Source organism: Shewanella sp. M-Br (assembly GCF_036245925.1).
Taxonomy (GTDB): domain Bacteria; phylum Pseudomonadota; class Gammaproteobacteria; order Enterobacterales; family Shewanellaceae; genus Shewanella; species Shewanella oncorhynchi.
In genome coordinates this window covers 1-57,671 of sequence record NZ_BJBV01000013.1, presented here as the reverse complement: position 1 = coordinate 57,671, position 57,671 = coordinate 1, and the positions used below count along the sequence as shown (strand labels likewise).

Below are 57,671 nucleotides of genomic sequence, written 5' to 3'. Positions count from 1 at the left end.
ATGATTCCCAAGTGCAGTATTTTGAACCCGCCAAGTGGGTCGCTAAACTGCGCGATGTACAGAATAAGTGGTACAAGATGGATGATAAGGTGTTGTTATTCAATGTGGATATGGAAGCTGGCCACGGCGGTAAGAGTGGTCGTTATCGCCAGTACCAAGACACTGCCCAAGAATATGCCTTCTTCTTGAGTCTATTAGGTATGGCGAAGTAGGTCATTCGCAAGTGACTGGATCAGCCGTCAACCTAGGCAATACTGACAGAGGCGCTTTACAGCAACATGAGTCACTGGTGGCAGACACACTTGTCCCAGTGACTAGCGCTGTCGCAACCAAAAATGTTGTTACAGAAGCTTCGCTGAATCCCGTACCATTAAATCCTGCACCACCGAAGCCTACACCCATAAAATCAGCACCCCTCTGGTACTTGTATCTAGTCCGCTGCGCCAACGGGCATTTATACACAGGCGTCACCACCGACGTAGCGCGACGCTTTAGCGAGCATCAATCGGGTGGAATCAAATCCGCTAAGTATCTGCGCGGTAAAGGGCCATTAACGCTGATGTATCAAGAGCAGGTTGGCAGTCAGGGTGATGCACTACGCCGTGAGATTGCAGTTAAAAAGCTAAGTCGCGCTCAAAAGCTGACGTTGATTGAGTCAGAGCGTGGATTAGTAGATCGTTAACACTGCATCATACTTGTTCTGTGACTAGTAATGATTAAGCACTGTCATTCCAGTGACTCGCCGTAGATATATCCCTATAGGCTCGACGACGGCATCCATTCCGTCAACGGTCACTTCCATGTCAGTGCTTAATCTGGCTAACTGCATAGTATCCTGTTACCTAGAGCATTCTCTTAAGCCTAATGTCAGACAGAACTATCTATCTTAGTTGGCATGATCCTATTGCAATATATGATAGGTTTGTAACTCGTACATGGGATATTCTGTCTGATAGATTGTTGTGTAAGGAAAGTGATAGAAATCTGATTAATTTATTTTGATACAAATAGTTAATGATGCACGCTTTCTCTGCTCTAATGAGGTAAGCGAGCATGCACACTATTCAGAGGTTATCTTAATGGAGGTCTTTTTTATATGCATGGCGTTTGCAAATTATGTAATCAAGAAGCGAAGCTTGAGTTGAGTCATTTTATTCCAAAATTTATAGGAAAGTGGCTTAAGAAGACTTCAATTACGGGTTATTTAAGAGATGGAAATCAAGTAAGTAAACGACAGCAAGATATAGCCAAAGAATATTGGTTATGTGGAGCTTGCGAAGATTTATTTTCAACATGGGAAAGAACTTTTTCGGTTAAAATATTCCACCCTTATATGAAAAACTCGAGTTTAGTAGCAGTGTATGGAAATTGGTTGTCAAAATTTGCAGCCTCTTTGTCTTGGCGAACACTTACTTATGTTCGCAGCAAAAATAGCCATGAAACTAAACCGCAAGAATACCTAGAAATGTTGGCAAAAGCTGAAGAGGGGTTAGCCAACTTCTTACTTGGTAAATCTTCAAACTTATACGAATTTGAGCAACACATATTTCCTCTTGATGTTATTGAGTCAACAAATTTCGATAATCTTCCAACAAACATCAATCGGTATTTCCTTCGTGCTATTGCCATGGATATTGTGGGTAACTCACAAGGCACGTACATTTATACGAAGTTACCTTCGTTTATTGCTATAGGTGTAATTAAGTCAAAGCAATCGAAACAAATGCGATCTAGCCGTGTGGCTATTAGCGGTGGAACAATATCCCCAAGACAGTATGTCTTTCCTGACGGTTTTGATGGTTATATCAGGGATGCTGCAAATAAAATATCTGAACTATACGAGCAAATCCCAGAAGAACAGCTTGCAAAGATTGAAAATTATGTGATTGATAATTTGGATAAAGTGGTAGGTTCAAAACTGTTTGAAGCTATTGTCCATGATTATGAGAGGTTTGGTCGAAAGTCATTAAGATAATAAAGCATTTAAGAGTGATTCCTAAAGCTTGGTATTTTTAGTTCAAGGTTGGGGGCTAGTGGCAATGTTGCTCATACTTGAATGCAACATTATATGTGAAGTTTATCAAGGCATTCATTGTTCAATTTGGCCACAGGTATACTCAAAGGTTAATGAGATTAAGCACTGTCATGGAAGTAACCGTTGGCGGCATGGCCGCTCTTTCACATGCATGTGATCGCGGTATTTGCACTTCTGTATGCAGCAGATGCCGCTGTCGAGCCTATAGGGACACTTCTTGTTAAACGACAGGGCGGCGAGTCACTAGAATGGCAGTGCTTAATAGCTTAACGATTAACTTCCATAATAAATCAAGTGTTTAAGCTTTTTTCGCCACCAAAGACTGGTCTGCATTGGGGAGCGTCGATTTTTCTTCTGCTGAGCGATAAGTTTGTCTGATATTGGTATTCTGAACTCCATTCAACAGCTTAAGAATGCCACTTACACAGATCTTTTCACGCTCTCGAACTACATGTCCGGTCTTTTTCTATGCTTAATTTACAATCCCTGGTAGGGCTTTTCTTAAAAGTTCCAACTCCTTTTTGTTTGCTTTAATCCAAAGTTTTTTCAAGTTTGGTATCGAAGCCAAGATTTCTACTGTCTCTTTAGTCTTAATTACATTTGTTTCAACAAGATACAACGCAAAAATATTTTTATTTCCACGCAACTCGTCAATACTGGACAACTGTGGGTTTCCACTGAGGTCTAAAATTTTTACGTTGTCCAGCGTTGAAATGATAGAACCAAAATCTAACTTTTGACATTTATTTAAAGATAAGTAGCTTAAATTCTGGGTGTTTCCGGTAATTTCAGAGAGTTTGCTTGCATGGGATACACTTAATGATTCAACTGAGTCTGAGCATAAATTAATTGACTCTAATGAACGAACAATGGAGCAGTTTAATGAAATTGCGACATCAACTTTTAGATTAATAACTTTGGAGTTGAATATATTTACATGCTTAATCCCGTCAACCAATTCAGATGATTCATTTTGCTCAACATAACCTTTCCGAATGAATGCCATTATGGCTTTCCAATCATCTCGCTGCCACTCAGCGTTATATACATAATCCAATATTGGTAATATAGAATCGAAGGTAGGTAATGAATTTTCCCATCTCTGCCATTCTGAAACATTTTCTGGTGCTAACTTTATATATTTCTTAAAAGATGAAATGTCCATATTATCACTTAATTAAAATTGGGTTGTCGAATTCAGAACGTTGATCTCTTCTGGTATATTTTTGCATTTCTTTTGAGAAGCGGCTCTAAATTCTGATGATTTATTCTGTCACGCTATCCCTTTACTCACTCTTATTTGAGCTGACTAAAGCTTTAAAGCGAAGGTCACTCTTGCTCAGAGGGGTAAGTGCCTCGGCTTTGGTGAGATATTGCATAGTGATGTGGATAGCGTCTTGATGGTGACTAAATTCCCTAAAAATACGCTTTGCAATCAGCAGATTTAATTGATGTGCAGCTAATGAGGCATGCTCATGCTTTATCTGTAAAATAGCCTCTTCTAGGGAGATAGGGGGAATTTCTTCCAAGGTTATAAGAAAGGCTTTTGCGACAGTCCTGGCGTGTGAGAAATAGTCTGAGTGCGCATCTAAGGCGTAAATATGCTTGAAAATGTGTTTGGCTAGAGCTTTATTGCCGTTGCGATAAAAAGATTCGCCATCAAAACAAATATCCCCTAGTCCTTCCATTATCTGTCTAGGGTTATCCGATAGAGAAAGCGCTTCAATTTCTTTTTGGTATTCCGAAAACTGATCCATATTCTCGACCTTACTGGCAATACAGTGTGACTTTTCGACTATTGAAGTGGGAAGGCTGACAATCTTAGCAAATCCACAAGGTTAAAGCGTAACGGTCTGAATAAAATCAACATCATTTCTGCAAACTCAAGCTTAATTTCGGTATAAAAAATGCCACTACAAGGGGTTAGTGGCATAAATGCATAAGTCTGGCATACGCTTAAAAGGGTGGGTAGAAGACTGACATCTTGGCTGGGAACCGTTGCAACATCAGCCTCTACGCCGGGAAGAGGGTAAAACCTTTGGGAGTTGAGGGGTAAAACGGCGCGTTATTGCATGCTCACTGGGCCGTCGATTTTGTTAAATGTCACATCGCCAGAACCTGCCGCAAGAATCGTTAATCCCTTAGTGTTAAAGACATTAATATTGCCTGAGCCGTCTGTGATGGTCACAGCACTTTGCACATTGGCGACCTCTATGTTGCCCGAGCCGTCATCAATTGCGGTATTGCCGCGAATATCGGTCAGCTTGATGGCACCAGCGCCATCTTCAATGGTTAGGCTGCCGTTGATTTGGCTGATTTCAATATCACCTGAGCCATCCTCTATGTTGATATTGTTACCACCGTTGATAGTGAGTTCACCCGAACCGTCTTTGACGTTCATGTCTGACGTCATCTTGCTGATCAAAATAGCCCCTGAGCTGTCATCAATATCCAGTGTAAAGTTCGCAGGGACTTGCAGTTTTAGGTCTATATAGGGCGAGTCATTATTAGAATCTGTTTGCTCAAAGTTGGCCTTGAGCTTGGCTTTATTGGCTTTTTTCTCAAGGGTGAGAATGACTTTGCTGTCATCGTTGCCGTCCTTATTGCTATAGATGTCGGCGACGAGTTTAATTTGGCTGAGGCCTTCGACACCGATAATTTCGAGACTGCCTGCGCCAGTTTCTGCAATCAGGCCTTGTAAGTCTTGGCTATTGAGGGTGAGCTCGCGTTGTTGGTGGTCTAAGTCTGGCATGCCTGCTGCGTTCACATTAAGAATGCAGCCAGTGAGCGATACCCCAGCAGTAAAAAACACTATAAAAGCGAGGGTGAATATAAATGGGCGTAGTGACATGTTAGCTTCCTTGTTTATCTGGCACTCGATTTTTTGGGTGAGTGCTGAGTCGTCTTGCGATGAATAAGACATTGCACAGCCCATGCCAATTTTAAGTTTCATTTATAATCAATTGGTTAAGCTAAAAAGTGTCCGAGGTTCACTATGCGGACATGTCCGCTACATGGGTGATTTACTCATAGATTAGTGAAATTGCTCATTTATTAAGTTAGTTTAAGCTCCGTAAGTCACGCGGAATCAAAAATACAAAAAACATAAGAAAGGATGCAGATGGATTATTTAACGACGAACATGACGGCTTGGGATGCGCGCACTCGGGTACATTTAACTTCTGATTTTTATGATGTGGCGGGCTTTCTTAGTGGTAAGACTTCGCTGCGGGAAATTGAGCTAGGTGAACTCGAGGTTGCAGGTAAAAATTTGCTGCATCTGCAATGTCATTTCGGCTTAGACACCTTGTCGTGGGCGCGAATGGGAGCGAGAGTCACAGGCGTCGATTTGTCAGAAGTGGCGATTGTTGAAGCGCAAAAACTGGCAGAACGGACACAGTTGTCCGCTGAGTTTATCTGTAGCGATGTTTACAGTGTGGCGAGCAAGGTTGAGCCTCACGATATTGTGTTTACGTCCTATGGTGCCATTGTTTGGCTGCCGGATTTAACCCTGTGGGCGCAGACGGTTGCCGACTGTTTAACACCCGGCGGACAGTTTTACATGGCCGAGTTCCATCCTGCGCAGCAGTTGTTCGATGGCTATAGCTATTTTAATCGGGGTGAGCCAGACATAGAGCAGGAAGGCACATATACCGAAAATACCGGTGATGATCAGCAAACCTTAATGTGCTGGTCGCACAGTTTATCTGAAGTGATCAATGCATTATTGCAGGCGGGCTTAGTGTTGGAGTTCTTCCACGAGTTTGATTTCAGCCCCTATAACTGCTTTGAAGGGCTCGAAGCGCAAGCCGATGGTCGTTATGTGTTAACACACCAAGGGCAGAAGGTGCCCTTGGTGTATAGCATAAGTGCGCGTAAGCCCGCTTAATCAATGCCGTTTTGTAATCGCGATGATCAACGACTACGGTAAACCGGATACTTAAGGTATTGGTTATCGTAGTAAGGGCTACGTTCATAGAACCAGCGTAGGCGTGCCTCAGGATCGGCGGCAAACTCGGCATTGGTCAGTGCTTTGTCGAACTCAGCTTGTAGCTTAGGATCATCTTTTAGCATCTTGGCCGCCAGTGGCTCTACCGCATAATCTTCAATGTATTCAGTGCGAGTGAAGATAGGATTGAAGAAACCCCATTGCAGTAAAGAATCTGGTGATTGCGGCTCAAGCAGTAAAATCGCCAGATCGCCTAGCGGTTGATCTGTACTGATTTTAATGGTGCCAGCGGGCAGAGTAGTGCTGACTTTGGTTAACTCTGACTCGGCTTTGACCGTTTGGCGGCCCTCAAAATCCTTAGTGTTAAACACGGGATTGCTGAGGGTATATTGCTGCAATTTCAACTCGGTTGGCTTTTTGAGTGTGGTCATGCGAATGCCATGCACGTTAAGACGATCAATCACTTGAGTCCATTGAGCGGGAATATAGTAAGCACTCGGACGAGTGACCTTAATGTCGGGCACTGTTTCAGCCATCACAGGCAAGTTAGGGTAAAGCTTAGGTTCACCTGTCCAGCGCACAACTTCAGCGCCACTGATGGGGCTCTTTTCAAGTTGATAATCTATGCCTTTAAAATCCCAGCCTTTTTCTAATGGTGCTAATTTCCAAGTAAGGGTGATTAGCGGTGAGGCGCGGTATTTATCTTCTTGAATCGCACTCTTAAGTTTTGTCGCCTGTTCGCCCACTGTTTTGAGGGTTTGCGCTAACATCACATAAGTGCCGAGCACCCTTTGTTTAAAGGGCTTTAGGCTGTGGTTTTCAACCAGAATGGTGGGCAAATGGCGAGCATCGCCATAACCGTTAGAGAAGCGCGGACTTGGATTCCACAGCGACATGCCTTTGGTGATATCGGCGTTATCCACGGCAAAAATCAGCGGGCCGGGAATATGGCCTTGCTCGGTTAATGCTGCTTCAACCGCGGGTCTGTAGCTGTTTTCGAGCCAGCGGTAACTGGCTGGGCTTAATCCTTGGGCAAGGTTATAACCAAAGGTGACATCGTATTGGTAATCGATGCCGTCGGTGACATGCACGTCGATATACAAGTCTGGCTGCCACACGTTGATTGCGCGCAGCATGTGCTGCATTTCTAAGGTATCGGCCTTGGCATAATCGCGGTTAAGGTTGAGGTTATTTGCGGTAGTGCGCCAGCCCATATTCACAGGGCCACGTTGATTCACGCGATTAAATTCGCCGCTGCGCTCATGGGCATCGACACTAAACATAGGCACAAACAAGAGGTTGGTTTTATCCAGCAGGGCGTTTTTATCGCCCTTGATGATGTCGCGTAGCAGCATCATGCCGGCATCCTTACCGTCGATTTCTCCGGCATGAATCCCTGCTTGCACTAAAACCGTTGGCTTAGTGTTTTGCTTGAGGCGCGCCGACTCATTAATGCCTTCACTGCTGGCGATATACATCCAAATATCGCGCCCCTGTGGGCTCTTACCTAAGCTAACCTTTTGTAATTTATCTGTCTCGCCCGCGAGTTTGTCAAGCCAAGCGATAGTGGCCTCGTAGCTAGGGCTTTCAATACCACTACTTTGTTCAAACGGCGTCGCCCATTCGTTATCGACACTCAACATGAGCGATTCGCTGGCGCCATGCCAAGTGATACTTGGCGGTAAAATGGCATCGTTGACAAAGGTGTCGGCTCGTTCAGGAATGGTCGCTGGTTGTGCTTCTGGCGCTGCGACTGCGGCATCGGCCAGTACATTAGTCGCAGTTTCAGTTGCTTGGCTATTCGCTGCTGGACTTGCATCCTGTGACGTTGTGATTACTGGGGAGCCAACTGCCAATGTTTCTGTGGTAGAGGCTTGCGTCATAGTGGCTGCCGGAGTTGTTTGGGTTGTTGTTTTCGCATCATTGGCAAAAGCATTCCCAGGGTACAGATTGCCCGTAGAGAGACAGGCAATGGCGATAACGGAGAGAGAAAACAAGCGCATGAAAAGAGTCCATCTATCGAATTTTTATTAGGACGGTATCTTTTCATTAAACGCCCCGTTAACGCAAGGGCGGCTAAGGGTTATCCGGCATTTCTGACATGGATTTAAGCACTAAGCGGAATGGTAAAATCGACTAAGCCGTTTTGTTGGGCGTTATCTGAGAAGCTGGCCGCTTGCGATAGGCAATGTCGATAATGGCAATGTCTTTATAAAGTGCTTCGACGGCAATCGCGAGCTGATAAATCAGCCAGCTATAACCTGTGAGCGCAAATCCCTGCGGCACTTGGTCGTTTACGGTTGTCACTGGATCAGCGGTTGATGCTTGAGTGGCTGCGACTAGGGCAAGCTGGAGTCTGTGTTGTAATTCTTGATCTAAGCATTCTGGCAGTGTCGGCAATTGTTGAGCTTTACCCGCTACAAATTCTGCAAGTTGTTGCAAATAGAAGGCAAGCTCAGAGGCAACCGCATTAATCTGCAGATAGGCGTCTTTGTCTTCTTCCTGCCAGCGGGTTAAGGGTAAGAGTTCAAGTAAGGTGATTAAGCGCACTTGTTTATTGGCTAACTGCGACAGTAGCACTTTGTGTTTTTTGAGGGTTTGACTTTCCCATTCCAAGGAGAAAAACAGTTTCTTTTGAGTGAGTACGGCCTTCATCGCAGCCTCCAGTCTAGCGCGAAAATCGAGCTCATGATTGGCGGGCGCCTTAAGATGCTCGGCTAAGACTTCGGCCATATTGTCGATGGCATGGGTGAGTTGGGAGCGCCAATCTTGTTTAGCTTTAATCGGAAAAATGAACAGTGAGACCAAAATAGCAATCACGCAGCCGGAGAGAATATTGGCCGTGCGCCATAGTGCCTCAGAGGTGTCATGGTTGGCGTCGCCGACGACGATTATAATGGTAAATCCGGCCACTAAATAGGCATAACTGTAACGTCCGGCCGAGATAAAACAAATCAAGCTAACGGCTAAGATCAGCAGGCTCATGATTAGCCAATAACTGTCCACAGTGGCAACTGACATCACCCCATAAGCTGAGCCTAAACAAGTGCCTATCGCCCTTTGTAGCGACTTTTCAATCGCGCCGCCTACTTGAGGTAAGCTCATCATAATGATCACTATCGTGACCATGCTCCAAATAAAATGCGGTGGCGCCCAAATGGCATTAATAGTGACAGCAACGAGTAAGGCTAGCCCGAGCTTTAGGGCGTGGATTGAGCGGAAATGGCGATAGATAAAGTCGGCAAAGGGTGTGGCTGGGGCAAATACAGACATAGGGCAAAATTCCTTTGAGCTAACTTAGCGATGTTAATCTGGTGGCAGTATCGCAGAAAAACCGTGTCACTTGCGGCCATAGCGCCATAAAGAAATGTAAATTGCGAAATCTAGCAAATTGAGCTTAGTGGATGGCGCGGGAGAGATCACATTAACACTCAGATTAAATAGGCTTAACTGATGCGTGTAGAGGCAGGCCATTATACCGTGCTGCAGATATAAAAAAGGCTTGAATAAGCATTGCCTATTCAAGCCTATATTCAAAGTGTTTGAGTTAGCTTAAGTTGCGCTCACTATCCGCTTTAACGTCAACTTCTGTGTATTTATCCATGATCAAGGCACAAGCCGCATCGCCAGTGATATTGAGTGCGGTACGGATCATGTCAAAAACCCTGTCTAACGCAAACAGCAAAGGTAAACCATCGATAGGAATTCCCGCAGCTAACAGCACTGCCACTACTAAAAAGGATGGGCCTGGCACACCAGCTTGACCAATTGCACCTAAGGTTGAGGTGAAAATGATGGCCGCATAGGCTGTCATCGATAGATCAACGTTATACATTTGGGCGAAGAACATAGCCACTAAACCATAATAAATTGCGTTGCCGCTCATATTAATGGTGGCGCCTAACGGCAATACAAAAGCCGTGGTTGCCTTAGAGACTTTAAGATCTTCCTCGCAGGTTTCCATATTCACTGGCAGAGTCGCCATTGAAGAGGCGGTCGATAATGCCATCACCTGCGGCTTCTTCATTGCCGAAATAAACTGGCGCGCAGACACTCTTGAGAAGAGTTGTACCACTAATGGGAAGAAGATAAAGCCGTAGATCAGAATCGCAGCAACAAACACGGCGAATAACTTAAACACGACTTCTAGTGCATCAAAACCGAAGGTGCCGACAGAATCGGCCATCAAACCAAATACACCGATAGGGGCAATGATCATCACGCAGTTGATCATCCACACAAAGGCATCAACGACTGTGTTGAGTGCGGCCAAAATAGGTTTAGCACCATCGCCTTTAACTTTAGTCAGTGCGATGCCGAAGAAGATACTAAAGACTAAGATTTGTAATATGTTACCGCCGTTCAGCGACTCGAACACATTGGTTGGGATCATGCCGATAAAGGTATCCATTACCCCGGGCAATGCGCCATGTTCCTTGGTTACTTCCATCAAGTCTGTGCTGCTGTGGGCGGTAAAATCAACGCCTGCACCCGGTTGGAACAGATTACCCATCAAGAGTGCAAGCACAACGGCAAAGCCCGACGTGACAATAAAAAAGCCGAAAGTGCCAATGCCAATCTTACCCGCCGATGGACTATCGCCTAAGCTCGCCGCGCCGCTGATGATAGAAACCAATACCAGTGGGATCACTAGCATTTTGATTAAATGGATGAAAATGGTTCCGAGTGGTGCAAACACACTTGCACTCTCGCCCATCATAAAACCCACCAGTGCGCCGATAATCATGGCAATAACCACTTGCACACCAATGTTACCTAATAAACTCTTGCTCTTCATTCTTGCGAAACTCCCCAGTTGCCGCAGCATTTTGTGTCATGCACAGACGATTTGAACCTAGACGACTCAAGCTTTAGTAATTAAGGTTTACTCTAGGCTAAAGGTTCACTCTATGTTAAAGGCAAATGCCCGACATTTTTGTCCGGCTAAAGTACCACAATTGCATAGTAGGGGATTGTGAAACATCACTAACCTTGGTTTCAAAATAACCAAAGTCTAAATCACGTTAACGTTAAATGAGAAATGCTTAAATTTATGCACTTAAAAATGAATAAAGCTTATTTTATTGTGGGGTTTTAACTGCCGAATTGATGAATTGTGATTTTTACTTTGATGGGCGCAGATATCCTCTCGTATTCTTGGGGCGGCCTGAGTCGTTAGTTACCCATCTTTTACTTGTATGAATCATGAGAGTGGTTAATAGCTAAAAAACCTCCATGACCATTCAACTCTGTGACTCACTCAGTTTTCCCTATGACAACTCCATTTCGAGGACATTATGAACATCACCTCATTTTTTGGCCCACCCGAATCGTTACAGTGCTGGATAAGAAAGTGCGTCGAACAACCTGGATTAAGTTATTGGCTGGTTTATCAAGATCTTGATGAAGGTGAATCCCTGCAACTGATCACTCCATTATTCCCGATAGTGAATGATATGAGAGACCTATCGGATGACGAAATCGATGCCTTTGAGGATAGCTTAGGCCGGAGTGACTATGGTTATCTGCTAAACACGGATCAGATTGAGGATGTGATCGATAACCTGATGCAGCAAAAAGCCCTACCAAGTGAACAGGAACTGCTTGAAGCTATTATCTTTTACTATGAGCGAGATGCGTTTATAGATATTTAAGTGTTTATTTTTATTTTGTTGTTTCTATATAAAATAAAATTACGTGTTGTTAGCGGTAAAATACCGACGGTTAACGTCGGCATTTGCGTTTAAGGCGAGGTAATAAGTTGTGCACCATTTAGTGGTTATTGAGGTATTGAGCTTATGAATTCAATTTCGCAAGCACTCTGAATACCTCTTGAACGCCCTAAGGCATTGCGGGGAAGGAGAGCGAGCTGCCAATCCCTAGAGGCAAGCCTAAGGCCCAATATGCCAGTAAGAAACCGCTCCAAAGCAGGAGAAAACTGATTGAAAACGGTAACATCAGTGCCACTAAGGTGCCTATGCCTGATTCCTTAACGTATTTTTGGCAAAACACCACAATTAACGGAAAGTAAGGCATCAACGGGGTGATGATATTAGTGGATGAGTCGCCCACTCGGTAAGCGGCTTGAGTCAAATCCGGTGACACACCTAGTTCCATTAACATGGGTACCATAATGGCGCCAATCAATGCCCATTTAGCTGAGGCGGAACCTACTAATAGATTGACGAACGCCGTGAGAAACACAATTCCCACCAAAGTCACACCCATAGGAAGGGCTAATTCCTTTAACGCCAACGCGCCTTTAATGGCCATTAATGCGCCTAAATTGGATTGACCAAAAGCATAAATAAACTGGGCGCAGAAAAAAGCCATGACGATGTAATAACCCATGCCGCTCATGGATTTGCTCATGCCTTGAATAATGGCTCTGTGGTTGTTTGCCGTGCCAGCGGCATAGCCATACACGATGCCGGGAATGAGGAAAAACACAAAAATAATCGCCACAATGGAGCGCATTAATGGCGCTGAAGCACTGGTTAGGGCGCCGTCAGTAGCACGCCAAGCAGAATGTTCACCATAGGCGGTTAATACTAATCCTAATGCACACAACAACATGGCGGCCATGGCGAATTTGAGTCCGCGGCGCTCATGGGGTTGCAGTTCATCTAGGGTTGGGAGCGTGCTGGGATCGCCATTCACCGCAGTGTTTTTTAGGCGCGGCTCGATAACTTTATCCGTTAAGAACCAGCCAACTAAGATAATTAAAATGGCAGAAGTCGAAGTAAAAAAGATGTTATTTAGTGGGTTAATCGTTAATGTCGCGGCCGCGGGGTCGGCTGATAATCTTGCCGCTGCCTGAGTTAAGCCCGCTAGCATAGGATCAAGGCTGGATGGCACGCCAACGGTCGCAGAAAAACCACCGGATACGCCAGCGAAAGCGGCGGCAATACCGGCTAAGGGATGACGACCCGCGGCATAGAAGATCACCGCGCCGAGTGGGATAACGAGTACATAACCCGCATCAACCGCGACATGGCTCAGAATACCCACGGCTATCAATACCGGGGTGAGTAACATCTTGGGGGTAACAGATAAAATGGAGCGCAGCCCTGCATTAATAAAGCCAGTATGTTCAGCAACGCCTAGGCCCAGCATGGCCACAAGCACCACACCTAGCGGCGGGAAAGTCACAAAGGTCGTGACCATCGCCGAGGTAAAAGCGGTTAACGCACCACCATCAAGCATATTGACGACTTGAATCGGGTTACCAGTACGAGGGTCGATTTCATCAAAACTGACACCCGATAATCCCCAAGAGATCAACCAGACTAAGCCCAGAAACATCGCAAATAATACTGCTGGGTCGGGCAGTTTATTGCCGACGACTTCGACGCCATTGAGAAATCGCTGGAATCCAGTGACAGGTTTATGATTTTCCATTTGGGTGCCGCTTCCTAAAAAATGATGATTGTTATCGGTGATTATAAAAACGCAGCATTAATTTAAGCTTGGTTTAACTAATCGATAAGAAATAAAACACATAAAAATCTATCGCAGTGGCTTTAGTGCGGGTGGATTTAATCATCACTAAATCAATTTAGCCGCAAATAAAAAGCGCGGGTTCATGACTGAACCCGCGCTTTTTTATGAAACGATATTTTTGACTAAATAACCGTACCGAACAAATCCACTACGCGCTTATGCTTTTGGACCTGCGTTGCGGATAGCGTCTGACACTTGATACTTAGCGAAGTTTTTAGTGAAAGCTTCTGCTAGTTTCTGGGCGTATTCGGCATATAGCGCTTTATCGCCCCAAGTGTTGATTGGATTGAGTAAATTGCTGTCTACACCACTTACTGCCACAGGAACGGCGAGGTTCAAGGTGTCTAAGTGGACGGTTTCCACATCTTTCAACTCACCGCTGACAATCGCATCGACGATGGCGCGGGTGGTTGGGATGTCAAAACGTTTACCTACACCGTGTGGGCCACCAGTCCAACCAGTGTTGACTAAGTACACTTGGCTGCCGAAGGACTCAATGCGCTTCATCAACAGTTCTGCGTACACGCCAGCAGGGCGTGGGAAGAAAGGTGCGCCGAAGCACGTTGAGAAGGTGGATTGAATCGCCGAGGTTGAGCCGATTTCAGTCGAACCTACTTTGGCGGTATAGCCAGACAAGAAGTGGTATGCAGCTTGTTCTTTGGTCAGGATAGAAACCGGTGGTAATACGCCAGATACATCGCAGGTTAAGAATACAACCGCATGTGGCTCAGCGCCGCAGTTGTCTTCTTTACGTTGGGCGATGTGCTCCAGCGGATAGGCTGCGCGAGTATTTTCCGTTAGGCTGCTGTCTTTGTAGTTAGGTACACGGTGTTCGTCCATCACTACGTTTTCAAGTACAGTGCCGAAACGAATCGCATCCCAAATCACGGGCTCATTCTTTTGGCTTAAATCGATACATTTGGCGTAGCAACCGCCTTCGATGTTGAATACACCGCCGGGTGCCCAGCCGTGTTCATCATCACCAATCAGGAAGCGTTTTGGATCAGCAGAGAGTGTGGTTTTACCTGTGCCAGATAAACCGAAAAACAGCGTAGTGTCGCCATCTTTACCCACGTTGGCCGAGCAGTGCATTGGGAGCACGCCTTGGGCTGGCAGTAGGAAGTTTTGCACTGAGAACATAGACTTTTTCATTTCGCCAGCGTATTTCAGGCCAGCGAGCAGCACTTTACGTTCGGCGAAGTTTAAAATCACGGTCGCATCTGAGTTAGTGCCATCACGTTCTGGTACGCAAACAAAGTCAGGGGCATTGATGATCTGCCACACTGGTTTGTCTTTACGATTAAATTCTTCAGGAATGATAAATAGATTGCGGGCGAACAGTTGGTGCCAAGCGTATTGTGTGGTGACTCGTACTGGTTGGTAATGTTCAGTGTCGGCACCGACTTCGAGATCAGATACAAACAGTTCTTTATCGGCTAGGTAAGCTTCAACCCGTGCCCATAAACCTTCAAAAGCACCTGGATCGAAAGCCTGATTGACTGGGCCCCATTCGATATCAGCTTCTGAACTGGGTTCTCTTACAATGAAACGATCGCCAGGTGAGCGACCGCTGCGAGCGCCTGTTTTAGCAACTAATGCGCCATTGGCTGTCAATTCACCCTCGCCGCGTAGCAGGGCAAATTCGACAAGTTGTGCTGTTGAGGGGTTAAAGTGAACGCGGTTTAATCCATCCGCCATAGTGAGGTCTCCATTTGATTTGTAAGGTTATTTTAATATCGATCGTCTGCCGATTTAATTTTATTTATCGCCTGAGTCGTGCTAGGTGACAAAGTGAGGGCGATTGTAGCCTAAGCCGAGTGCAATGTGTGAGGGGATTATAGGTATGAATAAAAAATGGGCGCCAAATAGGGCGCCCATTTTTAGGGGGAGTCGTTTTACTGCTGGGTTGTTGATGTCTGACCGTTAGCAAATAAGGTTGCTACGTCTATGGCATCAAAGGTGTATTTAGCGTGGCAATATTCGCAACCCATTTCTATCTTGCCATCTTCGGCGAGTATGGCTTCGATTTCTGCTTGATCTAAGGTTTTGATCGCGCCAGCACTGCGTTCATGGGAACAAGTGCATTTAAAGCTCACATCGATAGGATCAAATAAGCGTACTTCTTCCTGATGATAGAGGCGATGTAACACGCTTTCTGCATCAAGAGTAAATAGCTCTTCGGCCTTGATGGTCGACGTCAGTTGGCTCAAGTGTTCGAAGTCGGCGTTGTGATCTTGCTGGCTTGGCAGAATTTGTAGGAACATGCCCGCCGCTTGTTTACCGTCGGCAAATAACCAAATTCCCGTAGGTAACTGCTCAGATTGATTGAAGTATTCTTCAACACAGGCCGCAAGCGTTGGCTTGTCTAGTGCAACGACACCTTGGTAGCGTTCACCTTCGTCGGGTGTTAAGGTGATGACCATATAGCCTTGGCCGAAGAGTTCTGTGAGGCTAGCATCATCGGCGAGTTCAGCATTCCAGCGAGCCACACCGCGTAACTCTTGTAAATTGTTACCGTTGATCACCGCTAAAGAAACAGGGCCGTTGCCTTGTAACTGTACGCTGATATCACCGCTAAATTTCAATGTAGCGGTTAATAGTGAGGTGGCTGCCATTAATTCACCCAGTAGCACTTGCAGTACGGCTGGGTATTCTTGGGCGCTGATCACTTGTTGATAGCTGTCTTGTAACTGTACCAGTTCACCGCGCACATCGGCATTATCGAACAAGTAGCGGTGTAAAGTATCTTGGTTCATCGTGTATCTCACTGTTAAAGGTCTTTAAAGCGCATGAGCTGGCGTCGTTGCTTTTTATCTGGTTTCTGATCGGGTATCGGGTTATTGAGCATGTGGAGGCGTCGTTGCTCAGCATTAATGGCCCGTTTAGCCAGACTTGTCGCGGTTTCTTCGTACAATTCTTGTGCAATCGCACCACTTTGGCGTAATTGCGATAATTTTTTTATGACGATCTCTTTATCGTCATATCCTTGGCGTATCTTAAGGACGGCGCCTATCTCGGCATTCCTACTAGATTTGGCACGCTGGCCGTTGTAATGTACTTTGCCGCCGTTAATCATTTCTTTGGCGATGGCACGGGTTTTATAAAAACGTGCAGCCCAAAGCCACTTATCGAGTCGAATGTCTGTTTTATCGCTTTGACCTTGAGTCATAGTGTCTCCAGCTAAAAGATCGATGAGTTCACATGCCGAGCAAGAAAATGCGTCAAGAGCATTTCTATTATGTTAAAGGGTGGCGTGCTTCACACCCTTTTATGGCGGGCAAAGTTAGCATAATTGGCCTATTTTCGCCAATTTGAATGCTGTTATGGGCTTGTTGCCAAATGCTGCCTAGGTTAGCATGAGACGGTAATCGCCTAATTATTATAATCAGAACAGAGACCTGTATCGAGGGTCCACATAAAATATGGATTTATTAGATAAAGTTATCGCAAAAGCCATTGGCATGCCCCATAAGCCCTTAAGCCGGATAGTCTTCTGGTTGGGTTTTATTGTGATCATGTTGTTAGCCGCGCAAATTACATGGAAATTAGTGCCTACTAGCTCATCACCCAGTGCTTGGTCTCCAACGCCCGTTAACCTGACGGGTAAAGGTGCTGGGCAGGTTGATCTTGCGGGTTTGCAGCAGCTTGGTCTCTTTGGTAAGGCAGATGCTAAATCTGAAAAGCCAAAAACTGAGGTTGTTGAGACTGTGACCGACGCGCCTAAGACCACACTCTCTATTCAGCTCACTGGCGTTGTTGCATCGACAGCGGATCAGAAAGGCTTAGCGATCATTGAGTCAAACGGCAGCCAAGAGACCTACAGCTTAGGCGATAAAATCAAGGGTACTTCGGCATCACTGAAAGAAGTCTATGCCGACCGTATTATCATCACTAACGCTGGCCGTTACGAGACATTAATGCTCGATGGCTTAGTTTACACTAGCCAAAGCCCAGCCAATCAACAGTTACAACAAGCTAAGACTAATAAGACTGGCTCGGCAGTGAGCCGTGTCGATCAACGTAAAAATGCCGAAATCTCCCAAGAACTCGCCGAATCCCGCACCGAATTGTTAGCCGACCCCAGTAAGATCACCGATTATATTGCCATTTCACCTGTCAGACAGGGTGACGCTGTGGCGGGATATCGCTTGAATCCAGGGAAAGACGCCAATTTGTTTAAGCAGGCGGGTTTTAAAGCTAACGATTTAGCCAAATCGATTAATGGATACGACTTGACCGTAATGAGTCAAGCGTTAGAAATGATGAGCCAATTACCCGAGTTAACCGAAGTTTCTATTATGGTTGAGCGGGAAGGACAATTGGTTGAAATCATGTTTAGTTTGCCGCAATAACACGCGTTAGAGGAAAGAAAAAGAATGAATAACAAAAGGATTCGACGCAAGCTGATTGCTGGGGTTGTTGCGGGTGCAGCCATGTTCTCCTCCCAATTCGCTTGGTCTGAACAGTATGCGGCCAACTTTAAAGGCACGGATATTCAAGAATTTATCAATATAGTTGGTAAAAACCTGAATAAGACCATCATAGTTGACCCGACAATTCGCGGCAAAATCAACGTTCGCAGTTATGATCTGTTGAACGATGAACAGTATTACCAGTTTTTCCTCAACGTCTTACAAGTTTACGGTTATGCCATCGTTGAGATGGAAAATAACGTTATTAAAGTCATTAAAGACAAAGATGCCAAAACCGCTGCAATTCGAGTCGCTAACGATAACGACCCCGGCCTTGGTGACGAAATGGTGACGCGTATCGTGGCCTTGTATAACACTGAGGCTAAGCAATTAGCGCCGTTATTGCGTCAACTTAATGATAATGCGGGTGGCGGCAACGTAGTGAACTACGATCCCTCCAATGTCTTGATGTTGTCTGGCCGTGCTGCGGTAGTGAACAAGTTAGTCGAAATTATCCGTCGAGTGGATAAGCAAGGCGATACCTCGGTGCAAGTGGTGCCGTTAGAATTTGCCTCCGCGGGTGAAATGGTACGAATCATAGATACCCTTTATCGTGCTACTGCTAACCAATCCCAATTGCCAGGCCAAGCGCCAAAAGTGGTTGCTGACGAACGTATCAATGCCGTAGTCGTGAGCGGTGATGAGAAGAGCCGCCAACGTGTGGTCGAGCTTATCCGTCGTCTCGATGCCGAACAAGCCAGCACAGGTAACACAAAAGTTCGTTATCTACGTTATGCCAAAGCAGAAGATTTAGTTGAAGTGCTGACCGGTTTTGCCCAAAAGTTGGAAGGCGAGAAAGATCCGAGCGCTCAGGCTGCAGGTGGTAAACGCCGTAATGAAATTAATATCATGGCGCATACTGAAACCAACGCCTTAGTGATCAGTGCTGAACCCGATCAGATGCGCACTATCGAGAGCGTGATTAATCAACTCGACATCCGCCGTGCTCAGGTACTCGTAGAAGCCATTATTGTCGAAGTTGCCGAAGGCGACAGTGTCGGCTTTGGGGTGCAATGGGCGGCGAAAGCGGGCGGCGGCACTCAGTTTAATAACTTAGGCCCAACCATAGGTGAGATTGGCGCTGGTGTATGGCAGGCGCAAGATAAAGAAGGCACATTCATCACTAACCCGAGTACTGGTCAGGTGATAGGTCAAAACCCGAGTACGAAGGGCGATGTTACCTTACTTGCCCAAGCTTTAGGTAAAGTGAACGGTATGGCATGGGGTGTGGCCATGGGTGACTTTGGTGCGCTGATCCAAGCCGTATCCAGTGACACTAACTCAAACGTACTGGCAACGCCTTCTATTACGACCTTAGATAACCAAGAAGCCTCGTTTATTGTGGGTGACGAAGTGCCTATTCTGACAGGTTCTACCGCCAGCTCGAGCAACAGCAACCCATTCCAAACCGTTGAGCGTAAAGAGGTTGGGGTTAAACTGAAAGTGGTGCCACAGATCAACGAAGGCAGCTCAGTTAAGCTGACGATTGAACAGGAAGTTTCTGGGGTTAACGGTAATACAGGCGTGGATATTTCCTTCGCGACTCGTCGCTTAACCACTACCGTTATGGCGGATTCTGGTCAAATTGTGGTACTCGGTGGTTTGATCAACGAAGAAGTACAAGAAAGTATACAAAAAGTACCGTTCTTGGGTGATATCCCTATTCTAGGACATTTGTTTAAATCTTCTTCGAGCAAAAAAACGAAGAAAAACCTCATGATCTTCATCAAGCCAACGATCATACGTGATGGCATCACGATGGAAGGGATTGCTGGGCGTAAATATAATTATTTCAGAGCATTACAGCTTGAACAGCAAGAGCGGGGCGTGAACTTAATGCCAAATACTCAAGTGCCAGTGTTGGAAGAATGGAATCAGTCTGAGTATTTACCTCCTGAAGTTAACGAGATTTTAGAGCGTTATAAAGAAGGTAAAGGCTTAGATACTCAGATGCGTAAAACGGATCCAACGCTCAAAACGCTCGATGAAAACAAAAACAAAGATAAAACCAATGAGTGAAATTCAACTATCCCAAGTCGATGACCTCAGCCAAGTCTCTAATGAGCTAGGCCTTGAAGCTGAAGGTGATGAGGTATTTCGTTCGAGCAGTAAAGAGCGTTTACCTTTTGCCTTTGCACACCGCCACGATGTGGTGCTCGCGCTGGGCGAAACGGGCGAGTTAAGCTTGTTCTATACGAGTAAAACACCGTTAACGGCTATGCTCGAAGCGCGGCGTTATTCGGGTGTCGATTTGCCTTTGGTTAAGCTCGAAGTGGCGAAGTTTGAGGCCAAACTCACTCAAGCATATCAGGCGAACTCGTCTGAAGCGCAGCAGTTGATGGAAGACATAGGCAACGAGATGGATTTATTCACCCTTGCCGAAGAGCTGCCGCAGACCGAAGACTTGCTCGAAGGTGATGATGATGCGCCTATCATCAAACTGATTAATGCCTTGTTATCTGAAGCGATTAAAGAAGAAGCGTCGGATATCCATATCGAAACCTACGAGAAACAGCTTGTGGTGCGGTTCCGTATCGATGGTGTGCTCAAAGAAGTCCTCAAGCCAAACCGTAAGCTGTCGTCGCTGTTAGTGTCGCGGATTAAGGTTATGGCTCGCCTCGATATCGCCGAAAAACGTGTGCCGCAGGATGGCCGTATTTCGCTGCGTATCGCAGGTCGTGCGGTGGATGTGCGGGTATCGACCATGCCATCGAGCCACGGTGAACGTGTTGTACTGCGTCTGCTGGATAAAAATACTGGCAACCTCGATTTAGAACAATTGGGGATGACAGACAGTATTCGCGTTAAGTTTGAAGATCTTATTCGTCGTCCTCACGGGATCATTTTGGTGACTGGCCCTACGGGCTCGGGTAAAAGTACCACTTTGTATGCGGGTCTGACGGAGATCAACTCCAAAGACACCAACATACTCACAGTAGAAGACCCTATCGAATACGAGTTAGACGGTATCGGTCAGACCCAAGTTAACACTAAGGCCGACATGACTTTCGCCCGTGGTCTGCGCGCTATTTTGCGTCAAGATCCCGATGTGGTGATGATAGGTGAGATCCGTGACCTCGAAACCGCACAAATTGCGGTGCAAGCGTCACTCACTGGCCACATGGTGATTTCAACCCTGCATACCAACACAGCCTCTGGCGCGATTACACGTTTGCAAGACATGGGCGTAGAGCCTTTTCTCGTGTCTTCAAGTTTACTCGGCGTGTTGGCTCAACGTTTGATCCGAACCCTTTGTCCTAAATGTAAAATCGAGCATGTGCCCGATGCGCGTGAGCGTGAGTTGCTGGGCATCGCCGCCGATGACGACAGACGTATTTTCCGTGCCAATGGCTGTAAATCCTGTGGTAACAATGGCTACCGTGGTCGAACGGGTATTCATGAGCTTTTACTGGTTGACGATAATGTGCGTGAATTGATCCATGGCGGCCGCGGTGAGTTAGCCATCGAAAAGTATATTCGTCAGTTTGTACCGAGCATTCGTCACGATGGCATGAGCAAAGTGCTCGCGGGCATCACCACTCTCGAAGAAGTGCTACGTGTGACTCGCGAGGAGTAATTTATGCCAGCATTTGAATATAAGGCACTGGATGCCAAGGGAAAGCAGCTTAAGGGCGTAATTGAGGCGGATACCGCCAGACACGCCCGCAGCCAACTGCGCGATCAGCGCATGATGCCCTTGGAAATACTGCCTGTTACTGAAAAAGAAGCCAAAGCTAAGAGCAGCAGTTTTTCGTTTTTCAAACGTGGCATTTCAGTTGCTGAATTAGCTTTGATCACCCGCCAAATTGCGACCTTAGTGGCCGCGGGTTTACCGATTGAAGAATCCCTTAAAGCCGTTGGTCAGCAGTGCGAGAAAGATCGTCTCGCGAGCATGATCATGGCGGTACGTTCTCGGGTGGTGGAAGGTTATAGTCTGGCCGATTCCTTGGCTGAATTTCCGCATATTTTCGATGATTTATACCGTGCCATGGTGGCCTCGGGTGAAAAGTCCGGTCACTTAGAAGTGGTGCTTAATCGTCTGGCGGATTATACCGAGCGACGCCAACAGCTTAAATCTAAGCTGACCCAAGCCATGATTTATCCCGCGGTTTTGACCACAGTGGCGATAGGGGTGATTTCAATCCTGCTAGCTGCGGTTGTGCCTAAAGTGGTCGGACAGTTTGAGCATATGGGCGCTGAGCTTCCCGCCTCGACCCGCTTCTTGATTTCTGCCTCTGACTTTGTGCAAAACTATGGTGTGTTTGTGGTCATCGCCTTAGTGCTGCTGTTCGCACTCTTTCGGCGCATGTTAAAGTCACCTGCGTTTCGGATGAAGTACGATAATTTTTTATTAAGCATGCCAGTTGTTGGCCGCGTGAGTAAGGGATTAAATACGGCGCGTTTTGCGCGGACGTTAAGTATCTTATCTGCCAGTTCAGTGCCTTTGCTCGATGGTATGCGTATCGCGAGTGAAGTGTTGCAGAATATGCGAGTGCGCGCCGCAGTTGACGATGCGACCGCACGCGTGCGGGAAGGAACTAGCTTAGGTGCAGCGTTGACTAATACTAAGTTGTTTCCGGCTATGATGTTATACATGATTGCGTCGGGCGAGAAGAGTGGTCAACTTGAGCAGATGTTAGAGCGGGCCGCCGATAACCAAGACAGGGAATTCGAAGGTAACGTCAACATAGCATTGGGTGTATTCGAGCCTATGCTGGTGGTCAGTATGGCGTGTGTTGTGCTCTTTATCGTGATGGCAATTTTGCAGCCAATTTTAGCCTTGAATAACTTGATTAGCGGTTAATTTTTGAATTTATGGATTATGACCAAGTCGATTGGCATAGGTTTTTTTAGGAGAAGTAGTCGATGCAAATGAACAAGAAACATCAAGGTTTTACCTTACTCGAAGTGATGGTTGTTATCGTGATTTTAGGGATTTTAGCCTCTATGGTTGTGCCTAACTTGATGGGTAACAAAGATAAGGCTGACCAACAAAAAGCCGTGTCTGACATAGTTGCACTCGAAAATGCCTTAGATATGTATAAGTTAGATAACGGTGTCTATCCATCGACCGAACAAGGCTTAGAAGCATTAGTGCAAAAGCCTACGATTTCGCCTGAGCCACGTAACTACCGTGAAGATGGTTATGTAAAACGTTTGCCAGAAGATCCATGGCGCAATAACTACCTGTTGTTAAGCCCTGGCGAAAACGGCAAGTTAGATATTTTCAGTGCAGGCCCCGATGGTCAACCAGGTACCGAAGATGACATCGGTAACTGGAATTTACAGAATTTCCAATAAGATGCTAAAGCTGCGTCACGCTGGTTTCACCTTAATGGAGGTGATGCTAGTGATTTTGTTGATGGGGCTCACGGCTGCGGCTGTGACTATGTCTATCGGCAATTCTGGGCCGCAACAGGCCTTAGATAGAACGGCGCGGCAGTTTATTGCGGCCACTGAAATGGTGCTTGATGAAACCGTTTTAAGTGGCCAGTTTATTGGTATTGTGATTGAGAAAACCAGTTATCAGTTTGTTTTTTATAAAGAAGGTAAGTGGGAGCCTTTGGATAAAGACAGACTCTTATCTGAAAAGCAAATGGAGCCAGGGGTTGTACTGAACTTAGTGCTCGATGGTTTACCTTTGGTACAAGAGGATGAGAAAGACGATTCTTGGTTCGAAGAACCGCTGATTGAACCCTCTGCCGATGATAAGAAGAAACACCCTGAGCCACAGGTCATGCTATTCCCGAGCGGTGAAATGAGCGCTTTTGAGCTGACGTTTATCGCTAAAACTAACAAAGGCCAGCAGGCCGAAACGTTAGTGGTCGGTGATGCGCTGGGCAGATTAACCATAGGGCGCCCCGATGAAACGCGTTAAGGGCATGACCTTACTCGAAGTGATTGTGGCCCTTGCCGTATTTTCGATTGCGGCCGTGTCTATCACTAAAAGTTTGGGCGAGCAGATGGCAAACATGCCGATTCTGGAATCGCGCACTTTGGCACAGTGGGTGGCTGATAATCAGATGGTCGATGCCAGACTCGATCCACAGTTTCCTGAAATCGGTAAAAAAGAAGGTCAAGTTGAGCTCGCAGGAAAGGATTGGTATTGGCGTAAGGAAGTGGTGAAAACGACGGACGATAATTTTCGTATGATCCGCATAAGTGTGAGTGAAGACGAACGCTATCAGCGTATTGCCGCACAAGTGAGCAGTTATGTCCTTAAAACTAACTAGTGCGCAGCGGGGATTCACCCTGCTGGAAATGCTGATCGCCATCGCGATTTTCGCCATGATAGGTTTGGCTTCTAATGCGGTACTCAGCACAGTGCTGACTAACGATGAAGTGACGCGCGCTTTTTCAACTCGGCTTAAAGCTCTACAACAAGGCTTTGGTGCGATTGAGCGTGATCTCGCGCAAATGGTGGCGCGCACGCCAAGATTACTCGAAGGTGGTCGAGGTTCGACCGTCTTCCAAACAGGCAATGATATTTTAGATTCGGAATCAGAAGCCTTAGTGTTTTACCGTTTAGGCTGGTTAAATCCCGACGGTTTATTACCGCGAGGCAGCTTGCAGTCGGTGGCGTATGTGGTGCATGAAGGGCGGCTGGAACGTTGGTACTTTCCTTATCCTGAGCCTGAGTTTGGCGCCGAGCCGATTAAGACAGTGATTATCGACAAAGTGCTGTCGGTGGAATATTCCTTCTTTATGGAAGACAAGTGGGAGCGCAAAGTCGAGGCGACTAAGTTGCCTAAAGCGATCGCCATGGAGATTGAGATTGAAGGTTTAGGCAAGATCCAACGTAAGTTCTTGTTGCCGCTGGGTGCTGTTGCACCAGAAAAGTCTAAGGATGACGATAATAAAGACGAAAATCCTGACGATACGAACAAAGATAAAGACAAAGATGGTGATGGAGTCGATGATGGCTCGGGGAACGATCCAGGTGACGGTTCTGGTGATCCAGGTGATGGTGACCCTGAAGATGAGGGCCGCGAATGAGAACCCAATCTCGGTCTAAACAGCGCGGTGTCGCACTGATAGTTGTGCTCTTGATTGTGGCCATGGTGGTGATCATCGCGACAAACATCACAGGCCGTAATCAGTTATCCATGCGTCGAACGTTGAACTTGGCCCAGTACGATCAAGCCTATTGGTACGCGATTTCTGCTGAAGAACTGGCGAAGAAAATTTTAAAACAAGATTTAGACGACTCGGAAGGTCGGGTCCACAGGCAACAATATTGGGCCATGGCCGATGTGGTGTTTCCGGCTGAATACGGTGAAATTGCTGGCAAGATCACAGATATGCGTGCCTGTTTTAACTTAAATGCCTTGTCTGTGACCACGAAAGAGGTGGAAAACAGTCAACCTAAGCTGCCGTTGGCGGCGAAGCAATATAAGGCCTTGTTGGTGAGTTTAGGAATGGACGACTTTAGTGCGGACCGTCTGACCCAGACCTTAAAAGATTATATCGACGAAGACACCACTGCTAGCCCTTATGGTGCCGAAGATGCGGAATACGAAGCGCGAAATGTGCCTTACCGTGCGGCCAATACGCTGATGAATCATCGCAGTGAATTACGGGCAGTGATGGGATACACCCAAGATATCTATTTGAAACTCTTGCCCTATGTATGCGTTATCCCAGGTAATGACAGGCAATTACTGAATGTGAATACCTTGGAAGTAGAGCAAGCGGCACTGTTAGCTGGCATGCTCGAAAATCAGATTTCGGTAGGCGAAGCAGAAAGTATCATCAACCAACGCCCCGGCGATGGCTTTGCCAAGATAGATGATTTTTATGAAAGCTCATCCATGGGATCGATCAAGTGGGAAGGTGCCATGAAGTCGAGCTTTGTCATCGATAGCCAATATTTTTTATTGGCCTCGGGGGCGAAGGTTGATAACGCCGTATTTAGAATGGAAAGTGTGCTCAAAAAGAGCGGCGGCAATAAAATGGAAGTGCTCACCCGTCAGTTTGGTGGCCAAAAATAATGGAAGTGCTCACCCGTCAGGGTTTGATGTTGGTGGCCAAAAATAATGGAAGTGCTCACCCGGCAGGGTTTGATGTTGGTGGACAAAAATAATGGCAGTGCTCACCCGGCAGAATCTGGTGGACAAAAATAATAGCAACGAGCTCAGTCACGCTTTCTTGACTGGGACTGGTGGAGAAAAACTGTGAGTGAACGGCTATTTATTCGCTTAGGCAGAACAGCAGAGCAAGCGTGCTCTTGGCTCGTTTGGTCGGAGCAAGAACAGGAAATTATCGCCTCTGGCGAGCTCGCCAATGCCCAAGGTTTGTCGACCTTAACTGAGCGTGCGGGCAATCGTCCCGTCGATGTGTTAGTGCCCGCCGCGGCAATGACACTCACTAGTGTGCATTTGCCCGAAAAAGGCCAACGCCAAGCCTTGAAAGCCTTGCCTTTTATGCTCGAAGAAGCCTTAGCCGATGATGTCGATGCTATGCATTTTACTGTTGGTCCACGTGACGGTGACGCCTTAAGTGTGGTCGCAGTGGCCCATGAGCAAATGCAGACTTGGCTGAGTTGTTTGACTGAAGCGGGTTTAAAAGTGAAGCGCATTGTGCCTGACTGTTTAGCCTTGCCATTGCAAGAGTGCCAATGGGCGGCAATGAATTTTGGCAATGAGCTATTGCTGCGTACCGGATTAGCTTCGGGCCAGAGCTTACCTCTGCCTTGGTTGCCAATTGCGTTAGAACAACTTAAGCCTGCACAGGGCGAAGTCTCTGTCGCCAGTTATACCGAGATGCAACTCGAGGGTGTCGAGCTTAAGCCGCAGTCACTCGAGCTACCTATGTTAGTGTTAGCCCGCGGTATTTTGCATGCGCCAGTGAATTTACTGAGCGGCGTTTACACGCCGAAGCGTGAATACAGCAAACAGTTGGTGATGTGGAAGAGCGCTGCCATCGTTATCGCCATCGCGTGCGTGCTGGCCTTAGTGAATAAAGGGCTGACTATACATCAAGTCAATGGTCAGGTTGCCGATCTTAAAGCCCAGAGTGAATCCATTTATCAGCAAGTGATCCCGGGAAATTCGCGCATTGTTAACCTACGTTCGCAGATGGAAAGTCAGTTACGTGCATTGCAGGGACAGGGCAGTGGTGCCGAGTTTTTTGCCATGCTCGATGGTTTACAGGATGCCTTTAAGCAAGTGCCTGAACTTAAACCTAATAGCCTAAGATTCGAAAGCGCGCGTAACGAGATCCGTATGCAAGTGAGTGCGAAAAATTACGCGCAGATCGAGAAGTTTAAAGAGATTGTCGGTCGTCGTTTTCAACTCGATGGCGGCACTATGAATAGCGGTGAAGAGCAAGTCACCAGTACCTTAACCTTGAGGAGCAAATAAGATGGATAATTTGCGGACTTGGTGGCAAGGGCTCGCATCGCGCGAGCAGCAGTTAGTAGGCTTTTGCTCGGTATTTTTAGTCATTGGTATTTTTTATTGGGGTGTTTGGACGCCGATTGCCAATGCTGAAGCCGATGCATTACGTAACCTCAATGCACAGCAACAGACGTTGAACTATGTAAAACAAACGGCGAATAAAATAGCGAGTCTTAAGCAGAACGGTGCTAAGCCAACGACGTCGGGCAGTTTAAGCTCAGTGGTTAACCAAACTGCGGGCAATTATGGGTTAGTGATTACTCGCATGCAACCCCAAGGCGATAAGATCCAAGTGTGGATGGACGATGTTCCTTTTGATGCCTTGTTAGGTTATTTGAGTGAATTAGTGCAGAAGAAAGGACTTTCGCTCGAAAGTGTTGATTTGGCTGAGGCTGATGTACCTGGCTATGTCAAAGTGAGACGTATCCAATTAGCGCAATAAATTAAGGTGTAGCTGTGAGTTTGATAAAAAAAGTCATCATAGGCGTACTGATTTATTTAATATTTTTAGTCGTTCTATTCCCCGCTAAGATTGCGATAGCGTTAGCCCCATTGCCCGCGAATATCAGTGTTTCGGGTGTGAGTGGCAGTATTTGGTCTGGCAGCATAGAAACCTTAAGTATGCCGCAGCGCCAGGTAGAGCAAGTGCGTTGGGATCTGAGTCCTTGGGCGCTATTTTTAGGTAAAGTGAAAGTTGATTTTCAAGTGGGCAGCCGCGCAACACCTGTCAGTGCTAAGGGATTAATTTCTTGGTCTATGGGAGGCTTAAGTGCGAAGGGGTTACGTTTCGAAGCGCCAGATAGCTTTTTACTCGGCAATGCAAAACTGCCTTTTAAAACCGAAATATCCGGTGAAGTCAGCCTATTAGTCGAGACGTTAGAGCAAGGTAAGCCTTGGTGCGAGCAGCTGTCTGGTAAGCTGTTTTTGAATCAAACCAATGTTAAGAATCAGTTTGGTAACTATCCTCTAGGTAATATTGAACTCGGACTGAGTTGTGTCGAAGGCAAAGCGCAATTGGCTACAGATGAAACCAAGAACCAGCTTGGTATTGTTGGTACCTTACAGTTAGATGAAGGCAATATGGTGAAGGTTGAGGCTAAGATTAAAGAAACGGCAGAGCAACCGGAAGATATGCGTGAGTCGCTGAATATTTTAGGTAAGCGTGGTGCGGATGGTTATTTCCCTGTGGTATATCAGGGGCGGATCCCTGGGTTATAGGCTGTTTTAGATGAGCACTTAAACTTAATGTGAGTGCTCAGATGTGAAGGCCGTAATGCGAGAGTTGTGATAAAACGTTCGATCATAAAACAACGTGATGAATAGAAACGAAGGCACCTAAGGTGCCTTTTTTATAGCCTTTTTATCGCGTTAGATCAGTCAGTAGTGAGTGATAGTCGGTAATCGCGGGGAAATCTTGAAAGACTTTGATTGGTTTTTTACTGTCTGGGTTAGCAATCCCTAATTGATGACCCACACCGGCAAGTTTAGCGGCTTTGAGTATGGGTTCGCTATCGTCGATAAAGAGACAGCGACTTGGTTCAAGGTTGAATTGTTTAAACAAGGTCAGCCAAAATTGTGGGTGTTCCTTAGGGTAACCTGTCTCGTGGCTAGAAATCATGTCATCGAGCCCTGCTGCCAGCTCGGTATGTTCAAGCTTTAGGGCAAGACTCTTGGGATGCGCATTGGTCACTAAGATGCGCCGTTTACCTGCAGAGGCCAAGGCCGCTAAAAATGGCATGCTGTCTTGGCGCAGTTGAATGCGATCCACTAAAGTGCGGTGCAAGCCCATAATGTCGAGCTGCAGTTGCTCCTGCCAATAATCGAGACAGTACCAATCGAGCGTGCCTACGACTTTCTCATAGGCGTTCACAACTAATTGCTGCGCTTCGTTGTGGCTCACACCTTGCTGTCGACTCAATTCCTGCGGTACTAAATTCAGCCAAAAATGATTGTCGAAGTGCAAATCCAATAGGGTGCCATCCATATCGAGCAGAACCGTATCGATAGTCTTCCAGTTAAACATGGGTATTTCCTATTTTTGCAAAACTGAATCACGCTTAGCATTGATTGTTGCACTGCGTAATACTCAGTGATGACGATGATTCGAGTCACTTGTATGCTTAAATCTTTGTGCTAGTCTTGGATGATTAATTATTTTTAGTCTGAAAATTAAGCGGTTGGATATGGATATCTGTTCTTTTGCCCTATTAGCTCAAGTTTCAAACTCCCTTAGTTTACAGCAAGAGTTGAATGCTTTGCTGCAACAAGACTGGTTACCCCATGTAAATCAGCGTGATTATATGGGGGGTTGGGATGTTCTCGTCTTACGCTGTGCTGCAGAGTATCGCGGTGCTCATCCTATCTTGCAAGCCTTCTCAATTTCTACTGGTCAGCACTGGCAAGATTTGCCTCAACTCGAATCGAGCCCTGCGTTATGCCATTTTCTGCAATCTTTAGCCTGCCCAGTGAAATCCGTGCGTTTGATGCGCTTACATGCGGGGGCAGAAATCAAACCCCATAGAGATCAAGGACTCTGCCTAGAACAAGGCGAGGCAAGATTACATTTGCCACTGCAAACGAATGAGCAACTCAATTTTTACGTGGACGATAAACGTGTACCCATGCAGGCCGGAGAGCTTTGGTATATCAATGCCGACCAAGTCCATTGGGTTGAAAATAAAGGGCAGGATGCGCGGATCAATTTAGTGATTGATTGCGAGGTCAATACTTGGTTAAGGGAGTTAATCGATGCTGCAAAGATCAGAGCTTGAATTAGGGCATAGTTTGGATGTAGCTGTATTAACTCAGTTTGCTAATGCGCTACTGCTGTCAACCTCAGCAGGGGAGTCTAAACGGCTCATCGATCCCATGCTGAAGCAGTTGTGCCAAATAGCGGCAGTGGAGTTACACCCCGAGTCTTTTTTGGATACTGAGGCGAGCCATACGCCTTTTGGTAAGGCGGTGTCACTCACTACCGCGGCGCAGTGTGCCGAAGATCCCGAGCGGGGCCGAGTCTTTATACAAGGGATTTATCAAGCAATACAAGATCGTCTAAAGGCTCATCCCGGGCAGATTGTGAACATCTTATATGCGGGGACTGGGCCTTTTGCTTGGTTATTATTACCTCTGCTGCCGTTATTTTCTGCGAGTCAAATTCAAGTGACCTTGCTCGACATTCATCAAGCCTCGTTAGATAAAGTTACCAAGCTTATTGAACACTTTGATTTAGCTGATCGTGTGGTGGAGAGTGTCTGTGCGGATGCCACGTTTTGGCAGCCAAATACAGTCGTAAAGTTTGATGTGATTCTTTCCGAAACCATGAAGCACTTGTTGCAACAGGAGCCGCAAGTGCAAATTTTTACCCATTTACAGGCGTATCTTGCAGATGATGGTGTGCTCATCCCGCAAAATATTGAGTTAGACGCTTGGCTTGAGTGTCGTACTGTGCAGGATTTTGTGGAGACGCATTATTTAGGACCTTTGTTTGCACTCAACCTGCAAACTGCGCGCTTACTTGCCAGTGGAGACCGTAGCTTCTTGGCTGGTACTTTACTGCTCCCCGATTTCAGCCCGAGTGCGGTAACGCTTAAGTTCACGACTTCCATTCAAGTCTATGGTAATTCCACGCTGAGCGAAAACCAATCTCAACTCACGTTACCTCGATATCGACGTGAACATTGGCTTAAGCCGCTCTCATGCCTGGCTTTTCGATATGAGCAGGGTACTCATCCCGATTTTGTGTTTGATGTTATAGAGCAAAAACCTGTGCTTGTGTCGAGTGACGATCTGAGCTGCTTAGGCATTTATCATTTGCAGCGGCTTTGGCAAAAGATACAGCAACGCAAACGGGGAGTGCCATTCACTGAACTGGCTAATGAATGGCACTTAGATAAAACCTTGCTGGATCTTTGTGGAATAGGGCTAGAGCCGGGTCTAAGAGCTTTATATCAAAACGATCATCAGTCAGCTTTTATCGCTTACATTCAGCAAATAGCCAAGCTGACAGCTGCGGATATTGCTGGGATTAATCAGCAATTAGGTGCTATTTCCCATGGATTAACGCCATCGGTCACTGTACCAGAAGTCGAAGACTTCAATTCAGCGGAGGTTGAAGACTCAAATCCGGCGGCAGTACTCAGTGAGTCACAACTCAATTTTTGGCAAAGAGAAGGCTACTTAGTGATCCCGCAAGTACTCACGGCAGAGCAATGCGCCGCAACTCGAGATTTTATTTGGGAACAGTTAGGAGCCAATGAACAAGATCCCACCACTTGGTATCAAGCTCATGAGTTTATGCAGAAAATCATGCTGCAACTGTTTCGCCATCCGCAACTGGACGCGAATCGACAAGTCCCCAAAATTCGTCAAGTGTTTGAACAATTGTGGCAGCAAACGGATTTAGTTATGACAACCGATAGAGTCAGCTTTAATCCACCAGAAACGCCAACTTGGCATTTCCCCGGTCCGGATATGCACTGGGATATGCCACTACAGCTACCCGTTAAGTTTGCGACGCAAGGGTTAATTTATTTAACCGATACCAGTGCGGAACAAGGCGCATTCTGTTGTGTCCCCGGATTTCATCTCAAGATAGAGGAGTGGCTTCTTGAACAGAACAAGCCTGATATTGAGCTTCAGCAACAGGATTGGCATCGCTGGCAAGTAAAACCTATAGCGGCTAAAGCGGGCGATTTAATCATTTGGCACCATGCCTTGCCCCACGGCGCCAGTCCTAATCGTGAGACGTTACCGCGTATGGTGCAATACATTAACTTTTACCCTATGGCTTCCTAATGGTTGATTTTAAAGAACAACAGCAACGCTATTGGTTGTTAGTTCATAATCCAGCCGCCCTGAGGGAGCTTGGCAAGGTTATGACTCTCACCAACTTTTGCCAATATTTGCGGCTTTTTTGGCACTTACCAGACTGTGGCGATGATACGTTACTGGCCATCTTGCATACTGGTAATCGACAAAGGATAGAGCCGGATTATTCACTCTTCTGCCAGTTTTGGGCGCCAGCAGACTATGACCCTAAACGCAGAGTATTAGAGTGGATGTCCGCCGCAGAAAAACCGATTCATCCTTTCTACTCGGAGCATATTTCTGCAGTGCGGGGTCAGTTATTGTCCGCTTTGATCAAACCCCAAACTGCTCTGTTACCAGCGCCAAATCTTTCTGGGCTAGTAGAACAAGTGCAGCCTGCCGGATTTATATTTCACCTCTCTCGCTGTGGATCTACCTTAGTGTCGCGCAGTTTTGCGGGGTTATCTAAATGCAGGGCGTTATCTGAATCGCCTTTGCTGACTCAAGTGCTATTGGATAGGAACCTATCAGACACTGAAAGACGCGCAGCTTTAATATTTTGCATTAATACCCAAGGTCAGTTGTTTCATCCTGAACAGCATTTGTTGATTAAATGGAATGCGTGGGATTTGCAGTTTTGGCCATTGATCCTATCACTTTATCCTCAAGTTCCCGTGTTATTGCTACTTAGGGACCCCGTCGAGATCTTAGCCTCGCAGCAAAAGTCTGCTGGATATCATATGGTGCGACAACCGTCTCGACCTTTATTCCGTGAATTATCAGTACCAGAGGAAGGGGAGTCGATACTGGATTATCAATGTAAGGTATTGCGCTTGTTATTGGGTTATGGGTTAGAGATGAGTCAGCGTAACCAAGTGATGGTCGTGGATTATGAGGAGTTGTTACCCGCGATAGCGAATAAAATCGCAAACTGGTTTTCGTTGGCTCTCTCTAAAGAAGAGTGCAGCCAAGTCGAACAATGTCAGTTAATACATGCTAAAACAGCCACGCAGCCCTTTGTAGCAGATTCACAATCTAAACAAAGTTTTTTTTCGGCTAAGCAAAAAGAACAGATCCACCGTTATTGTAACTGGTCTAATCTTCACCTTTTTGAAACTAAAGGTTAACATAAATCTTGTATTTTTGTGTGATGTGAACTAGCTTTAGCCAACTATCTATATTAAAAAATATCAGCAAGTTAACGTTTTTATTCTAGGGATGGAAAATGCAACCATGTCATTTCAAGCCGTTAGCCGTTTTATTCTGCCAACGCATTCCCCTGAGCCACTCTTTAAACCTGTCATTCGATTTGTTGAGTTTTTTGCCCGTTAACCCCGAGCTGCCACGACGAATTAAAGAACTATTAACGCGCTGTTAGAGTTACTTATTACAGGGAATGTATTTGATGGTAGAAGACATAGTATTACCTAAGGCCTATTCATTGCGTTATGCGTATAAAAATGACGATGCTTTTGTATTTGTACTATTTTGTTCTGCAAGGACGGAACTGTCTCTATTACCGCTTCCCCCACAGCAACGAGAGCTGTTAGTGCAACAACAATACCGCTTACAGCAAGCGAGTTACGCTGCCCAATACCCTCAAGCGGTGACTCTAATCATTGAATATCAATCAATTTCTATTGGCAAAATCATACTTAATCCCTCTGTTAACGGTGTCCATATCGTCGATTTTGTCATCGCACCGCAATTTCGTGGCTATGGTTATGGTTCAGTCATTTTGGACTCGGTAAAAGCCTATGCCCAAGCAAAAGAGGCGAGTGTGAGTCTGAGTGTTGATCGACAAAATATGCGTGCGAAACAGTTATATCTTCGCTTGGGTTTCTTACCTTTTGAAATATCACCTACCCAAGAGTGGCTATCGTGGCCATCATCATAGGTAGTGTTGTTTGAGGGAAGAGGAAAGCGTGTGTAATCAAACTGATGATGTATAGATAGGTTTATTTTTATTAAGGAGTCATGGATGTCTGATTTTTTTCTCGGAGAAATTAAGCTTCTCCCATACAACTGGGCACCTAAGTATTGGACTTTGTGTGCAGGGCAATTATTGCCAATCAACACCAACCAAGCGCTTTTTTCACTCTTGGGTACGACCTACGGTGGCGACGGTATCAATACTTTTGCGTTGCCGGATTTACGTGGTCGCGTACCAGTTCACCCTAATGTTAGTGCAGGTTTGCCTCAGGGCAGTAAGGCGGGTGTTGAAAATGTAACCCTAGTACCTAACAACCTGCCAGTACACAATCACCTTGTGATGGCCAGTTCTACTGCCGGCGATACCACGTTGTTTGCAGGCAATAATATTGCCGCCGCCAAAAATGCAGCTGGTGAGGTCAATTTGTATGGGTCCGCTGCAAGTTTACAAGCGTTGGACCCTGCAACGGTATCCAGTACTGGTGGCAATCAAGCCCATGAAAATTGTCAGCCTTCACTGGTAATGAATTATTGCATTGCCACTCAAGGCATTTACCCTTCACGTAACTAGAGGAGAATCACTATGGATCCTTATATCGGTGATATCCGTCTTTTTGCGGGTAGTTTTGCACCTAGAGGTTGGATGTTGTGCGCTGGTCAGCTATTAAGTATTAGTGAGCAAAGCACTCTTTTCGCAATTATCGGAACCACTTATGGTGGTGATGGGGTAACAACATTTCAATTGCCGGATTTGCGCGGTCGCCTTCCGGTTGGACAGGGTAATGGCCCTGGTCTGACTCCCCGTGTTATCGGTCAGCAGTTTGGTGTTGAATCCGTTACCTTATTAACGCCGCAAATACCTTCACACAGCCATAGTTTGTCGGCGAGCACAGCAAGTTCCTCCACATCACCCAGCCCTACGGGTAATGTCTTTGCTCATAGTAATACCGATAATATTTATGCTCCTTTGCCATCTAGCGGTGCCGATCTCCAAGTTATGAATGCACTCAGTGTGCAAGCCTCAGGGGGAACACAACCACACAATAACATCATGCCTACTACAGCGATAAATTACATCATATGTATTGAAGGCATTTTCCCATCGCGTAATTAAGGAGCGAAATTATGGATCCATTTATTGGTGAAATCCGTTTGTTGCCATTCAGCTTCGCTCCCCACAATTGGGCGCTGTGTAATGGCCAAACATTGTCAATCGCAAGTAATACCGCGTTGTTTTCAATTATCGGAATTACTTATGGTGGCAATGGTACAACCACATTCCAATTGCCTAATTTGCAGGGGCAGACCGTAGTTGGTGTAGGTCAGGGCCCCGGGCTTAGAACCTGGGATTGGGGCGAACAGTTTGGTGAAAATGGGGTGACGCTGATCTCCACTGAAATGCCAGCACACAACCACACGCTGACCGGTTTGAATAATCAGGGGACTTTGCCTTCTCCGGCAGCGAATACCTATCTTGCGAAGGATGGACGTGGTGGTGGCATAGTCAACTATATGCAGGCAGCACCAGGTACGTTAAATACCACTATGGCACCACAGACTTTAGGTCTAAATGGTGGTGGTCTACCCCATGAAAACCGTCAGCCATTTATCGCATTGAATTATTGTATTGCCCTTTATGGTGTATTTCCGGCACGCAATTAATTGATGAATGATCCCGGCATGTTTGTCGGGAAGTTTTTAATAAATATTTTTAATTAGTAAGTCACATTAATGCCAAACAAATTACATTTTATTTCAGGTTTACCGCGTGCTGGCTCGACGCTCCTCGCAGGTATACTTCGGCAAAATCCACGCTTTCATGCGGCTATCAGTAGCCCTGTAGCGGGGCTTGTGAATGGTGCCCTCGAGCAAATGGGGGCTGGTAGTGAGTCCTATTCATTTTTCGATGAACATAAACGTAAGGTCATTTGTCGGGCATTAATTGATGCTTATTATCAAGATAAAAATCATCCGGTTATTTTCGACACAAACCGTCACTGGACTGCCCGTCTACATCAATTGGTAGAGTTGGTTGATGATTTTAAAGTGATTTGTTGTGTGCGCAATCCGGCTTGGATTATGGATAGTTTTGAAGTGATTTACCGTAAAAACCCATTTGATTACAGCCGTATGTTCAATGCGGCCTCGCGTCAGACGGTTTATAGCCGCTGCGAGTCATTAATCAATGCTGGTGGTGCGGTTGGAAGTGCATGGACGGCACTCAAGGAAGCCTATTACGGCGAGTTTTCTGATCGCTTGCTATTAGTGGATTATGATCTGCTTACCCAGCATCCGGCACGCACGCTGGAGTTAATCTATCGTTTTATTGGCGAACCGCAATTCGATCACGATTTTAATAATGTCGACTATGCTGAAAATGAGTTTGACCACAATCTTGGGGTCAAAGGTTTGCATAGCGTTAAGCGGAAAGTGGAATACAAAAGTAGGCGCAGTATTTTACCGCCTGACTTATTTATGAAGTATCAAGAAATGGACTTCTGGCTGGATAGTACTGGCACTGCAGCCAATATTATTGCAAGTAAAAAACCTGTAGCACCTAACGCAAAAAATGAAGGGAATCACTTATCATGAGACACGCACTGCTTAGTGGGCTTTCCTCGCTGTTATTACCATTCGGACTCTATGGTGCTGGTGCTATTGCAGCGCCGAGTTATCAGCGATCCTATTTGAGTTCATCGATAAGTGCATCGACCGATCTATTATTGGGTTCAGACACCTCTCTACCACAGGATCTCATTGATTTATCAGGCGATCAATTGGATATCCAGAGTGCACATCCGGTGCGTGAGCTGGTGATTGTTGATGGTGCAGTGGCTGAAGCTGATAAATCGGTATTGCGTCGCGCCCTTAAACCTGGTGTGCAATTGGTAGAGTTAGATTCTTCTATCGCTGGATTACCGCAATTAATTAATGCACTTGATGGCCACCAAAATCTTGCCGCTATTCATGTGGTTTCCCACGCACAAGCTGGTGTGATACTGCTAGGCAATTCACGTATTACCCCAGAGACAATCCAGCAAGAAGTGCACGCATTTGCCGCGTTAAAAGGCGCGGTGCGTGAAGGTGGCGATTTATTATTTTACGGTTGCGATCTGGCAGCGAATGAAGCCGGTGAAGCGTTGCTGGATATCATCAGTAATAACACGGGCTTGGATATTGCTGCCTCCAATAATTTAACCGGCAATGCTGAATTACAGGGCGACTGGGATTTAGAAATTACCCGCGGAAATATTGAATCTACTTTGGCGTTTTCTGAAAAAGCTTTAAGGGATTTTTCGGGTGTGCTGACGCCAGCTGCAAATAACACTTATGGTTTTGTAGGTTGGAGCGGACAGGGAACGGCACAGCTCTCACAGCCCGCTCCTACTCATTTCAGATTAACCGCTAAGAGTGGTAATGGCGTCACTCAAAATCTAGGTAATAGCATTGGCAATTTTGCTTACATGCATGGTGGTGCGACTGACACGAATCATTATTTTTATTTGCGCGCCGATGGTACCAATACCACTGCATTTGAGCTAACGGGATTAACGGGAGGCGAGGCAGCCGGCTACGCTTCTGAATTTACTAATGTGCGTATTGTAGGTTACTTGCACAGTGGCGGAACGGTTACGTCATCTGTTGTTAACGGAAGCCCTGGTACTCAAACCTTCACCTTCGGAGCTGGACAGCTAGCATCTTTTTCTGGCGTTAAACTAAAAGGGTTCCAATTATTTTTTGATTGTGCAAGTGCATGTAATGTTGTAAATCAAGGGGCGGAGAACTTTGAGTTTTATGGTTTCACCGTCGCGAATGCAATAGATACTCCACCACCACCTACCGATGCCCGAATCAGCATTTCCGGCGCAACTGGCACCAGTGGTGCTTACAAGATTGGCGATACAGTTACCGCTACTTGGAATAATACTGCAAGTGGCGATAATAATTCTGGTGTTACCGGTGTAACGGTTGATTTTTCACAATTCGGCGGTGGTGCTGCTGTAACTGCAACGGATAGCAGTGGAACTTGGACTGCCACCTACATAATCACCGCCGGTGCAATCGACCTTACTGCGCGCAATGTGAGCGTCACGGCGACGAGTGCGGGCGGGAGCGACACTACGGCGGATAGCACTAATGCCACCATTGATAGCATCGCGCCTACTGTGACAGATGGACGCATCAGTATTTCCGGCGCAACTGGAACCAGCGGTGCCTACAAAATTGGCGATACGGTTACGGCGACCTGGAACAACACGGCTGGTGGTGATAACAATACCGATACGATTAGTTCAGCTACCGTCAACTTCACACAATTTGGTGGTGGTGCTGCAGTGGCCGCAACCAATAGTTCGGGAACCTGGACTGCAACCTACACCATAGTCGCTGGTGCGATTGATAACACCAACCGCAATATCTCTTTCAGCGCAACCGATAACGCGGGCAACGTCACAACTGCTGCCGATACTACTAACGCCACAGTCGATAATATCGCCCCGACCCTGAGCGGTATTGCGCTCAGCGGTACTCCTGCTTCAACTGATTCGAGCATGGCATTCACCGCCAGCTTCAGTGAGGTGGTCAGCAATATCTCAACCGATGATTTCACCTTGGCGACTACATCAGGAACTGCTACAGGGACTATTGCCAGTGTGTCGGCAGCATCGGGTAGCAGTGTCAATATCAACATCAACGGTATTAGTGGTAATGGTGTTTTCAAGTTGAACTTAAATGGTTCGACGAATATTGCTGACGATGCGGGTAACGCAGGTATTGCGGCCTTTAGCAGTGGTTCAACCCATACGGTCGCTATTCCTACAGCACCAACTGCCCCTACGATAGGTACAGCCACCGCAGGCGATGGCCAAGCATCAGTAACCTTTAGTGCCCCCGGCAATAATGGCGGTTCAGCAATTACTACTTACACCGCTACGGCTAACCCCGGTGGTGCATTTGGCACCTGTGCTGGGCCCGCAGCTTGTACTGCTACAGTTACTGGTCTTAGCAATGGCTCGGCTTACACTTTTACCGTTACCGCGACTAATGGCATAGGCACCAGTACGGCCTCCGGTGCTTCCAACTCAGTAACTCCCAAAGGTGCTCAAACCATCACCTTCGGTAATCCTGGAGCGCAAAACTTTGGTACCACACCAACGCTCAGTGCGACAGCAACATCCAGCTTGACCCCAACCTTCAGTTCATCCACTACCGGTGTTTGTACCATCACCAGCGGCGGCGCCCTGACCTTTGTGACGGCGGGTTCTTGTACTATCGATGCAGATCAGGCAGGCAATACGGCTTGGAATGCGGCCACTACGGTTACCCAAACTTTCACCGTGAATGCGATAGTTCCTGATGCACCAACCATAGGCACTGCCACTGTAGGTGATACTGAAGCAACGGTGACATTTACTGCACCAGCCAGTACGGGTGGGGCTGCGATTATTGCCAGCGGTTACACCGTCACCGCTAATCCAGGTGGTGCAACCGGTACGGGTTCAAGTTCGCCAATTACAGTAACTGGGCTGATGAACGGAGTGGCCTATACTTTTACGGTAACCGCGACCAACTCAGCAGGGACGGGTGCAGCATCGGCAGCTTCCAACTCGATCATTCCGGCATCACCACAGACGATTACCTTTGCTAATCCAGGAACACGGAACTTTGGTACTTCGCCAACGCTGACCGCAAGCTCATCGGCAGGTGGTGGTTATGTTGTCACTTTCACCTCATCTACCACCAGTGTTTGTACTATTACCAGTGGCGGTGTGTTGACCTTTATAACGACAGGAACCTGTACGGTCAATGCGGATCAGGCGGGCGATTTGTCTTTCCTGGCTGCACCGCAGGTGAGCCAGTCTTTCAGCGTTAGCCCCGTAGTTCCCGGCGCACCAACCATAGGGACTGCAATCGCCGGTGATACCCAGGCCAGTGTTGCATTTGTTGCCCCAGTGAATATTGGTGGCTCGGCGATTACCGGTTATACCGTGACGGTAAACCCGGCGGATGTCGTTCCAGTACACGGTGGTTCATCTCCGATTGTGGTGACTGGTTTAACCAATGGCCAAGCGTACACCTTTACTGTAACTGCCGATAATGTGGCGGGTACTGGCTCTGCATCGGCCGCATCCAACTCGATTACTCCGGCAGCAATCCAAACCATCACTTTTGCTGCCCCAAGTGCACAGAACTTTGGTACTACGCCAACATTAACGGCTACAGCTGATTCAGGCTTAACACCTGTCTTTACTTCATCCACTACGGGCGTTTGTACTATTACCTCCGGTGGTGCACTGACCTTTGTGACGGCAGGTAGCTGTACTATTAATGCAGATCAAGCAGGTAATAGTAGCTATTTACCAGCAACACAGGTGAGCAGAACCTTTGCGGTAAATGCTGTCGTGGCTGGAGCGCCAACCATAGGAGCCGCAATCGCTGGGGATAGCCAAGCGGTTGTTAGCTTCACTGCACCGATATTTAATGGCGGTTCATCAATTACAGCTTATACAGTGACATCTAGCCCCGGTGGTTTTACGGGTTCGGGAGCAGGATCTCCAATTACAGTTACAGGGCTTTCAAATGGTACGGCCTATACATTTAGTGTTACTGCGGCGAATACTGTGGGAAGTGGTAATGCTTCAAGTGCGAGTAACTCTGTGACGCCAAATGGTGCACCGACTATTAGTGGTTCGCCGATATTAATAGTGAATCAGGATGCTTCGTACCAGTTTACGCCAACAGCGTCTGACTCTGTGGGAGATACACTTAGCTTTAGTATTAGTAATAAACCTACGTGGGCAACGTTTAATACCGCGACAGGTATGTTGTCTGGTATTCCATTAAATCAAGATGTTGGTGTGACTAACGGAATTGTTATCAGCGTTTCTGATGGCGCTTTATCCGCGAGTCTACCAGCGTTTAATTTAACTGTGACGAACGTCAACGATGCACCGACGATTAGTTCTATGGCTATGACTGCAGCGACCCAAGATGCAGCGTATAGCTACATCTTTACGGCTGCGGATACTGATGTGGGCGATGTACTTACGTTAAGCGCGATAACTAAGCCTAGCTGGCTAAGCTTTAACGTCGCGACTGGTGTATTAAGCGGCACGCCTACTAATGCTGATGTGGGTTCTCACCCAGTGACGCTGAGGGTGACAGACGCAGATGGCTTAACGGCTGACCAATCCTTCATGGTTATTGTGACCAACGTCAACGATGCACCTGTGATTAGCTCTCCAGCCATCACTACAGCAACTCAAGATATAGCTTACAGTTACACAGTGATAGCTACAGACTTAGATGTGGGTGCTGTGTTAACCCTCAGTGTAGTGACCAAACCGAGCTGGTTGAGTTTCAACTCGGTGACGGGTTTACTCAGTGGTACGCCGAGCAATGCGGATGTGGGCAGTCATGCTGTGTTACTGCGAGTGACGGACGCTGACGGATTAACAGCAGATCAATCGTTTAGTATTACAGTCACTAATAGCAACGACGCACCTACCATCACTTCAACAGCAACTACGGCCGCTGTGCAAGAGGCTGTTTACAGCTATACCTTTGCCGCTACAGATGTCGATGTGGACGACGTACTGACATTGAGTGCGGTGACGATACCGAGCTGGTTGAGTTTCAACGCGGCGACGGGTTTACTCAGCGGCACGCCTGGCAATGCTGATGTGGGCAGTCACCCGGTCACCTTACGTGTGACGGATACGGATGGCTTAACGGCTGAGCAGTCCTTTAGCATTACAGTGACTAACGTTAACGATGCGCCTGTTGCGACGAGTGCAAGTGTGACCTTAGAGGAAGATAGCTCTGTGATGATCACGCTTACTGGGGAGGATGCAGATAGTGATCCTCTTACCTATGAAGTGGTGAGCCAACCTGAATCGGGCACTTTGGAGCAGCATGGAACTGTGTGGTTATACACACCGGAGAAAGATTTCAACGGTGCAGATCAGATAAGCTTTATTGCTAAGGATGCTGAACTGAGTTCTGAGCCTGCAACTATCACCATTAATGTCACGCCAGTGAATGATGACCCACAAGCTGTCGATGATAATTACACTCTAGCCAGCACCGCGGATGATAAATACACACTACCTGCGCTAGAGAATGATGTTGATGTGGACGGTGATACTTTGACTATCGATGGCGCGGCGGCAGACATAGGTAGTGTGCAGATTACTGCTGATGGACTCATATTTACTGCCCCTGCAGCTTATGTTGGTCCGGTCGCACTTCGTTATACCATTAGTGACGGTCAGAAAGGGCGCGCAAGTGCAAAAGTCAACTTACTGGTAGAAGGTGGGGAGGCTGACAATTTACCTGTTATTACTGTACCTAGTGATGTTGAAGTTAATGCAACAGGCTTGTTCACTCGAGTGGATCTAGGGTTTGCGAAGGCCGTCGATCGTAATGGTCATCCACTGCCCGTTTCTTTGGTCGATAAGCGTTTATTCTTTGCCCCTGGTAGTTATCTTGCTTACTGGCAAGCCGTAGATCGTGATGGCAATAAAGCGACTAAGGCTCAGAAAGTAAAAGTGCATCCATTAATTTCCTTGAGTAAAGATCAAGTCGTGGGTGAGGGTAATGAGGTTGTTGTTAGTATTCACTTAAACGGTGTAGCGCCTGAGTATCCAATATCAGTTCCTTATACGGTTGCAGGTTCCGCGGACAGCAATGATCATGACTTAGTCGATGCGGTAGTGGAGATTACTTCAGGTACATTGGCCCATATTTACTTTAGAACCATAGAGGATGGGGAAGTTGAGGCTGAAGAAGATGTGTTGATCAGCCTAGATCCAAGTTTGAATTTAGGCAGTAAGAAGCAAACACAAGTGTCGATCACTGAGGCTAACATTGCCCCGAGTGTGACTCTTGAGGTGACTCAAGCGGGTGAACGTCAGTTGATCGTGGCACAAAATGGTGGCGAGGTTCATATTCATGCGCAGATTAGCGATGCCAACATGAACGATACTTTGACATCTGTATGGTCGAGTGGCGCGCTGAACTTGCAGTCCGATGATGCGGGGATGTTCTTCTTGCCGACAGAGGTCTTGCCGGGCATTTATCCTGTGAGCCTGACTGTGACGGATAGCGGCTTACCCGCGCTGTCTACCACGGAGAAAGTTTATATTGTTGTGCGCCCATCTTTGCCACCTCTGACGGGGACTGATACCGACGGTGATTTGATCCCTGATAACCAAGAGGGATTTACCGATACAGACCGCGATGGCATTCCAGATTACTTGGATGCAATCAATGATTGTAACGTGATGCCTGAAGGTGAGTTGCAGCCTGTGTACTTTCTGGCAGAGGGGCAAGCGGGCGTGTGCTTACGCTTAGGTAATATTGCACTGATGCAAGAGCAAAGTGGTATTCAACTATTACCTAATCTGGTTCCTGAAGACAGTATCGCGGCCAATGTGGGGGGGATTTTTGACTTCATTGCTACAGGACTACCGCAACAAGGGCAGAGTTACAGTCTGGTGATACCACAACGTTCGCCAGTTCCTGCCAATGCGGTATATCGTAAGTATCAAGCCCAAAATGGTTGGAAGGATTTTGTGATTGATGCGCGCAATAGTGTCGCCAGTAGTGAAGGTGAGCGTGGTTTCTGTCCTCCACCAGGAGACAGTCGTTGGACTTCTGGATTAACTGAAGGCCATTGGTGTGTGCAGTTAACCATAGAAGATGGTGGGCCAAACGATGACGATGGCGTCGCTAACCGAACCATTGTCGACCCAAGTGGCGTGTCAGTGATACTCAATGGTAACCATTTACCTGTGGCGAACCCAGATACGGCATCTTTACCTTGGAATCAGAGTCTCGATGTCGATGTGCTCGCCAATGATACGGATAGCGATGGTGATGCCTTGACGGTAACACAAGTCACCAGCGAGTTCGGAACCGTAGTTATCTTGGCTAATCAGCAGTTAAGTTACACGCCAGCAACCGATTTCATCGGTACAGATGTGCTGGTGTATAGCATTACCGATGGTAAAGGTGGTACTGCGAGTAGTGAGTTGACTGTGATTGTTAATGGCAATACGGCACCTACGACAGTGAACGATAGTGCTGCCATAGATGACAGAACGAGCTTGTTACTCGATGTGTTGAGTAATGACAGCGATCCCGATGGCAACGTTTTAACCTTAGTCAGCGCAACCGCGCAGCAAGGAACGGTTTCTGTTGAATCTAATAAGCTACGTTATATCCCTAAAACTGGATTTGATGGAGTAGATACTGTGAGTTATCAGATTAGTGATGGATTGGGCGGCGAAGCAACTGGGCAAGCGTTAATCACAGTTAAGGCATACCAAGATGTGGTGATAGATAACAAGTCGGGTGGAGGCAGTATGTCCTTATGGGCATTAGGTTTGATTCTTACAATGGGTTTAATTCGCCGTAAGGAATTACATAAATTAGTCTTGGGCACTGTGTTGCTCGTAGGCTCCGTTAATCAAGCAAATGCGGCTGATAACTGGTATGTCGAGGGATTTGTCGGGCAAGCTCAGGTTGATAGCAGCAGGCGAGATCTACAGCCACAAGCGGGGGCAGGCTTTGTAACATCGGTTGATGATAAAGATACTGCTTTGGGTGTGAGTATCGGTTATCAATGGACTCCCTATGTTGCCATCGAATTAGGCTATGCCGACTTTGGTAATGGGACTGCGAGGATTGAGGGCGCAAGTCTCACCCCTAAGCAATATCATGAGCAGGTCAAAGCCGTGACGCCAGTTCTGGCCGATGGTGTTATGCTGGGATTACGCTTCACTTTACTCCAACATGAAGCTTGGCGGTTCGAAGTACCCATCGGGTTGTTTAGGTGGCAAGCGGATATCAGTAGCACTATGGGCAATAGCCGTTTAACTACAGAGCTTGATGGTACAGATTGGTATGCGGGCGTGCGTTTTAGCTATCAATTTACTGAGTCATGGTCTGTAGGTTTGGGATATCAATATGTGGATATCGAGCCTAATGATTTCCTCAGTTACCAGCTCAATCTACGATATCAATTTTAAGCGTTAGCATATCAAAAGGGGCATTCGCCCCTTTTTACTATCCAATAAAACATCGTATTTGAGAATATTTTGAAGGTGTTCACTTAAGGCTGAGCTGGGTTTGTGATGCATATCGCAAAGGATTTGTGGCTTACCATTAGGAGCATATAATAAATTCAGGTTGTAGATTAAAGACAGGATAGTAAGATTGTCACTTACCTTATTTAATTTATCGCTTTTTTATCCAGAGGCAGTTATGTCGCAACGGCAGAATAAGCCGGAAATATTGCATACCGAAGTTGTCGCGAGAAGCCGATTATTTCAAATTGAGCAAGTGCATCTTAAGTTCTCCAATGGTGTAGAGCGCCAATATGAGCGCATGAAAGGCGGTAGTCGTGGCGCTGTGATGATAGTGCCTATTCATCAAGGGAAAATGCTACTGGCACGCGAATATGCTGCAGGAACTGATAATTACGAACTCGGTTTCCCAAAAGGTTTGATCGATCCTGGTGAGACAGCAATAGAAGCTGCTAACCGTGAATTACAGGAAGAAATTGGCTTTGGATCGAATAAGCTCACCTTACTGAAAGAACTCAGCCTAGCTCCGGGTTATTTCTCTAGTAAGATGCAAATTTTTCTTGCAGAAGATCTGTATGAGAGTCGCCTTGAAGGTGATGAGCCTGAGCCAATTGATGTGGTGCCTTGGGCGCTCGCCGATTGGGAAGCCTTGCTCGATGATGTCGATTTTTCTGAATCCCGTAGTGTGAGCGCGTTGTTTTTGGCGCAAAAATATTTACAACTTAAATAATCTTTTTCCTTTTAAGCGTTCAGAGTTTGCACGCTTGCAAAACATTCGCTCAGCAGGCGATTGGAGTTGTTATGAAGCCAGAAGAGTTGATCGACGAAGTTATTGCGATTGCGACCGATGCAGGGATAACTATCCGTGACATTTATCTCAAAGGTAATTTTGAGCGAGAAATGAAGTCTGACAATACCCCTGTCACTTCCGCAGATTTAGCGGCTAACAAGATCATTTGTGACCGATTAACCGCCTTAACGCCTGATATTCCTGTGTTATCTGAAGAAGCCGCTGACATTCCGTTGAGTGTGCGTGAATCTTGGAAGCGCTATTGGTTGGTGGATCCGCTCGATGGTACGGGGGAGTTTATCGCCGGCAGTGGTGATTTTTCAGTCATTATCGCGCTGGTGGAACACAATCGTCCCGTGATGGGTGTAGTTTATGTGCCGATGACGCAAGTGTGTTATTACGCTATTGCTGGTTTAGGAGCGTACAAACGCACGGATAAACAAGAAGTGCGTATTAGCAGTCGCCAAATTGAGCACCGTGAAAAGGTCTCCCTAAGATTGGCCGTAAGTCGCCGTCAGGACCCTCAATCTGTGTTGACCCTATTCAACCATCCCAAACACTGCGAGTTAGTCGTGATGGGTGGCGCAGCGTTGAAGAGTTGTCTCGTCGCGGAAGGTCGTGCTGATTGTTATGTACGAGTCGGACCAACGGGTGAGTGGGACACGGGAGCCGCGCAAATTATCGTCGAGGAAGCGGGTGGACAGCTGATGGATACTGAGCTGCAACCGTTAACCTACAATGAGCGCGAGAGCTTAGAGAACCCTAATTTCATCGTAGTTGGTGCACCCAACTTAGAGTGGGATAAGATTTTAATAGGTGAATGATTTTCAAATGCAGTCTATACGTCCGGTATTAAAGTCAGAGTTATTCGCAGTTTATCAGCTCGAACAGGCCATTTTTGGTGAGCACAGCTATCCTGATTTCTTCTTCCGTCAGGGATTTGATTGTTGGCCAGAGCAATTTTTAGTGGCCGTGGATGCAGATAATCAGCTACAAGGCTATTTGCTCAGTGCCCAGAGTAGTGATCCTAACTGCATGTGGATATTATCTGTCGCAGTGAGTGAAAATGCTCGCGGGAAGGGATTCGGCAAGCGTTTGATGCAACAATGTTTAGCCGAGTTGCCCGTGTCAGTTGAGCGGGTGTGTTTAACCGTTGATCCGAGTAACCCTGCCCATGGCTTATATCAGCATTTAGGTTTCATTGATTCAACTTTTGAAGCCGATTATTTTGGCGCTGGCGCAGATAGGGTTGTGATGACTTACCGCAGGCCTTAAATCGCGCGCTTATCTTTGAACCAAAGATTATCCTCAAATAAAAATCACCTTTGAATTAAGAATGATTTTTAAATCAAAATAATGGACGGTGTGCTGACTGAGCGCGCCGTTTTTTATGCTCTTTTAGGTGATGTCATCCCACGGTTCCAGTTCGGCTTGCTGAGGGAATCTAATTCGAGTGCCTATCTTTATCCATCATCTTCAATAATATCCTTCATTATTTACCCTCTTCTGTACGTAAAACAAACTTATTTTGAACGTTGTTTTTTATTTTAACTGCTGTTAGTCTCTTGCTATTCAACAGGGGATGAGACCTATGGCCAGACGAAAAGAACACAGCCATGATGAAATTCGCGCGATGGCAATACAAGCGGCAACTGAGTTACTGATAGATCAAGGTGCCATAGGGCTCAGCTTACGCAAAGTGGCCAGTCAAATTGGTTATGTCCCTAGTACCTTGATTAATATTTTCGGCAGCTACAACTATTTATTACTGGCGGTTTCTGAGTTAACGCTTAGGACTTTGCACGACCGATTGACGGGTGTTCGTGCGGCCGACAGTTTAGGTAAAATTATTGCAATGGCTTGGGAGTATAGTCAATTCGCCCATGAGCAGCGTCAAGCTTTCAAGTTGGTTTTTGAGCTGCAATTACTCGATTCTGAACCCTTGCCTGAATCGCAAGGGCAATTGATTGCGGGGTTATTTACTCTGATTGAGTGTGAATTGGCGCAACTATTTCCCGAGGTTACGCAGGCGCAGCATCTCAGTATGAGCCGGGTATTATGGGGGGGAATTCATGGGCTGACCTCTCTGTCACTCTATAATAAGCTCTTCGCTGAGTCATTATCACTGCAGGATTTACTCGAGAGTCACGTACAAGCGTATTTACAAGGAATGGGTTACCAGAAGGAACTATCATGCTGCTAACAAAACGTTTTTTACCCTATTTTGCGACTCAGTGCTTAGGCGCATTGAATGACAACATCTATAAAAATGTGTTGCTGCTATTAGTGACCTTTAACCAAGTGAAAGACCTACCCATAAGCGTCGATATGTTTGTGAACTTGGCGGCTGGGGTGTTTATTTTGCCATTTTTCCTCTTTTCGGCCCATGCGGGTGTGGTCGCCGATAATATGGATAAGGCCAAACTTATCCGCCGATTGAAACTACTCGAAGTCATCATCATGTTTAGCGCCGCGATTGCGATTCTGAGCGAGAGCTACATGATGATGTTATTACTGTTATTTTTAACGGGTAGCCAGTCAGCATACTTCGGTCCGGTTAAATATTCCTTGTTACCCCAAGCGTTGAAAGAGGACGAGTTAGTCACAGGCAATGCTTGGGTTGAGATGGGCACTTTTCTCTCGATTCTGGTGGGCACTTTGAGTGCGGGGATCTTGGTTTCTAATGGAAACGGTACGCTTTGGTCGGCGATTACTGTTGCTGTATTAGCCTTTGCAGGATATTTATCGAGCCGAGCGATTCCTGCATTACCCCCGCAGGGCGTCATTGAAAAAATACGTTTCAGGCCGTTATCGGGCACTTGGCGTAGCATCAAAAAAGCCCGTCAAACGCCTTCAATCTGGATGGCTATCCTCGCGATCAGTTGGTTTTGGTTTTTAGGTGCGACCTATCTGACTCAGTTTCCTAACTTTGCTAAGCTGCATTTGCATTCTGGTGCGACTGTGGTGTCATTATTATTAGGCATGTTTTCCATCGGGATTGCTGTTGGCTCCTTCGTTTGTGAACGTTTCTCCTACGGCCATGTGGAACTCGGTTTACTGCCATTTGGGGTATTGGGATTAACTATTTTTGGTGTCGATTTGCTTTGGGCTATTCCACCTGCGCCAGTGGATGCTGGTTTTGTCTATGGATTAAAGGCCTTTATTGGCGAGTCGCAACATTATCGGGTGATGCTGGATTTCTTTATGATTGGCGTTAGCGGTGGCTTGTTTATCGTCCCCTTGTATGCGTTTATTCAATCTCGTTCGCCTAAGGGTGAATGTGCTCAGGCGATTGCAGCCAATAACATTATGAACTCATTGTTTATGGTGGTTTCGGCACTGTTATCTATGCTGTTACTGGGCGTTGCAGGTTGGACTATTCCACAGTTATTTCTGCTACTCGCCGTGATGAATGCTGTAGTCGCGCTCTATGTTTATTCACAAGTACCAGAATTTACACAACGATTTATCAGTTACTTACTCAGTCATGTTATGTATCGAGTGACAGTCACAGGCCGAGAGAAAATTCCAAAGGAAGGGGCTGGCATCATAGTCTGTAACCATGTGAGTTATGTGGATGCATTGATTATTATGGGAGCGTCGACACGGCCAATCCGCTTTGTGATGGATAAATCCATCAGCGAAATTCCTCTGTTGAAGTATTTGTTCCGCCATGCAGGTGTGATCCCTATCTGTTCGCCTAAGCAAAGTGAAGAGACCTATAATCGTGCCTTTGAGGCGATTCATGAAGCGCTCGCCAATGACGAGTTGGTATGTATTTTCCCTGAGGGTCGACTCACACCTGACGGTGAACTTGGCGATTTTCGTCCTGGAATTGATAAGATTTTGGCCAGAGATCCAGTGCCAGTCATTCCTATGGCGCTGCACGGATTATGGGGATCTTATTTTAGCCACAAGGGCGGACATGCCTTAGCTAAAATGCCCAAGCGTTTTTGGTCAAGGGTGTCGGTGGATTTAACGGATGCCGTCGATGGTAAGCTTGCGAATAAGGAATCTTTGAGAGTCCAAGTGGCGAGCCTGCTGGACAAGTCTTAAATTCGTTAAGGTATGAAATAAAGTGAAGTGATAACCGCGGATCTAATGTTCGCGGTTATCTCATTTATGCGTGGGCAATTTATCGAGTTTGATAGCTATCCAACCATTCGTGCATCGCTTGATGTGAGCCTTTAAAAAGAACACGTTCGGACTTTTTCTGTAATTGGTATTGATACATAGGATCGTAATACTTGTGCAATAACAGGTTTATCCAGACTAAATGCTGCGAAGTGTCATTCTGGTTGATTTGTTGATCGAGGGCTTGTTGCATCAAATCTTGCAGTTCTTGATGTTGTTTTCCGCCTAGACGTTTGCGAATGCTCACTAAACTCTGTAATAGATATTCACTGAAAGCCGCAAAACCTGCTTCCGGCCCTAGGCGCTCACAGAAGCCGCTATACATTTTATGCACATATTCATAGCGTAAGCGTTCGAGCCTCGCATCGTCCGACTCTTCTAGCACTAGAACATTAGCGGCTTGCATGGCATTGTAAAATGTCTGCGGCAGCGCCGAACGCCCAATCAGGAAGCTTTCATCTTCGAGCAGTAAACACGCCGCGCCACTTGTTTGGTGCTGTAGCAAGGCAATGGCGAGTTGATTTTCAAAGTTAATCTGCATTGGCTGTGGGTCGATATTCTTTCCAAAACTAGAGCCTCTGTGATTAGCTATTCCTTCAAGATCAACCGCTTCTTTACGCTGTAGTAGAAAATCGGTTTTACCGCAGCCCGTCATCCCGCTCAAACTCAATAACGGCTGTTGAGTCGGTGCCGCTTCAATCACGCCAATCAGATATTGGCGCATGGCCTTATAGCCACCCTGAATATAAGGGACTTCGATACCCGCTTCTTTGAGCCATTGCTGAGTGAGTTGCGAGCGTAAGCCGCCGCGAAAGCAATAAAGGTAAGCATTAGGATTGGCTTTAACATAGCTAGCCCAAGCCTCGATTCTCTGTTGCTTGATGGGACCATTCACCAGTGAATGACCTAATGCAATCGCGGTTTGCTGACCAAATTGCTTATAACAAGTACCGACTTTTTCCCTTTCACTATCCAGCATCAAGGGCAAGTTGGTCGAGTTGGGAAACGCGCCCCGAGTGAACTCTATGGGCGCTCGCACATCCATCATCGGATGTTGATTGAGAAAGATCTCCCTATATTGCTCTGCGGCTACAATAGCGCTTGGCATCAGCACAACACCACATTCGCTGCAGTGGTCGGTGTTTCCAGTGACCCAATGCAGATTGGGGTTATGTGGTTCGCATCGAGTAGGGCAATTAATTCCGCTTCAGCTGCGGCCGAGACGGCAACTAACAGGCCACCACTGGTTTGCGGATCGCACAGTATCGCTTTTTGATGCTCGCTGAGCTCGGGGAGATGCTCGCCATAACTGTCGTAATTACGGTGAGTTCCGCCAGGAACACAACCTAAGGCCAAATAATCTAAGGCGCGTGGTAACAATGGCACTGCATCAAATTTAAGCTTCGCAGTGAGGTTGGCGCCTTGGCACATTTCGAGTAAGTGTCCCGCCAGTCCAAAACCTGTGACATCGGTCAGGGCATTTACACCGCTAATTTTTGCAATGGTCGCGCCTATAGTATTGAGTTGGCACATGGCATTTACCGCAATGAGACTATCTTCATCGCGGAGTTTTTTCTGTTTTTGTGCTGTGGTTAAAATACCAATGCCGATAGGTTTAGTGAGATATAAACGATCGCCGGCTTTAGCGGTATCATTCTGTTTTAAATCACTTAAGGCAATTTGCCCGGTAACCGCGAGACCAAAAATAGGTTCGGGTGCGTCTATGCTATGACCACCGGCTAGCATGATCCCCGCTTCCATGCAGGCTTGTCTGCCGCCATCGACCACTTGCTGTGCGATTTCTGCGGGTAGTTTATTGATTGGCCAACCTAAAATTGCAATCGCCATAATAGGCGTGCCACCCATGGCATAAATATCGCTGATCGCATTGGTCGCTGCGATACGACCGAAGGTGAATGGATCGTCAACAATTGGCATAAAAAAATCGGTAGTGCTAATGATGCCTATGTCATCATTGAGTTTGTACACTGCAGCATCGTCGCGGCTCTGATTACCAACCAGCAGATTTGGATCGGTAAATACAGGTAATTGCGAGGCTAAGATAGTGCTGAGCACTTTAGGGGATATTTTGCAGCCACAACCTGCGCCATGACTATATTCTGTTAGCTTGATTGATTCTGGGAGTGTAACTAGGGAATCTGACATGATCTCAACAGCCTATTTAAGTGATTAAGGCATCATCATAATCAGATACGGCCACCATGCAAGGTGGCCGTATGACTTTCGGGTAGAATTGTGGCTTAGCTATAAGTTGCGGTCAGGCTGTGCCAATGTTTTTGCTGGACTAAGAAACGTGCCTTTAGCTCTTCAACTTGTTGCAATAGTTGCTGATCGACAAGTTGCTTACGCTTGGCCTCAAGCAAGGTTTTCTGTGCTTGATAGTAATCCATTAAGTGCAGCTTTAATAACTCATACTCTGCTTGAATTTTTTCAATAATTTCATCAGCATTAGGCAGGTTATTAACCTTCCGCTTGGTACGTAATAACTGCATTTGTAAGCGTGCGCTCTCGATACGTTCCTGTGGACTCGTACGCAAATCCTTAGCTAAACCTAACCAAGATAATGATTTAATCAACCATTTGGTCGGATCGTAGTGCCACCATCGAATGCCATTACGATAGTCATTTTCGAAAATATGATGGAAATTATGATAACCCTCACCGTAGGTCAACATGGCCAAGAAGCCATTATCGCGGGCGGTATTCTTATCGGTATAAGGCTGACTGCCCCACACGTGGGCTAAAGAGTTGATAAAGAAAGTGCAGTGATGCACCACCACTAAACGCAGTAACCCCGCCATCAATAACATAGACAGCACGTCACCATTGAGCCAACCAAGCAGTGCAGGCAGTCCAATGTTCATCAGCAACACGAGTGCGAGGTAATGTTTGTGTTGCCACATGACAATGTGGTCATTTTGCAGATCACGCACATTTTGATAATCGTGATAGCGTTGCGACTGATACTCACGCAGCATCCAACCGATATGGCTGTACCAGAATCCCATTTTGGCTGAGTACGGGTCCTTGTCGTTATCATCTACGTGCTTGTGGTGGACTCTGTGATCAGATGCCCAGTGCAATGCACTGTTTTGTAATGCTAAAGCACCACCAAGGGCATATATAAAACGCACCGCCGGATGGGCTTTATAGGCCTTGTGTGACCAGAGTCTGTGATAACCCGCGGTGATTGACAGGCCACTGGCAAAGGCTAAAACAATAAAAGCGATCCATTCACTGGCACCATAGCCATGAACAATACCGCGCCATGGAACTAAAATTACCGCACTGAGGAAAGTGATGGCAAACAGACTGACATTAAGCCAGATGATAGGGGGTTTTTTCATTATAGGTTTCCAAAATTCGCTTTTGAGCGTACATCTGTAAGCTAATTTAGCTTAGCTATATTGTTTGGTCAAGGACGATGGGGCTGTGTTTAATGCCTAAAAGCGGTATTATCGCGTTATTACATTCAGTTAGCGGATTTAAGAATGGGTATTCGAGCACAGCAAAAAGAGAAAACTCGCAGAGCTTTAGTCGATGCGGCCTTTAATCAGCTAAGTGCTGAGCGCAGTTTCTCAAGTCTGAGTTTGCGAGAGGTTGCTCGGGAAGCTAATATCGCGCCGACATCTTTTTATCGCCATTTTAAAGATATGAACGAACTTGGTCTTACTATGGTGGATGAGGGCGGGTTAACCTTAAGGCAGATGATGCGTAAAGGCCGTCAGCGAGCTGAAGTGGGTGGCAGTGTGATCCGTATTTCCGTTGATACCTTTATGGAAGTGCTTGATTCGAATCCAAACGTATTCCGTATTTTATTGCATGAACGCTCTGGAACCTCGGCTGCATTCCGTGCGGCAGTTGCCCGCGAAATTGAGCATTTTATTTCTGAATTGGCTCATTATACCGAAGCCAAAGCGGGTCGAACCCCCTTGCTAGCCCGTGCACAGGCTGAAGCTTTAGTGACACTGGTGTTTAATGCCGGCGCTTCAGCATTAGATATGAAACGGGCTGACCGCAAAATTCTTGCCGATCAATTAGTCATGCAATTGCGCATGGTCGCCAAAGGCGCCGAGGCTTTGCAGCATAAGGTTGAACACCGCTAATCTGAGTGAGATGTAGATTTACTAAAATAATGGAGCCTAAGGCTCCATTATTTTTAGCGAATTTACGTTTAAGTGTTATGCAGTCGAGCTCAGTGTATCTGAAGTGATTAACGACGCTCGAGTAGTACACCCGTTTCCATGTGATCTGTGTAAGGGAACTGATCAAACAAGGCAAAGCGGGTCACTCTATGGGTTTCGTTCAGTTGTTGCAGGTTATCTTTTAAGGTTTCAGGGTTGCAGGAAATATACAAAATCCGCTCATAACCTTGGACTAACGCCAGCGTATCAGGATCAATCCCCGCGCGTGGTGGGTCGACAAAAATGGTGTTGCAAACATAGCTGTCAAGATCGATACCTTCTAAACGTCTAAAGCTGCGTTTCTTCGCCATGGCATCGCTAAAGTCTTCGGCTGACATACGAATAATCTGCAGATTATCAATACCATTCACTTCGATATTGTATTGCGCCGCATCGACTGAAGGCTTAGCGAGTTCGGTGGCCAATACGCGATTAAAGTTTTGCGCCAGTGCGATAGAGAAGTTGCCATTACCACAGTAGAGCTCGAGTAAATCCCCCTTACTGTTTTGAGTCGCATCGATAGCCCACTCCAGCATTTTTACGGAAACTTTGGCATTGGGTTGAGTAAAGCTGTTTTCGATTTGCTTATATAAGAAGGTTTTATCATTTACTTGTAATGACTCAACCACAAAGTCTTTATCTAAATCGATTTTTTGCTTACGGGCACGGCCGATGATATTGACGTTAAACTGGCTACTTAACTTGGCTTTCAATGCAGCCGCATCGGCGCGCCATTGGTCATCAAGCTGCCTGTGATAAAGCAAAGACACTAAAATCTCGCCGCTTAAAGTCGACAAAAAATCCACTTGGAACAATTTGTGCCTTAGACTCGGATTCGGTTTCAGCTCGGCGATTAAGGCCGACATCATTTGATTGATGAGCACGCTAGCTGGTAAGTATTGATCGCAACGTACTTTCTCATTCAATACTTTATCGAACATATAATAGTATAAGTCGTCACCATCATGCCACATGCGGAATTCGGCGCGCATACGGTAGTTAGCTGGCTCTGAGGCAAAAACTTCAACACTCGGTGTTTCAAATTGGGCAAAGGCTTGTTCTAGCTTGATACGCTTGTGTTCTAACTGCGCATCATAAGTCTGAGGGTCCATTGCTGCTAAGTTCATTGTTTGATTCACCGTTGCTGTAAATTGGGGCGCAAATATTATACTAGGTGACACGAATGTCCAGTATCTTGCTTTTGCGGTTTTCGCAAAGCTATGGGAAAATCCGCGCACTTGAATGTGGTTCTATGGTATTTGGCTGGATTTCGCCAGTAAAGCAGCCATCGAATCGTTAATGCGTCCAATCTGTATAGTTTATTTATATATCCGAAACTGGAGATTCGCTTGTCGCGACCTATATTAGTGTTTGATTCTGGGATTGGTGGTCTATCTGTACTGGCTGAAATCCGCAAGAGTTTGCCCCATAGCGACTATTGCTATCTTTTCGACAACGCTAGGTTGCCCTATGGAGAGTTGGAAGAGCAGGTATTAATTTCTGGCTGTGTCGAATTAGTATGCGATCTAGTGGTTCGTACCAATGCAATGATAGTGGTCGTTGCCTGCAATACTGCAAGTACTGTTGTATTACCGGCATTACGTGCACATCTTACTGTCCCTGTCGTAGGTGTTGTCCCTGCCATTAAACCCGCCGCTCTAATGTCTAAGAGCAAACGTATTGGACTCTTGGCTACACCTGGCACAGTTAAGCGTCATTATACCCATGAACTCATCAGCCAATTTGCTGATGATTGCCATGTCGAACTCTTTGGTTGTTCTGAATTAGTGATGATGGCAGAGCAAAAAGTGGCGACTGGAATGTTGGATATGCATAGATTGGCACAGTTACTGGCACCAGTCGTTGCCGCACAATTGGATGTTCTCGTACTAGGTTGCACTCATTTCCCTATGATCAAAGCTGAATTACAACAAGTGCTCGGTGCGGGCGTAAAACTAATGGATTCTGGCGCTGCTATTGCTAAGCGAGTTGTCACTCTTTTAACGCAACAGAATCTTATTGTGGAAGAGCACAGAGTAACAGATGAGAGAGAAGCTGTAAGGGAGTCAGTTATGCAAGCTTTCTATACTAAGATGGGAATCAGCGAAGGGTTAACAACAACATTAATTGATTGTGGCTTTTCAACTATCGAGCGAATCACCACAACCAACCAAATTACAAAATAAAGCAAAACAGTTTAAGCGGTAATGCTACTCGTCTGTCCCTGTACGGTCGGCAGCTTCCGAATCTTGTGTTTTTGCTTCTCTTACTTTTAAGGTTCTTTCTTGGAAACTATAGTCATTCAGTTTAACCATGGCTTTCTGAGCGCCTGATTCTGACATCTCCACAAAACCAAAACCTTTACGACGACCCGTCTTACGATCTCTGACTAAACGCACAGAGTTTACTGGACCAAATTCGCCAAATAATACTTTTACTTCACCCTCATGAACACGATAAGGCAGGTTACCTACATATAAGGTCATAGTAGGGCCAACATATTGTTCTTCTGAAGCATGAGATGATGAAGTCTCTGGAACAAACTTAAAAACAAGACTTGCAATGATAGCGCCAGCGACAAAAGCAATAGCTGATAATGGCGTTGCGAACTGAGATAGTGCTACTGCGCCAATAATGGCGACAATCAAGACAATAAGAAATGACTTTTGCATAAGAATGCTCTCTGATGAATGGGAAATTGATAAATAACTGTTAACAGCAAGTATATGGTAATGAATTATTTACTTTTACACTAGACCATTGCTGAAATATTGAGCGTGAATTATCAATTATTAGCTAAAAAACCTTACTTATCTCCGATAAATAGAGCTTATAAGCTAAAAAATGGTCATAACGTTTAAAATATCGACGTGCGATTCAATGATCGATAAAAAGCCCTTGCGGACTTTCTCAATCTCCCTATAATGCGCATCCACTGACACGGCAGACAGCGTAACGCAAGTTAAGCAAAGAAAGCCAAGCAGTTCATCGGTTAGCAAGCTAAACGATGAGTGTTGAGAAAGTTGAAAAAACTACTTGACGCACTAACGGGAATGCGTAAAATACGCAGCCCTGACCCGCTGAAAACTCAGTGTGTGGTCAACGCTCTTTAACAATTTATCAAGCAAATCTGTGTGGACACTCACAGGTGTTGAGTTAATCGAAACTGCTTAGCCTTCGGGTTGGCAGTCAAAAATTTAAATCAATGTAACAATGAGTGTTCATAGTAATATGTACAGTTTGTTTCTTTAGTTAGAAACAAAAAATCAGAATTCATTGAGCCGCTGAAGTCGCAAGACGGAAGCAACAAAACTTTAATTGAAGAGTTTGATCATGGCTCAGATTGAACGCTGGCGG

Annotated in this window: 50 protein-coding genes (1 of these 50 running past the window's edge); 33 read left to right on the top strand and 17 right to left on the bottom strand. The window is 46.2% G+C overall.

Annotation, left to right across the window (positions count from 1 at the left end):
* On the top strand, positions 1 to 212 hold the 3' end of the coding sequence (locus AAA952_RS12445) for a S9 family peptidase (protein ID WP_338257423.1). It extends 1,924 nt beyond the left edge of the window; 212 of the gene's 2,136 nt are visible here — the last part of the coding sequence; the start codon falls outside the window, past its left edge; the stop codon is at positions 210 to 212.
* Positions 213 to 223: 11 nt separating this feature from the next.
* Positions 224 to 682: a GIY-YIG nuclease family protein gene (locus AAA952_RS12440; protein ID WP_338257421.1), complete on the top strand. Its 459-nt coding sequence runs from the start codon at positions 224 to 226 to the stop codon at positions 680 to 682.
* A gap of 24 nt (positions 683 to 706) precedes the next feature.
* Here AAA952_RS12440 and AAA952_RS12435 read toward each other — a convergent pair whose 3' ends face one another.
* Positions 707 to 829 (bottom strand): hypothetical protein, encoded by a 123-nt coding sequence (locus AAA952_RS12435; RefSeq protein ID WP_263187938.1) that lies wholly within the window; start codon positions 827 to 829, stop codon positions 707 to 709.
* A 267-nt stretch (positions 830 to 1,096) separates the two neighbouring features.
* Here AAA952_RS12435 and AAA952_RS12430 point away from each other — a divergent pair, with 267 nt between their 5' ends.
* Positions 1,097 to 1,975: a hypothetical protein gene (locus AAA952_RS12430; RefSeq protein WP_338257417.1), complete on the top strand. Its 879-nt coding sequence runs from the start codon at positions 1,097 to 1,099 to the stop codon at positions 1,973 to 1,975.
* 532 nt (positions 1,976 to 2,507) lie between these two features.
* Here the strand turns inward: AAA952_RS12430 and AAA952_RS12425 are convergent.
* From AAA952_RS12425 to AAA952_RS12415, 3 genes are all read right to left on the bottom strand, one after another.
* The gene (locus AAA952_RS12425; RefSeq protein WP_219251732.1) at positions 2,508 to 3,200 is read right to left on the bottom strand and encodes a hypothetical protein; all 693 of its coding nucleotides are present in this window, start codon (positions 3,198 to 3,200) and stop codon (positions 2,508 to 2,510) included.
* A gap of 121 nt (positions 3,201 to 3,321) precedes the next feature.
* Positions 3,322 to 3,792, bottom strand: a complete 471-nt coding sequence (locus tag AAA952_RS12420) for a hypothetical protein (RefSeq protein ID WP_263173754.1) — start codon at positions 3,790 to 3,792, stop codon at positions 3,322 to 3,324.
* 308 nt (positions 3,793 to 4,100) lie between these two features.
* Positions 4,101 to 4,886: a hypothetical protein gene (locus AAA952_RS12415; protein WP_338257414.1), complete on the bottom strand. Its 786-nt coding sequence runs from the start codon at positions 4,884 to 4,886 to the stop codon at positions 4,101 to 4,103.
* 270 nt (positions 4,887 to 5,156) lie between these two features.
* Here AAA952_RS12415 and AAA952_RS12410 point away from each other — a divergent pair, with 270 nt between their 5' ends.
* Complete coding sequence (locus AAA952_RS12410; RefSeq protein ID WP_338257412.1) at positions 5,157 to 5,924, top strand: class I SAM-dependent methyltransferase; 768 nt, start codon at positions 5,157 to 5,159, stop codon at positions 5,922 to 5,924.
* Between the two features lie 26 nt (positions 5,925 to 5,950).
* Here the strand turns inward: AAA952_RS12410 and AAA952_RS12405 are convergent, their stop codons facing one another.
* From AAA952_RS12405 to AAA952_RS12395, 3 genes are all read right to left on the bottom strand, one after another.
* A complete protein-coding gene (locus AAA952_RS12405) occupies positions 5,951 to 7,987 on the bottom strand; it encodes a M14 family metallopeptidase (protein ID WP_338257410.1) in 2,037 nt (678 codons plus the stop codon).
* A gap of 133 nt (positions 7,988 to 8,120) precedes the next feature.
* Positions 8,121 to 9,257, bottom strand: a complete 1,137-nt coding sequence (locus AAA952_RS12400; protein ID WP_338257408.1) for an FUSC family protein — start codon at positions 9,255 to 9,257, stop codon at positions 8,121 to 8,123.
* Between the two features lie 274 nt (positions 9,258 to 9,531).
* On the bottom strand, positions 9,532 to 10,782 hold the full coding sequence (locus AAA952_RS12395) for a dicarboxylate/amino acid:cation symporter (RefSeq protein WP_330147874.1): 1,251 nt from the start codon (positions 10,780 to 10,782) through the stop codon (positions 9,532 to 9,534).
* 499 nt (positions 10,783 to 11,281) lie between these two features.
* On the opposite strand from AAA952_RS12395, the gene AAA952_RS12390 reads away from it, so the two are divergent.
* Complete coding sequence (locus tag AAA952_RS12390; protein WP_338257403.1) at positions 11,282 to 11,638, top strand: DUF7716 domain-containing protein; 357 nt, start codon at positions 11,282 to 11,284, stop codon at positions 11,636 to 11,638.
* Between the two features lie 187 nt (positions 11,639 to 11,825).
* On the opposite strand, the gene AAA952_RS12385 is transcribed toward AAA952_RS12390, so the two are convergent.
* The 4 genes from AAA952_RS12385 to hslR form a co-directional block, all read right to left on the bottom strand.
* The gene (locus AAA952_RS12385) at positions 11,826 to 13,385 is read right to left on the bottom strand and encodes an AbgT family transporter (RefSeq protein WP_263179890.1); all 1,560 of its coding nucleotides are present in this window, start codon (positions 13,383 to 13,385) and stop codon (positions 11,826 to 11,828) included.
* Between the two features lie 258 nt (positions 13,386 to 13,643).
* Complete coding sequence (locus tag AAA952_RS12380; protein WP_173242580.1) at positions 13,644 to 15,185, bottom strand: phosphoenolpyruvate carboxykinase; 1,542 nt, start codon at positions 15,183 to 15,185, stop codon at positions 13,644 to 13,646.
* Between the two features lie 197 nt (positions 15,186 to 15,382).
* Positions 15,383 to 16,243: an Hsp33 family molecular chaperone HslO gene (hslO, locus tag AAA952_RS12375; protein ID WP_105250990.1), complete on the bottom strand. Its 861-nt coding sequence runs from the start codon at positions 16,241 to 16,243 to the stop codon at positions 15,383 to 15,385.
* A 14-nt stretch (positions 16,244 to 16,257) separates the two neighbouring features.
* The gene (gene hslR / locus AAA952_RS12370) at positions 16,258 to 16,656 is read right to left on the bottom strand and encodes a ribosome-associated heat shock protein Hsp15 (RefSeq protein ID WP_011848177.1); all 399 of its coding nucleotides are present in this window, start codon (positions 16,654 to 16,656) and stop codon (positions 16,258 to 16,260) included.
* 253 nt (positions 16,657 to 16,909) lie between these two features.
* Here hslR and gspC point away from each other — a divergent pair, with 253 nt between their 5' ends.
* The 12 genes from gspC (at position 16,910) to AAA952_RS12310 (ending at position 28,575) form a co-directional block, all read left to right on the top strand.
* Positions 16,910 to 17,839 carry a type II secretion system protein GspC gene (gene gspC, locus AAA952_RS12365; RefSeq protein ID WP_131525237.1) on the top strand — a complete coding sequence of 310 codons (930 nt, stop codon included), beginning with the start codon at positions 16,910 to 16,912 and terminating at the stop codon, positions 17,837 to 17,839.
* A 24-nt stretch (positions 17,840 to 17,863) separates the two neighbouring features.
* A complete protein-coding gene (gene gspD, locus AAA952_RS12360; protein WP_263142178.1) occupies positions 17,864 to 19,978 on the top strand; it encodes a type II secretion system secretin GspD in 2,115 nt (704 codons plus the stop codon).
* Positions 19,971 to 21,536: a type II secretion system ATPase GspE gene (gspE, locus tag AAA952_RS12355; protein WP_105250994.1), complete on the top strand. Its 1,566-nt coding sequence runs from the start codon at positions 19,971 to 19,973 to the stop codon at positions 21,534 to 21,536. Before gspD ends, gspE begins: the two co-directional genes overlap by 8 nt.
* A gap of 3 nt (positions 21,537 to 21,539) precedes the next feature.
* Complete coding sequence (gspF, locus tag AAA952_RS12350; RefSeq protein ID WP_105250995.1) at positions 21,540 to 22,763, top strand: type II secretion system inner membrane protein GspF; 1,224 nt, start codon at positions 21,540 to 21,542, stop codon at positions 22,761 to 22,763.
* A 62-nt stretch (positions 22,764 to 22,825) separates the two neighbouring features.
* Positions 22,826 to 23,260 (top strand): type II secretion system major pseudopilin GspG, encoded by a 435-nt coding sequence (gene gspG / locus AAA952_RS12345; RefSeq protein WP_105250996.1) that lies wholly within the window; start codon positions 22,826 to 22,828, stop codon positions 23,258 to 23,260.
* Position 23,261: 1 nt separating this feature from the next.
* Positions 23,262 to 23,837 carry a type II secretion system minor pseudopilin GspH gene (gene gspH / locus AAA952_RS12340; RefSeq protein ID WP_113941577.1) on the top strand — a complete coding sequence of 192 codons (576 nt, stop codon included), beginning with the start codon at positions 23,262 to 23,264 and terminating at the stop codon, positions 23,835 to 23,837.
* Positions 23,824 to 24,192 carry a type II secretion system minor pseudopilin GspI gene (gspI, locus tag AAA952_RS12335; RefSeq protein WP_105250998.1) on the top strand — a complete coding sequence of 123 codons (369 nt, stop codon included), beginning with the start codon at positions 23,824 to 23,826 and terminating at the stop codon, positions 24,190 to 24,192. The genes gspH and gspI overlap by 14 nt, the downstream gene beginning before the upstream one ends.
* Complete coding sequence (gspJ, locus tag AAA952_RS12330; protein ID WP_105250999.1) at positions 24,173 to 24,955, top strand: type II secretion system minor pseudopilin GspJ; 783 nt, start codon at positions 24,173 to 24,175, stop codon at positions 24,953 to 24,955. The genes gspI and gspJ overlap by 20 nt, the downstream gene beginning before the upstream one ends.
* Positions 24,952 to 25,950, top strand: a complete 999-nt coding sequence (gene gspK, locus AAA952_RS12325; RefSeq protein WP_105251000.1) for a type II secretion system minor pseudopilin GspK — start codon at positions 24,952 to 24,954, stop codon at positions 25,948 to 25,950. Before gspJ ends, gspK begins: the two co-directional genes overlap by 4 nt.
* 183 nt (positions 25,951 to 26,133) lie before the next feature.
* A complete protein-coding gene (gspL, locus tag AAA952_RS12320; protein ID WP_263179884.1) occupies positions 26,134 to 27,321 on the top strand; it encodes a type II secretion system protein GspL in 1,188 nt (395 codons plus the stop codon).
* A gap of 1 nt (position 27,322) precedes the next feature.
* Positions 27,323 to 27,799: a type II secretion system protein M gene (locus tag AAA952_RS12315; protein WP_105251002.1), complete on the top strand. Its 477-nt coding sequence runs from the start codon at positions 27,323 to 27,325 to the stop codon at positions 27,797 to 27,799.
* 14 nt (positions 27,800 to 27,813) lie between these two features.
* Positions 27,814 to 28,575, top strand: a complete 762-nt coding sequence (locus tag AAA952_RS12310; protein WP_263170013.1) for a type II secretion system protein N — start codon at positions 27,814 to 27,816, stop codon at positions 28,573 to 28,575.
* A 142-nt stretch (positions 28,576 to 28,717) separates the two neighbouring features.
* On the opposite strand, the gene yrfG is transcribed toward AAA952_RS12310, so the two are convergent.
* Positions 28,718 to 29,380: a GMP/IMP nucleotidase gene (yrfG, locus tag AAA952_RS12305; RefSeq protein ID WP_338257386.1), complete on the bottom strand. Its 663-nt coding sequence runs from the start codon at positions 29,378 to 29,380 to the stop codon at positions 28,718 to 28,720.
* A 160-nt stretch (positions 29,381 to 29,540) separates the two neighbouring features.
* Here yrfG and AAA952_RS12300 point away from each other — a divergent pair, with 160 nt between their 5' ends.
* From AAA952_RS12300 to AAA952_RS12235, 14 genes are all read left to right on the top strand, one after another.
* The gene (locus AAA952_RS12300; RefSeq protein WP_173497006.1) at positions 29,541 to 30,128 is read left to right on the top strand and encodes an aspartyl/asparaginyl beta-hydroxylase domain-containing protein; all 588 of its coding nucleotides are present in this window, start codon (positions 29,541 to 29,543) and stop codon (positions 30,126 to 30,128) included.
* The gene (locus AAA952_RS12295; protein ID WP_338257383.1) at positions 30,106 to 32,151 is read left to right on the top strand and encodes a phytanoyl-CoA dioxygenase family protein; all 2,046 of its coding nucleotides are present in this window, start codon (positions 30,106 to 30,108) and stop codon (positions 32,149 to 32,151) included. Before AAA952_RS12300 ends, AAA952_RS12295 begins: the two co-directional genes overlap by 23 nt.
* Positions 32,151 to 33,290 (top strand): sulfotransferase family protein, encoded by a 1,140-nt coding sequence (locus AAA952_RS12290; protein WP_338257381.1) that lies wholly within the window; start codon positions 32,151 to 32,153, stop codon positions 33,288 to 33,290. The genes AAA952_RS12295 and AAA952_RS12290 overlap by 1 nt, the downstream gene beginning before the upstream one ends.
* 278 nt (positions 33,291 to 33,568) lie before the next feature.
* Positions 33,569 to 34,060, top strand: a complete 492-nt coding sequence (locus AAA952_RS12285; protein ID WP_219235526.1) for a GNAT family N-acetyltransferase — start codon at positions 33,569 to 33,571, stop codon at positions 34,058 to 34,060.
* A gap of 84 nt (positions 34,061 to 34,144) precedes the next feature.
* Complete coding sequence (locus AAA952_RS12280; protein WP_168826977.1) at positions 34,145 to 34,666, top strand: phage tail protein; 522 nt, start codon at positions 34,145 to 34,147, stop codon at positions 34,664 to 34,666.
* A gap of 12 nt (positions 34,667 to 34,678) precedes the next feature.
* Positions 34,679 to 35,209 carry a phage tail protein gene (locus AAA952_RS12275; protein WP_263185008.1) on the top strand — a complete coding sequence of 177 codons (531 nt, stop codon included), beginning with the start codon at positions 34,679 to 34,681 and terminating at the stop codon, positions 35,207 to 35,209.
* 11 nt (positions 35,210 to 35,220) lie between these two features.
* Entirely contained in the window at positions 35,221 to 35,757 is a 537-nt protein-coding gene (locus tag AAA952_RS12270; protein WP_338257376.1) for a phage tail protein, read from the top strand.
* Positions 35,758 to 35,826: 69 nt separating this feature from the next.
* Entirely contained in the window at positions 35,827 to 36,687 is an 861-nt protein-coding gene (locus tag AAA952_RS12265; RefSeq protein ID WP_212600796.1) for a sulfotransferase family protein, read from the top strand.
* On the top strand, positions 36,684 to 45,128 hold the full coding sequence (locus tag AAA952_RS12260; RefSeq protein WP_338257372.1) for an Ig-like domain-containing protein: 8,445 nt from the start codon (positions 36,684 to 36,686) through the stop codon (positions 45,126 to 45,128). The genes AAA952_RS12265 and AAA952_RS12260 overlap by 4 nt, the downstream gene beginning before the upstream one ends.
* Positions 45,129 to 45,363: 235 nt before the next feature.
* Positions 45,364 to 45,915 carry an ADP compounds hydrolase NudE gene (gene nudE / locus AAA952_RS12255; RefSeq protein ID WP_173242602.1) on the top strand — a complete coding sequence of 184 codons (552 nt, stop codon included), beginning with the start codon at positions 45,364 to 45,366 and terminating at the stop codon, positions 45,913 to 45,915.
* A 71-nt stretch (positions 45,916 to 45,986) separates the two neighbouring features.
* A complete protein-coding gene (cysQ, locus tag AAA952_RS12250) occupies positions 45,987 to 46,799 on the top strand; it encodes a 3'(2'),5'-bisphosphate nucleotidase CysQ (protein WP_011848162.1) in 813 nt (270 codons plus the stop codon).
* 7 nt (positions 46,800 to 46,806) lie between these two features.
* Entirely contained in the window at positions 46,807 to 47,250 is a 444-nt protein-coding gene (locus AAA952_RS12245) for a GNAT family N-acetyltransferase (protein ID WP_263147038.1), read from the top strand.
* Between the two features lie 316 nt (positions 47,251 to 47,566).
* Entirely contained in the window at positions 47,567 to 48,178 is a 612-nt protein-coding gene (locus AAA952_RS12240; protein ID WP_338257364.1) for a TetR/AcrR family transcriptional regulator, read from the top strand.
* Complete coding sequence (locus AAA952_RS12235) at positions 48,169 to 50,031, top strand: MFS transporter (protein ID WP_338257362.1); 1,863 nt, start codon at positions 48,169 to 48,171, stop codon at positions 50,029 to 50,031. Before AAA952_RS12240 ends, AAA952_RS12235 begins: the two co-directional genes overlap by 10 nt.
* Positions 50,032 to 50,110: 79 nt before the next feature.
* Here the strand turns inward: AAA952_RS12235 and mnmH are convergent, their stop codons facing one another.
* From mnmH to AAA952_RS12220, 3 genes are all read right to left on the bottom strand, one after another.
* A complete protein-coding gene (mnmH, locus tag AAA952_RS12230; protein ID WP_338257359.1) occupies positions 50,111 to 51,217 on the bottom strand; it encodes a tRNA 2-selenouridine(34) synthase MnmH in 1,107 nt (368 codons plus the stop codon).
* Positions 51,217 to 52,275: a selenide, water dikinase SelD gene (gene selD, locus AAA952_RS12225; protein ID WP_168826993.1), complete on the bottom strand. Its 1,059-nt coding sequence runs from the start codon at positions 52,273 to 52,275 to the stop codon at positions 51,217 to 51,219. Before selD ends, mnmH begins: the two co-directional genes overlap by 1 nt.
* A gap of 95 nt (positions 52,276 to 52,370) precedes the next feature.
* A complete protein-coding gene (locus tag AAA952_RS12220) occupies positions 52,371 to 53,477 on the bottom strand; it encodes an acyl-CoA desaturase (RefSeq protein WP_338257356.1) in 1,107 nt (368 codons plus the stop codon).
* Positions 53,478 to 53,621: 144 nt separating this feature from the next.
* On the opposite strand from AAA952_RS12220, the gene fabR reads away from it, so the two are divergent.
* Complete coding sequence (gene fabR, locus AAA952_RS12215) at positions 53,622 to 54,236, top strand: HTH-type transcriptional repressor FabR (protein WP_105251021.1); 615 nt, start codon at positions 53,622 to 53,624, stop codon at positions 54,234 to 54,236.
* A 107-nt stretch (positions 54,237 to 54,343) separates the two neighbouring features.
* On the opposite strand, the gene trmA is transcribed toward fabR, so the two are convergent.
* The gene (gene trmA / locus AAA952_RS12210) at positions 54,344 to 55,441 is read right to left on the bottom strand and encodes a tRNA (uridine(54)-C5)-methyltransferase TrmA (protein ID WP_338257352.1); all 1,098 of its coding nucleotides are present in this window, start codon (positions 55,439 to 55,441) and stop codon (positions 54,344 to 54,346) included.
* Positions 55,442 to 55,663: 222 nt separating this feature from the next.
* Here trmA and murI point away from each other — a divergent pair, with 222 nt between their 5' ends.
* A complete protein-coding gene (gene murI, locus AAA952_RS12205; protein WP_263170293.1) occupies positions 55,664 to 56,500 on the top strand; it encodes a glutamate racemase in 837 nt (278 codons plus the stop codon).
* A 24-nt stretch (positions 56,501 to 56,524) separates the two neighbouring features.
* Here the strand turns inward: murI and AAA952_RS12200 are convergent, their stop codons facing one another.
* The gene (locus AAA952_RS12200; RefSeq protein ID WP_113941557.1) at positions 56,525 to 56,986 is read right to left on the bottom strand and encodes an RNA-binding protein; all 462 of its coding nucleotides are present in this window, start codon (positions 56,984 to 56,986) and stop codon (positions 56,525 to 56,527) included.
* Positions 56,987 to 57,671: the final 685 nt, after the last annotated feature.

Excerpts from the sequence above, each read along its gene's own strand:
- AAA952_RS12415 (WP_338257414.1), bottom strand. The coding sequence starts at position 4,886 with ATGTCACTACGCCCATTTATATTCACCCTCGCTTTTATAGTGTTTTTT.
- mnmH (WP_338257359.1), bottom strand. The coding sequence starts at position 51,217 with ATGCCAAGCGCTATTGTAGCCGCAGAGCAATATAGGGAGATCTTTCTC.
- gspI (WP_105250998.1), top strand. The coding sequence starts at position 23,824 with ATGAAACGCGTTAAGGGCATGACCTTACTCGAAGTGATTGTGGCCCTT.
- gspC (WP_131525237.1), top strand. The coding sequence starts at position 16,910 with ATGGATTTATTAGATAAAGTTATCGCAAAAGCCATTGGCATGCCCCAT.
- AAA952_RS12435 (WP_263187938.1), bottom strand. The coding sequence starts at position 829 with ATGCAGTTAGCCAGATTAAGCACTGACATGGAAGTGACCGTTGACGGA.
- AAA952_RS12410 (WP_338257412.1), top strand. The coding sequence starts at position 5,157 with ATGGATTATTTAACGACGAACATGACGGCTTGGGATGCGCGCACTCGG.
- AAA952_RS12235 (WP_338257362.1), top strand. The coding sequence starts at position 48,169 with ATGCTGCTAACAAAACGTTTTTTACCCTATTTTGCGACTCAGTGCTTA.
- AAA952_RS12425 (WP_219251732.1), bottom strand. The coding sequence starts at position 3,200 with ATGGACATTTCATCTTTTAAGAAATATATAAAGTTAGCACCAGAAAAT.
- AAA952_RS12275 (WP_263185008.1), top strand. The coding sequence starts at position 34,679 with ATGGATCCTTATATCGGTGATATCCGTCTTTTTGCGGGTAGTTTTGCA.
- AAA952_RS12285 (WP_219235526.1), top strand. The coding sequence starts at position 33,569 with ATGGTAGAAGACATAGTATTACCTAAGGCCTATTCATTGCGTTATGCG.
- AAA952_RS12240 (WP_338257364.1), top strand. The coding sequence starts at position 47,567 with ATGGCCAGACGAAAAGAACACAGCCATGATGAAATTCGCGCGATGGCA.
- AAA952_RS12430 (WP_338257417.1), top strand. The coding sequence starts at position 1,097 with ATGCATGGCGTTTGCAAATTATGTAATCAAGAAGCGAAGCTTGAGTTG.
- gspJ (WP_105250999.1), top strand. The coding sequence starts at position 24,173 with ATGTCCTTAAAACTAACTAGTGCGCAGCGGGGATTCACCCTGCTGGAA.
- hslO (WP_105250990.1), bottom strand. The coding sequence starts at position 16,243 with ATGAACCAAGATACTTTACACCGCTACTTGTTCGATAATGCCGATGTG.
- AAA952_RS12280 (WP_168826977.1), top strand. The coding sequence starts at position 34,145 with ATGTCTGATTTTTTTCTCGGAGAAATTAAGCTTCTCCCATACAACTGG.
- yrfG (WP_338257386.1), bottom strand. The coding sequence starts at position 29,380 with ATGTTTAACTGGAAGACTATCGATACGGTTCTGCTCGATATGGATGGC.
- AAA952_RS12390 (WP_338257403.1), top strand. The coding sequence starts at position 11,282 with ATGAACATCACCTCATTTTTTGGCCCACCCGAATCGTTACAGTGCTGG.
- cysQ (WP_011848162.1), top strand. The coding sequence starts at position 45,987 with ATGAAGCCAGAAGAGTTGATCGACGAAGTTATTGCGATTGCGACCGAT.
- selD (WP_168826993.1), bottom strand. The coding sequence starts at position 52,275 with ATGTCAGATTCCCTAGTTACACTCCCAGAATCAATCAAGCTAACAGAA.
- AAA952_RS12265 (WP_212600796.1), top strand. The coding sequence starts at position 35,827 with ATGCCAAACAAATTACATTTTATTTCAGGTTTACCGCGTGCTGGCTCG.
- AAA952_RS12220 (WP_338257356.1), bottom strand. The coding sequence starts at position 53,477 with ATGAAAAAACCCCCTATCATCTGGCTTAATGTCAGTCTGTTTGCCATC.
- AAA952_RS12270 (WP_338257376.1), top strand. The coding sequence starts at position 35,221 with ATGGATCCATTTATTGGTGAAATCCGTTTGTTGCCATTCAGCTTCGCT.
- AAA952_RS12405 (WP_338257410.1), bottom strand. The coding sequence starts at position 7,987 with ATGCGCTTGTTTTCTCTCTCCGTTATCGCCATTGCCTGTCTCTCTACG.
- AAA952_RS12295 (WP_338257383.1), top strand. The coding sequence starts at position 30,106 with ATGCTGCAAAGATCAGAGCTTGAATTAGGGCATAGTTTGGATGTAGCT.
- AAA952_RS12260 (WP_338257372.1), top strand. The coding sequence starts at position 36,684 with ATGAGACACGCACTGCTTAGTGGGCTTTCCTCGCTGTTATTACCATTC.
- AAA952_RS12200 (WP_113941557.1), bottom strand. The coding sequence starts at position 56,986 with ATGCAAAAGTCATTTCTTATTGTCTTGATTGTCGCCATTATTGGCGCA.
- AAA952_RS12420 (WP_263173754.1), bottom strand. The coding sequence starts at position 3,792 with ATGGATCAGTTTTCGGAATACCAAAAAGAAATTGAAGCGCTTTCTCTA.
- AAA952_RS12385 (WP_263179890.1), bottom strand. The coding sequence starts at position 13,385 with ATGGAAAATCATAAACCTGTCACTGGATTCCAGCGATTTCTCAATGGC.
- AAA952_RS12245 (WP_263147038.1), top strand. The coding sequence starts at position 46,807 with ATGCAGTCTATACGTCCGGTATTAAAGTCAGAGTTATTCGCAGTTTAT.
- gspK (WP_105251000.1), top strand. The coding sequence starts at position 24,952 with ATGAGAACCCAATCTCGGTCTAAACAGCGCGGTGTCGCACTGATAGTT.
- gspH (WP_113941577.1), top strand. The coding sequence starts at position 23,262 with ATGCTAAAGCTGCGTCACGCTGGTTTCACCTTAATGGAGGTGATGCTA.
- gspF (WP_105250995.1), top strand. The coding sequence starts at position 21,540 with ATGCCAGCATTTGAATATAAGGCACTGGATGCCAAGGGAAAGCAGCTT.
- gspE (WP_105250994.1), top strand. The coding sequence starts at position 19,971 with ATGAGTGAAATTCAACTATCCCAAGTCGATGACCTCAGCCAAGTCTCT.
- hslR (WP_011848177.1), bottom strand. The coding sequence starts at position 16,656 with ATGACTCAAGGTCAAAGCGATAAAACAGACATTCGACTCGATAAGTGG.
- AAA952_RS12315 (WP_105251002.1), top strand. The coding sequence starts at position 27,323 with ATGGATAATTTGCGGACTTGGTGGCAAGGGCTCGCATCGCGCGAGCAG.
- AAA952_RS12395 (WP_330147874.1), bottom strand. The coding sequence starts at position 10,782 with ATGAAGAGCAAGAGTTTATTAGGTAACATTGGTGTGCAAGTGGTTATT.
- fabR (WP_105251021.1), top strand. The coding sequence starts at position 53,622 with ATGGGTATTCGAGCACAGCAAAAAGAGAAAACTCGCAGAGCTTTAGTC.
- gspD (WP_263142178.1), top strand. The coding sequence starts at position 17,864 with ATGAATAACAAAAGGATTCGACGCAAGCTGATTGCTGGGGTTGTTGCG.
- nudE (WP_173242602.1), top strand. The coding sequence starts at position 45,364 with ATGTCGCAACGGCAGAATAAGCCGGAAATATTGCATACCGAAGTTGTC.
- trmA (WP_338257352.1), bottom strand. The coding sequence starts at position 55,441 with ATGAACTTAGCAGCAATGGACCCTCAGACTTATGATGCGCAGTTAGAA.
- AAA952_RS12300 (WP_173497006.1), top strand. The coding sequence starts at position 29,541 with ATGGATATCTGTTCTTTTGCCCTATTAGCTCAAGTTTCAAACTCCCTT.
- AAA952_RS12400 (WP_338257408.1), bottom strand. The coding sequence starts at position 9,257 with ATGTCTGTATTTGCCCCAGCCACACCCTTTGCCGACTTTATCTATCGC.
- AAA952_RS12290 (WP_338257381.1), top strand. The coding sequence starts at position 32,151 with ATGGTTGATTTTAAAGAACAACAGCAACGCTATTGGTTGTTAGTTCAT.
- AAA952_RS12380 (WP_173242580.1), bottom strand. The coding sequence starts at position 15,185 with ATGGCGGATGGATTAAACCGCGTTCACTTTAACCCCTCAACAGCACAA.
- gspG (WP_105250996.1), top strand. The coding sequence starts at position 22,826 with ATGCAAATGAACAAGAAACATCAAGGTTTTACCTTACTCGAAGTGATG.